The organism is Salinimicrobium marinum (assembly GCF_014651535.1).
Lineage (GTDB): Bacteria > Bacteroidota > Bacteroidia > Flavobacteriales > Flavobacteriaceae > Salinimicrobium > Salinimicrobium marinum.
Window position 1 is genome coordinate 1 of sequence record NZ_BMXB01000010.1, and the last position, 57671, is coordinate 57671.

43 protein-coding genes (1 of these 43 running past the window's edge) are annotated in these 57671 nt (G+C 41.4%); 25 read left to right on the plus strand and 18 right to left on the minus strand.

The window, feature by feature from the left end; all coding sequences use genetic code 11:
• Nucleotides 1-116: 116 nt before the first annotated feature.
• Together carB and rpmH are read right to left on the minus strand one after the other, a co-directional pair.
• The gene (carB, locus tag IE056_RS12055) at nt 117-2969 is read right to left on the minus strand and encodes a carbamoyl-phosphate synthase large subunit (protein WP_189604969.1); all 2853 of its coding nucleotides are present in this window, start codon (nt 2967-2969) and stop codon (nt 117-119) included.
• A gap of 105 nt (nt 2970-3074) precedes the next feature.
• The gene (gene rpmH, locus IE056_RS12060; RefSeq protein ID WP_013071475.1) at nt 3075-3233 is read right to left on the minus strand and encodes a 50S ribosomal protein L34; all 159 of its coding nucleotides are present in this window, start codon (nt 3231-3233) and stop codon (nt 3075-3077) included.
• A 162-nt stretch (nt 3234-3395) separates the two neighbouring features.
• On the opposite strand from rpmH, the gene IE056_RS12065 reads away from it, so the two are divergent.
• The gene (locus tag IE056_RS12065) at nt 3396-3911 is read left to right on the plus strand and encodes a tetratricopeptide repeat protein (RefSeq protein WP_189604970.1); all 516 of its coding nucleotides are present in this window, start codon (nt 3396-3398) and stop codon (nt 3909-3911) included.
• A 149-nt stretch (nt 3912-4060) separates the two neighbouring features.
• Nucleotides 4061-4765, plus strand: coding sequence for a TlpA family protein disulfide reductase (locus IE056_RS12070; protein ID WP_189604971.1), 705 nt, complete (start codon nt 4061-4063; stop codon nt 4763-4765).
• A gap of 580 nt (nt 4766-5345) precedes the next feature.
• Here IE056_RS12070 and IE056_RS12075 read toward each other — a convergent pair.
• Together IE056_RS12075 and IE056_RS12080 are read right to left on the minus strand one after the other, a co-directional pair.
• Complete coding sequence (locus tag IE056_RS12075; RefSeq protein ID WP_189604972.1) at nt 5346-6275, minus strand: lytic transglycosylase domain-containing protein; 930 nt, start codon at nt 6273-6275, stop codon at nt 5346-5348.
• A 10-nt stretch (nt 6276-6285) separates the two neighbouring features.
• Nucleotides 6286-6984 carry an alpha/beta fold hydrolase gene (locus tag IE056_RS12080; RefSeq protein ID WP_189604973.1) on the minus strand — a complete coding sequence of 233 codons (699 nt, stop codon included), beginning with the start codon at nt 6982-6984 and terminating at the stop codon, nt 6286-6288.
• A 224-nt stretch (nt 6985-7208) separates the two neighbouring features.
• On the opposite strand from IE056_RS12080, the gene IE056_RS12085 reads away from it, so the two are divergent.
• Complete coding sequence (locus IE056_RS12085) at nt 7209-7511, plus strand: N-acetyltransferase (RefSeq protein WP_189604974.1); 303 nt, start codon at nt 7209-7211, stop codon at nt 7509-7511.
• Here the strand turns inward: IE056_RS12085 and mtaB are convergent.
• Nucleotides 7508-8848, minus strand: a complete 1341-nt coding sequence (mtaB, locus tag IE056_RS12090; RefSeq protein ID WP_189604975.1) for a tRNA (N(6)-L-threonylcarbamoyladenosine(37)-C(2))-methylthiotransferase MtaB — start codon at nt 8846-8848, stop codon at nt 7508-7510. The two genes, IE056_RS12085 and mtaB, sit on opposite strands and share 4 nt — an antisense overlap.
• Nucleotides 8849-9026: 178 nt before the next feature.
• Here mtaB and IE056_RS12095 point away from each other — a divergent pair, with 178 nt between their 5' ends.
• Nucleotides 9027-9296 carry a hypothetical protein gene (locus tag IE056_RS12095; protein WP_189604976.1) on the plus strand — a complete coding sequence of 90 codons (270 nt, stop codon included), beginning with the start codon at nt 9027-9029 and terminating at the stop codon, nt 9294-9296.
• Between the two features lie 94 nt (nt 9297-9390).
• Here IE056_RS12095 and IE056_RS12100 read toward each other — a convergent pair whose 3' ends face one another.
• The 3 genes from IE056_RS12100 to IE056_RS12110 form a co-directional block, all read right to left on the minus strand.
• Nucleotides 9391-10185: a hypothetical protein gene (locus IE056_RS12100; RefSeq protein ID WP_189604977.1), complete on the minus strand. Its 795-nt coding sequence runs from the start codon at nt 10183-10185 to the stop codon at nt 9391-9393.
• Between the two features lie 52 nt (nt 10186-10237).
• Entirely contained in the window at nt 10238-11410 is a 1173-nt protein-coding gene (locus IE056_RS12105) for a GlmU family protein (protein ID WP_189604978.1), read from the minus strand.
• A 209-nt stretch (nt 11411-11619) separates the two neighbouring features.
• Nucleotides 11620-11871 (minus strand): type B 50S ribosomal protein L31, encoded by a 252-nt coding sequence (locus tag IE056_RS12110; RefSeq protein WP_189604979.1) that lies wholly within the window; start codon nt 11869-11871, stop codon nt 11620-11622.
• Between the two features lie 180 nt (nt 11872-12051).
• On the opposite strand from IE056_RS12110, the gene IE056_RS12115 reads away from it, so the two are divergent.
• The 7 genes from IE056_RS12115 to IE056_RS12145 all read left to right on the plus strand — a co-directional run bounded on the left by IE056_RS12115 (nt 12052) and on the right by IE056_RS12145 (nt 19084).
• Nucleotides 12052-12582 (plus strand): DUF4199 domain-containing protein, encoded by a 531-nt coding sequence (locus IE056_RS12115; RefSeq protein ID WP_189604980.1) that lies wholly within the window; start codon nt 12052-12054, stop codon nt 12580-12582.
• A gap of 10 nt (nt 12583-12592) precedes the next feature.
• Complete coding sequence (locus IE056_RS12120) at nt 12593-13552, plus strand: glycosyltransferase family 2 protein (protein WP_189604981.1); 960 nt, start codon at nt 12593-12595, stop codon at nt 13550-13552.
• A gap of 51 nt (nt 13553-13603) precedes the next feature.
• Nucleotides 13604-15334, plus strand: coding sequence for a phospho-sugar mutase (locus IE056_RS12125; protein WP_189604982.1), 1731 nt, complete (start codon nt 13604-13606; stop codon nt 15332-15334).
• Nucleotides 15335-15346: 12 nt separating this feature from the next.
• On the plus strand, nt 15347-17170 hold the full coding sequence (locus tag IE056_RS12130) for an ABC transporter ATP-binding protein (RefSeq protein ID WP_189604983.1): 1824 nt from the start codon (nt 15347-15349) through the stop codon (nt 17168-17170).
• Between the two features lie 360 nt (nt 17171-17530).
• Nucleotides 17531-18076, plus strand: coding sequence for an RNA polymerase sigma factor (locus tag IE056_RS12135; RefSeq protein ID WP_189604984.1), 546 nt, complete (start codon nt 17531-17533; stop codon nt 18074-18076).
• A 32-nt stretch (nt 18077-18108) separates the two neighbouring features.
• Nucleotides 18109-18642: a hypothetical protein gene (locus IE056_RS12140; RefSeq protein ID WP_189604985.1), complete on the plus strand. Its 534-nt coding sequence runs from the start codon at nt 18109-18111 to the stop codon at nt 18640-18642.
• Between the two features lies 1 nt (nt 18643).
• Nucleotides 18644-19084, plus strand: a complete 441-nt coding sequence (locus IE056_RS12145; protein ID WP_189604986.1) for a hypothetical protein — start codon at nt 18644-18646, stop codon at nt 19082-19084.
• 78 nt (nt 19085-19162) lie between these two features.
• On the opposite strand, the gene IE056_RS12150 is transcribed toward IE056_RS12145, so the two are convergent.
• Nucleotides 19163-20203, minus strand: coding sequence for a WD40/YVTN/BNR-like repeat-containing protein (locus tag IE056_RS12150; protein WP_189604987.1), 1041 nt, complete (start codon nt 20201-20203; stop codon nt 19163-19165).
• A 76-nt stretch (nt 20204-20279) separates the two neighbouring features.
• On the opposite strand from IE056_RS12150, the gene IE056_RS12155 reads away from it, so the two are divergent.
• The 3 genes from IE056_RS12155 to purL all read left to right on the plus strand — a co-directional run bounded on the left by IE056_RS12155 (nt 20280) and on the right by purL (nt 27317).
• Nucleotides 20280-21491, plus strand: a complete 1212-nt coding sequence (locus tag IE056_RS12155) for an RsmB/NOP family class I SAM-dependent RNA methyltransferase (RefSeq protein WP_189604988.1) — start codon at nt 20280-20282, stop codon at nt 21489-21491.
• 177 nt (nt 21492-21668) lie between these two features.
• Nucleotides 21669-23516, plus strand: a complete 1848-nt coding sequence (locus IE056_RS18705; RefSeq protein ID WP_189604989.1) for an endonuclease — start codon at nt 21669-21671, stop codon at nt 23514-23516.
• A gap of 132 nt (nt 23517-23648) precedes the next feature.
• Entirely contained in the window at nt 23649-27317 is a 3669-nt protein-coding gene (gene purL, locus IE056_RS12165) for a phosphoribosylformylglycinamidine synthase (RefSeq protein ID WP_189604990.1), read from the plus strand.
• A gap of 66 nt (nt 27318-27383) precedes the next feature.
• Here purL and IE056_RS12170 read toward each other — a convergent pair whose 3' ends face one another.
• Nucleotides 27384-27971 (minus strand): DUF4136 domain-containing protein, encoded by a 588-nt coding sequence (locus IE056_RS12170; protein ID WP_189604991.1) that lies wholly within the window; start codon nt 27969-27971, stop codon nt 27384-27386.
• 218 nt (nt 27972-28189) lie between these two features.
• Here IE056_RS12170 and IE056_RS12175 point away from each other — a divergent pair, with 218 nt between their 5' ends.
• The 5 genes from IE056_RS12175 to IE056_RS12195 all read left to right on the plus strand — a co-directional run bounded on the left by IE056_RS12175 (nt 28190) and on the right by IE056_RS12195 (nt 35341).
• Nucleotides 28190-29371 (plus strand): class-III pyridoxal-phosphate-dependent aminotransferase, encoded by a 1182-nt coding sequence (locus tag IE056_RS12175; RefSeq protein ID WP_189604992.1) that lies wholly within the window; start codon nt 28190-28192, stop codon nt 29369-29371.
• A gap of 503 nt (nt 29372-29874) precedes the next feature.
• A complete protein-coding gene (locus IE056_RS12180) occupies nt 29875-31650 on the plus strand; it encodes an AMP-dependent synthetase/ligase (RefSeq protein ID WP_189604993.1) in 1776 nt (591 codons plus the stop codon).
• A gap of 164 nt (nt 31651-31814) precedes the next feature.
• A complete protein-coding gene (locus IE056_RS12185; protein WP_189604994.1) occupies nt 31815-32957 on the plus strand; it encodes an SGNH/GDSL hydrolase family protein in 1143 nt (380 codons plus the stop codon).
• 7 nt (nt 32958-32964) lie between these two features.
• On the plus strand, nt 32965-33963 hold the full coding sequence (gene mgrA / locus IE056_RS12190; RefSeq protein ID WP_189604995.1) for an L-glyceraldehyde 3-phosphate reductase: 999 nt from the start codon (nt 32965-32967) through the stop codon (nt 33961-33963).
• Nucleotide 33964: 1 nt separating this feature from the next.
• A complete protein-coding gene (locus IE056_RS12195; protein ID WP_189604996.1) occupies nt 33965-35341 on the plus strand; it encodes a sialate O-acetylesterase in 1377 nt (458 codons plus the stop codon).
• 168 nt (nt 35342-35509) lie between these two features.
• Here IE056_RS12195 and IE056_RS12200 read toward each other — a convergent pair whose 3' ends face one another.
• Genes IE056_RS12200 through IE056_RS12235 form a run of 8 tightly spaced genes read right to left on the minus strand, consistent with a single transcriptional unit; the run spans nt 35510 to nt 46810 of the window.
• Complete coding sequence (locus tag IE056_RS12200; RefSeq protein WP_189604997.1) at nt 35510-36481, minus strand: type I phosphomannose isomerase catalytic subunit; 972 nt, start codon at nt 36479-36481, stop codon at nt 35510-35512.
• A 51-nt stretch (nt 36482-36532) separates the two neighbouring features.
• Complete coding sequence (bglX, locus tag IE056_RS12205; RefSeq protein ID WP_189604998.1) at nt 36533-38845, minus strand: beta-glucosidase BglX; 2313 nt, start codon at nt 38843-38845, stop codon at nt 36533-36535.
• Between the two features lies 1 nt (nt 38846).
• Complete coding sequence (locus IE056_RS12210; RefSeq protein ID WP_189604999.1) at nt 38847-40154, minus strand: glycoside hydrolase 5 family protein; 1308 nt, start codon at nt 40152-40154, stop codon at nt 38847-38849.
• A 23-nt stretch (nt 40155-40177) separates the two neighbouring features.
• Entirely contained in the window at nt 40178-41437 is a 1260-nt protein-coding gene (locus IE056_RS12215) for a glycoside hydrolase family 26 protein (RefSeq protein WP_189605000.1), read from the minus strand.
• The gene (locus tag IE056_RS12220; protein ID WP_189605001.1) at nt 41434-42627 is read right to left on the minus strand and encodes an AGE family epimerase/isomerase; all 1194 of its coding nucleotides are present in this window, start codon (nt 42625-42627) and stop codon (nt 41434-41436) included. Before IE056_RS12220 ends, IE056_RS12215 begins: the two co-directional genes overlap by 4 nt.
• On the minus strand, nt 42627-43796 hold the full coding sequence (locus tag IE056_RS12225) for a glycoside hydrolase family 130 protein (protein ID WP_308427637.1): 1170 nt from the start codon (nt 43794-43796) through the stop codon (nt 42627-42629). The genes IE056_RS12220 and IE056_RS12225 overlap by 1 nt, the downstream gene beginning before the upstream one ends.
• A 33-nt stretch (nt 43797-43829) precedes the next feature.
• Nucleotides 43830-45665 (minus strand): sodium:solute symporter family protein, encoded by a 1836-nt coding sequence (locus tag IE056_RS12230; RefSeq protein WP_189605002.1) that lies wholly within the window; start codon nt 45663-45665, stop codon nt 43830-43832.
• Nucleotides 45666-45679: 14 nt separating this feature from the next.
• Nucleotides 45680-46810: a glycoside hydrolase family 26 protein gene (locus IE056_RS12235; protein ID WP_189605003.1), complete on the minus strand. Its 1131-nt coding sequence runs from the start codon at nt 46808-46810 to the stop codon at nt 45680-45682.
• A gap of 208 nt (nt 46811-47018) precedes the next feature.
• Here IE056_RS12235 and IE056_RS12240 point away from each other — a divergent pair, with 208 nt between their 5' ends.
• The 6 genes from IE056_RS12240 to IE056_RS12265 all read left to right on the plus strand — a co-directional run.
• On the plus strand, nt 47019-47891 hold the full coding sequence (locus tag IE056_RS12240) for an AraC family transcriptional regulator (RefSeq protein ID WP_189605004.1): 873 nt from the start codon (nt 47019-47021) through the stop codon (nt 47889-47891).
• Nucleotides 47892-48358: 467 nt separating this feature from the next.
• On the plus strand, nt 48359-51478 hold the full coding sequence (locus tag IE056_RS12245; protein WP_189605005.1) for a SusC/RagA family TonB-linked outer membrane protein: 3120 nt from the start codon (nt 48359-48361) through the stop codon (nt 51476-51478).
• Nucleotides 51479-51488: 10 nt separating this feature from the next.
• Nucleotides 51489-53042 (plus strand): RagB/SusD family nutrient uptake outer membrane protein, encoded by a 1554-nt coding sequence (locus IE056_RS12250; RefSeq protein ID WP_189605006.1) that lies wholly within the window; start codon nt 51489-51491, stop codon nt 53040-53042.
• 17 nt (nt 53043-53059) lie between these two features.
• Nucleotides 53060-54139, plus strand: a complete 1080-nt coding sequence (locus IE056_RS12255) for a CIA30 family protein (RefSeq protein ID WP_189605007.1) — start codon at nt 53060-53062, stop codon at nt 54137-54139.
• Nucleotides 54140-54241: 102 nt separating this feature from the next.
• Nucleotides 54242-56575, plus strand: a complete 2334-nt coding sequence (locus IE056_RS12260) for a fasciclin domain-containing protein (RefSeq protein WP_189605008.1) — start codon at nt 54242-54244, stop codon at nt 56573-56575.
• 82 nt (nt 56576-56657) lie between these two features.
• On the plus strand, nt 56658-57671 hold the 5' portion of the coding sequence (locus tag IE056_RS12265) for a glycoside hydrolase family 27 protein (protein WP_189605009.1). It continues 192 nt past the right edge of the window; only the first 1014 of its 1206 coding nucleotides appear in the window; the start codon lies at nt 56658-56660; its stop codon lies off the right edge, out of view.

Here is a 57671-nt window from a genome sequence, read left to right on the forward strand (position 1 = left end):
TCAACTACAACCAGTGAGGTATAAAAAGGAAAGGTAGTGACCGAAATCACTACCTTTATAAAAAATTTAATTAAATAATCTGTATCGATTATTCAGGACTAGACACATTATTGAGCTTATTTGCTCAAATACATCTTTCTTCTTGAATAAAGCTCGTAAAAGGCATCATCTCTCAGGCTGTCAATAAACAGGATGCTTTCCCCGGTACTTTTCATTTCAGGGCCCAGTTGCTTGTTTACTTTATGGAATTTATCAAAGGAAAAAACCGGTTGCTTGATGGCATAACCTTCCAGCTGCGGATCAAATTTGAAATCCTTCACCTTTTTATCTCCCAGCATAACCTTAGTCGCGAAATTCACATAAGGTTGTTTGTAAGCCTTGGCGATAAAAGGAACCGTTCTGGAAGCCCTTGGATTGGCTTCGATGATGTACACCATGTCGTCTTTAATAGCAAACTGAATGTTAATCAAACCAACTGTATTCAATGCCAGTGCAATTTTTCGGGTGTGGTCTTTTATCTGCTGCATAACTAAATCTCCAAGATTGAATGGGGGCAGTACGGCATTAGAGTCACCGGAGTGAATTCCGCAGGGCTCTATATGCTCCATGATCCCAATGATCTGGACATCTTCCCCGTCACAGATAGCATCAGCTTCGGCTTCAATGGCACCGTCTAAATAATGATCGAGCAGCAGTTTGTTGTTCGGTATTTTCCGTAGTAAATCCACTACATGTTCTTCGAGTTCTTTCTTGTTGATCACAATTTTCATTCCCTGTCCTCCAAGTACATACGAAGGCCTCACCAGGATTGGAAAATCAAGTTCATCAGAAAGTTTCAGAGCTTCTTCAGCAGTTTCGGCAACCCCAAATTCCGGATAAGGGATGTCATTTTCCTGAAGCAGTCTGGAAAAACTTCCGCGGTCTTCAGCAAGATCGAGTGCCTTATAGCTGGTTCCCATGATTTTAATTCCGTAGCGATCCAATTTTTCAGCAAGTTTAAGTGCTGTTTGTCCGCCCAGCTGCACGATCACCCCTTCGGGCTTTTCATGGCGGATGATATCATAGATATGTTCCCAGAATACCGGCTCGAAATAAAGTTTATCTGAAATATCAAAGTCGGTTGAAACCGTTTCAGGATTACAGTTGATCATGATGGTTTCGTAACCACATTCAGATGCGGCAAGCACCCCGTGCACACAGCAGTAATCGAATTCAATCCCCTGCCCGATTCGGTTTGGTCCCGAACCAAGAACCACAATCTTCTTTTTATCTGAAGATTTACTGTCGTTCTCTACATATTTTGTGCCTCCTGAAGTTTCAATTTCAGCTTCAAAAGTAGAGTAGTAAAAAGGTGTTTCCGCTTTAAATTCCGCAGCACAGGTATCCACCAGTTTATAAACTCGGTTGATGCCCAGCTCGTCTCTTTTGTTGTACACCTGACTTTCAAGGCAATCTACCATATAAGCGATTTGCCGGTCTGCAAAACCTTTTTGCTTTGCTTCGAGTAAAAGGTCTTTTGGTAAAGAATCAATGGAAAAGTTAGAAATTTCCACCTCCAGGGCATGCAGTTCTTCATATTGTTTGAGGAACCACATATCTATTTTAGTAATCTCGTGGATGCGGCTCAACGGAATCCCCAGCTGAATGGCATCGTAGATCACAAACACCCTGTCCCAGCTTGGGTGAGTGAGTTTATCAATAATCTGTTCGTAGTTGGTATAACCTTTCCCATCTGCACCAAGTCCGTTGCGCTTGATCTCAAGGGACTGCGTCGCTTTATGCAATGCTTCCTGGAAGGAACGGCCAATTCCCATCACTTCCCCTACAGATTTCATTTGCAGGCCAAGGGTGCGGTCACTGCCTTCAAATTTATCAAAGTTCCAGCGCGGGATCTTTACTATAACATAATCTAACGTAGGTTCAAATAATGCTGAGGTAGATTTGGTGATCTGATTTTCCAGCTCGTCCAGGTGGTAACCCAATGCAAGTTTGGCAGCGATCTTGGCAATAGGATATCCCGTAGCTTTTGAAGCCAGGGCCGATGACCTGGAGGTACGCGGATTGATCTCTATCGCTATAATATCTTCCTTCTCATCTGGACTTACGGCAAACTGAACATTACATCCACCGGCAAAATCCCCGATACTGCGCATCATTTTAATGGCCATATCCCGCATTCTCTGGTAGCAGGTATCACTCAGAGTCATGGCCGGTGCCACTGTTATAGAGTCACCTGTATGGATTCCCATAGGATCCATGTTCTCTATAGAACAAATGATCACGACATTGTCATTCTTGTCCCGCAACAATTCCAGCTCATATTCTTTCCAGCCAAGAAGTGCTTTATCAATTAAAACCTCGTGAATTGGAGAGGCTTCAAGTCCCCTTGTCAGCAGCTCGTCAAATTGATCTTCGGTATGTACAAAGGAAGCTCCACTACCCCCAAGGGTAAAGGAGGCACGTATCACCAAAGGAAATCCAAATTCCTGCGCTACTTCCTTTCCTTCCAGATAAGAAGTTACCGTTTGAGCAGGAGCAACAGGTATCCCAATCCGGCTCATTAACTGCTTAAACTTTTCCCGGTCTTCGGTAATATTGATGGCGTCAATATCCACCCCGATAAGTTTCACTCCAAAGTCTTCCCATATCCCCTTTTCATCCGCTTCGATACAAAGGTTAAGGGCAGTTTGTCCGCCCATGGTTGGTAAAACAGCATCAATATTAGGATGTTTTTTTAATATCTCAACAATGGAGCGTGTGGTTAGTGGTTTCAAATACACATGATCGGCCATGGAAGGATCGGTCATGATGGTTGCAGGATTGGAGTTGATAAGAACAGTCTCAATTCCTTCCTCGCTTAGAGATTTCAGGGCTTGTGCTCCTGCATAGTCAAATTCACAGGCCTGGCCAATAATAATTGGGCCCGACCCGATTAGTAGTACACATTTAAAGTTTTGATTCTTGGGCATCTGAAAAATTTATAGTGGAGTTATAAAACTATGAAGCTTTTAGGTATAAAAAAAGGCGTTACTTAAAAAAGTAACACCTTTGTTATTTTCGAAAACTAATTATCATTAGTGTTTGTGTCTGTTCTCTGAGGAAACCGATAATTTCTTTCTTCCTTTAGCCCTTCTACGGGCCAGCACTTTTCTTCCGTTAACACTCGCCATACGCTCTCTGAAACCGTGCTTGTTTTTTCTTTTCCTCTTAGATGGTTGAAACGTTCTTTTCATGATAATTATCTTTAATCTTCTTTGAAATCGCTTGAAATAATGTTTTAAGACCTGTCCCTAAAACTGCGGGCAAATATACAAAGAGTTTTCACTCTCACAAACCCTAAATTAAAATAATTTTCAATTATTTTTCTTACCTTTGCGGCCTTCAAAATAACGAATATGTTCAATAAAAATTTCAAATTGATTCTTGCCGGAATCATTTTCGCCCTCGCTATTTGGCAATTTATAGAAGGAAACATAGGAAATGGTATTTTCTTAATCCTGCTTGCCTCTATCTTCATTTTCCTTTATTTTAAGAATGAAATGATCCTGATGGCTTTTCTTCGACTTAGAAAGCAGGATTTCGACGGAGCAAAAAAATGGCTGGATAAAATAAAGGATCCTGAAAAAGCACTTACCAAAAAACAACAGGGTTACTACTGGTACCTGCACGGACTCATGGTTTCACAAACCAACATTACCCAGGCGGAGAAATTTTTTAAAAGAGCCATTAAACTGGGGCTTTCCATGGATCAGGACCTGGCCATGGCAAAACTGAATCTTGCTGGGATCGCCATGACCAAAAGAAGGAAACGCGAAGCACAAATGCTGCTTCAGGAAGCCAAAAAACTTGATAAGCATAAAATGCTGGATGAGCAAATCAAGATGATGAAACAGCAAATGAAAAAGATCTAAAGCCACTCTGTGGCTTTTTTCATTAAGTGAAAGTTATTTCCTGTTAAAACCATTGTTGGTTAACTAATATACCGGCTCTTTATCGAATACTTTTCGTAACGGCTCACTTCTTCATTAATTTTGTAGAAGGTAATGTTAATGAAGGTTATATGGTAAGAGTTTTACTCTTTTTTTTTACTATTTTTCTTTCAGTTTCGGGAAATGCACAGGATGAAAACCTTTATTTTTCTGAAGCTCTTGCCATGCATTTGCCTAAATATGATACCAAGGCACAGAAGGCTTACCGTGCAGACGACGAGGAGCGGGCTAAATTTCTTTTTGATTCCCTTGTAAATAATTGCCTCAAAGGCAGTTACCTCGACAATTTTAAGGTAAAGAATCTCAAAAAAAGAGTAATCCCATTAGATGAGATCAAGAAACCACTCTACCTCATCACCAATGCTTCCTGGATCGTTCCCACCAAAGGGGAGGTCCCTGCGTTGAATGAACTTGCCGATAAATATCATGACAGGATAGACTTTGTAGTCCTTTTCTGGGACAATCAAAAGACTGCGAAAGCACTTGCCAAACAATACCACAAATCGATCAGGGTGCTTTATGTGGACGAACTAAGCAACGAAAGCAACTACGTAATCAAAAACCTGAAACACTCCCTGGGCGTCCCCACCTCATTCCTTCTTACCGAAGACAAAAAAATAGTGGACATACGCCGCAGCGTAACCCATCCCTACGGAGTAAAATCTGAAGAATCTTTCAATATCAATCACAAAGCTTTTTCTGAAGGAATTTCCACCCTGCTAATCCGTGACAGCAGTGAATTAAGTCAGCATGCACCTGAAGGAAAGTTACCTTAACGTACTTTTTGTTAACCTGAATTTGTCTTTTTGAAGGGATCAGGATGAACATTTGTTTTTCATAAACCTGGATATGTCAGATTGGATCCCGAAGGGTTTGCAGGTATATAAAACCTGGGACCGACATAATATCCGACCCCGTAGGGTCATATCCTTTCCTTACTAGTTAATTTATAAAATATGATACTCTTTCAGGGGGTTGGGTTTATCCTTTTAATTCCACGGTAAGTTTCGTTTTTAATCAGGGTGCGTGAGATCCATTCTCAAAAGGAGTAAATAATTAAAAAATTTCGGACCGGGGTGCGTGATCCAATTCTTAAGGGCTTGCATATTTTCTAACATCCAGAACTCGACATAACATTCGGCCCGTAGGGGTCACATTCCCTACTAGTTGTTTTTACACATATGAGAGCCTTTTAGAGCTGGATTTTCTGGTTTACTTTTTCTAAGTGCTAGAGAATTAACCCTACTAAAACAAACTATGCTTTCAAAAGGTCTTCGACTAATCCTTCCCGCAGTCAGGCTCAGGATAGCGATCAGCTAAAAATAAAAAGAAGCATTTGTAAACCCTCCCTATTTTCTAATCCATCATACTGTAATAACCTTTTTCAGGCAATTCAATGAAGTATTCTTTCCTGGAGCGGTTGTTCAAATGCGCTTCCCGCAGCCAAGGATTATGGATTTTTAAAATCTTGTAATTGATTCCGAAATTTCTGGCAAAGGCAGGGAAATCTGTTACTGCTGTATCTACTTTTACTTTATAGGAAGGCACATCATGGTAAAGATCTTTCTCCCTGAAATTGAACCCGAATCTTTTGGGATCCTGAAGGATCTCCTTTAGCGCCAGAATCCTGAAAACGTATCTTCCCGTCTCTTCACCTAATAAAAGATCGTAATAATCTCCCACTTCCTGCCGGTCCAGCTGCTTGCTGATCCCGTAATTTCCGGCGTTGTATGCTGCTGCTGCCAGTGTCCAGGAACCAAATCTCTCTTTGGACTTTTTCAGATATTGAGCCGCAGCCCTGGTGGATTTCTCCAGATTATATCGTTCATCAACATTGGAATTGATCTCCAGCCCTAATTCCTTTCCGGTGGGTTCCATAAATTGCCAGAAGCCCCTGGCTCCTGCCGGAGACACTGCATTTGTCAATCCACTTTCTATGACCGCGATATATTTTAAATCATCGGGCACCCCATATTCAGCAAGAATAGGTTCTATCACCGGAAAATATTTGTTCGCTCTTTTGATCAGTAAAAAAGCATTGGATTGCCAGTAGGTGTTCACCAAAAGCTCCCGATCCATTCGCTCATAAATATCGGGACTCTCCACGGGAACAGGTTCACCTGCAAACTCAAGGTTATCGGGCACAGGAATCGCGTATACGTTATAATCATTCACGAGCCTTTCCTTTTGATTCTCGTCTGTATTCTCATCCTGCACTGCATAAATACTAAATGCACCGGCTACTATTACAGTACCCAACAACAGCATCTTCTTGGTCGCTTTCATCTTCAGTTTTTTAATATTGTTCTTCTTTTGTTTTCTGTAGCTTACCTGTTTCAATGATCTCATCCAGGTGCTCATTAAACCACCGGAAACGATTAATGATCATTACATGTGTACCCCCGGGAACGGTAATACAACCTTCGATATATTTATGTGGGAAGATCTCATCTTTATCCCCATGAATATGAACGATTTCCTGCATAGGATCTCTTTTATCCCAGCATACCATTTGTGCAATCGCCCAGTCAAGGTAGCGAGTATCAGTAATAGAAAGGTACTTTCGGTAAAGTTTAATCCGTTTCTGGGCATAATCTCCTACCGCCAGCTTTTCCAGAAAATCCAACTGCCCCGCAAGGCTGGTCGGTAAGATCCTGAAGAATCCGGTAGACTTTGCATAGCGCATTCTCCTGGGTAGCTCCCGCTGGCATTTTACACTGGAAATAATGATGAGCCGTTTTACGGTAAGAAACTGTGCCATTTCCTGAACCACAACTCCTCCAAAAGATACTCCTATCAGCACAATGTTATCATGCTTTACTTTCTTACATAACCTTTGGGCATATTCATTCAGCGTTTCCCTTTTCTTCGGCAACAGCCAGTCCAGCCAATGGATCTCATATTTCTCCTTTGGAAGCTCAATGTTTTCAAATATGGTAGGATTTGCAGCCAAACCGGGCATACAATACACATGAATTAAAGAATCTTCTTTCATTTACACAGCAATTGATGCCTAAATTGGCATAAAAACAGTACTTTTATGTTCAAATTTAATGGATTTTTACGGCTTTTTGATGGTTCACACCTCTAAATAGTAAAACTATTTCTGTCCTCTTTTATTATGTGATCATGTCATACATGAAGCCTTCAAACTGTAGGGTCTTCACTACGTAAATATGGCGGACTTTTTGATACAGTATAACAAATAATTCTACCGAAATGAGCACTGAACTATCTATTAATGACAACGAATTCCTCCGACAGTTCGAAAGTGAAATTGAAGGAGAGCTGGTTAAAATCGAATATTCCCAACAGGATCGAAAAATATTTCTTACAAAAGTGGTAATGAGCGACGAACTTCGCGAAAAAGGATACCTGGAAAAATTTATCAACACGGTACTGGAAGAGATCAAAGACAGGGAATCACACAGAGTGGTTCCAACAAGTCCCGCGATTGCAAAATATATGCGCAAAAACAAAAGGAAATATAAAGACCTATTGCCTGTTGGTATAAATATTTAGACAGCCAGGGCAGCCGGCTCTTCTATCCATTCAAATCTCACCAGTCCATCTTCATCGATACGGTCTAACCGAATCTCCTGAAGCGTATTCACCAATGCAGGATTCCACGGAGTTTTTACTTTTACATAATTCTCTGTAAAGCCGTGGATATATCCTTCTTTGTTTTCACCTTCAAATAAAACAGTGCCACTATTCCCTATCTGGGATTCATAAAATGCACGGCGCTTTTTAGCTGAAAGTCCGCGAAGCATTTTACTCCTTTTCTTTCTGACTTTAGCAGGAACAGGGTCGGCCATTTCTGCTGCAACGGTATTGTCTCTTTCTGAATATGTAAATACATGCAAGTAAGAAATATCCAGATCATTCAGGAAATTGTAAGTCTCGATAAATTGTTCATTCGTTTCCCCGGGGAAACCTACAATTACATCTACGCCTATACAGGCATCTGGCATGGTCGCTTTGATCTTTTCAACCCGGTCCACATACAATTCGCGCATATACCTGCGACGCATCGCCTTCAGGATGGTATTACTGCCGCTTTGCAATGGAATATGAAAGTGAGGAACGAATGTATTGCTCCGGGAAACAAAATCAATCGTTTCATTTTTCAGAAGGTTTGGCTCTATGGAAGAGATGCGCAGGCGCTCAATACCTTCCACTTCATCAAGGGCTTTCACTAGATCCAGAAAAGTATGTTCGTGTTTTTTGTTACCGAACTCCCCTTTTCCATAATCCCCGATATTTACACCGGTAAGCACGATTTCCTTTATTCCTTTATCACTGATGGTTTTTGCATTCTGAAGTACATTTTCCAGGGTATCACTTCTGGAAATACCACGGGCCAGCGGGATGGTACAGTAGGTACATTTATAGTCGCACCCATCCTGAACCTTTAAAAAGGCACGGGTCCTGTCCCCAAAAGAATAAGAGCCCACATAGAAATCTGCTTCCTGTATCTCGCAGGAATGGATCTCCCCAAAGTCATTTTTGGAAAGGTCGTTCAGGTAATTGGTGATTTTGAATTTCTCTGTAGCACCTAACACCAGATCCACTCCATCTACAGCCGCCAGTTCTTCAGGCTTTAGCTGGGCGTAGCAACCAACAGCTATGACAAAAGCGTTCTCATTGGCTTTTTGCGCCTGCTTTACGATGGTTTTAAAGCGTTTGTCTGCATTATCGGTCACCGAGCAGGTGTTGATAACATAAATATCTGCAGCTTCTGAAAAATCGACCCTGCTGAAGCCTTCCTCTCTAAAGGAACGAGCAATGGTAGAAGTTTCTGAAAAATTCAGTTTACAGCCAAGGGTATAAAATGCTACTTTTTTGGTACTTTCCATATTCATCTTCTGAAGTACCTGCTCACAATCAGCAGGTTTTCAATTACTAAAAATGCTGTTCAAAATCACCTTTTGAAGCCCGCAAAGATACCAACTATAATTGATTTTATAAAATAGCGGAGGCCTTCTGAAATCTTCTGGATTTATTTTTTTCGGTTATATTTATTAAAATTTAAGAATGAGTTTCGGAAGTGCCATCGGGGCTATTGTAAGTCAGAAAAATAACCGCAGGGAAAGAACAGCCAAAACCGATAAGTTCCTGGCCACCACCGGTTCCGGAATCAGCGGAGTAAAAAGTCATCGTAACCCCAGCGATGGAGAGCTTAAAGAACTCCGGAAAAAAATGATCCTTGCTCACAAAAAAAGAAAGCAGAAGATCCTGATTATCACCGCCGGCATTCTTTTTGTGCTTGCTGTTGTTTTCTTCTATTTTATGTTCTGGTATTAAAAAGCGAAAATTACAAAAGCTGAAGCGTTTTGATCTTAGTGAAGGACTGGGATAAAATTCTGGATTTTTTTGCTATGGGATCAGAGAATCTGAATTACAAACTATACGAATGGATCTCTTCTCCCTTTGCCGAATTTAAACTAACGTTGACTTCTTCCCCATGTCGAGCAGCAAAGTCAGCCACAATACTTTTTAGTTGTTCCAGTTCGCCATCAAACCGAAAAATGACCGGTTCGGCAAACCAGTATCCGTGAAGTTCAGGGAGCTGCATCGCGCCGTTAGCGATCTCAAAATATCCGTAGTGACCATCTTTATGCTGTTCAAAAACGGCATTTTCGGCTTTTAATTCATCTGTGAATTTCTGCGCCAGCGCAGCAGAGGATTCTTCGTGATAACCTATAATTCCCCAATAGGTATTCTCGGGAATTTTGAAGAGCGTTTCATTTTCAACAAAAACATTTACGGGAGAAAACAGCTCCATGAAGTATTTTTCATCATCCACGATTAGTTTTCCTTTATTCGAAACCCCTTCATTGACAAATTCTATCTCATAAGTGCCGTTTTCATACGGAAAGATCCTTTCGGAAGTAGCAGGTCCTATTGCTGTCAAACAAACTTCAGGTATATAAATTCCGGGGTAGTTTATCTTCAGACCTTCGGGTGCGTAATTAAACTCTGTTACCAACCCGTAATTCATACAAGGCTGTTGTTCCACCGTCTCTGACCTGATCTTTAACTCCGGACCTTCTTCCGATAATTCCTCCAGCATTGTCACCTTGATACCAGATCTTATGGGTGCCAGATCACTTTGATCGGGTTCGTTGAAAACTTCAGTAGAACAGGAACAGTAGAGAAAGGCAGAAATAAATATGAAGATATAATTTTTCACCTGATTATCATTTGTTTAGCTAATGCTAAAAATAACTAAAAAATTGGATCTTTTAGATCCTTCTCCATTTTTTTGTCTGCTCAAATACATGCTCCAGGATAGCTTTATCTTCTTCGGTAAATTCGATATTTCTACGCTGCATCACGATTTCTGCAACTTCAAAAGCTTTGGAAGTTTTGTAGGTGGTGATGCCTCCGCTACCTCCCCAACTGAAATCGGGTATAAAATTGCGGGGAAATCCGGCTCCAAAGATATTGGAACTCACCCCAACCACAGTTCCGGTATTGAACATGGTATTGATTCCGCATTTACTGTGATCCCCCATCATCAGTCCGCAGAATTGCAATCCTGTTGAGGAAAACCCTTCAGAATCATAATCCCACAGCCTCACTTCAGCGTAGTTATTTTTCAGATTGGAGGTATTTGTATCAGCTCCAAGATTACACCATTCCCCAAGAACAGAATTTCCCAGGAATCCTTCATGACCTTTATTGGAATAACTAAAAATCACGGAATTTTTTACCTCTCCTCCTACTTTACTAAAAGGCCCCACGGTAGTAGCTCCATAGATTTTGGACCCCATTTTCAAACCAGATCCTTCACATAAAGCAAAAGGCCCTCGCACAATGCTTCCTTCCATGATCTCTGCATCTTTACCAATGTAAATAGGCCCTTCGGAAGCATTTAAAATGCTAAATTCCACCTTTGCTCCTTCTTCCAAAAAGATATTTTCGGGAGCAAGAGTTTGATTGGTAGCCGAAAGAGGCTCGGTTTGCCTGTCACGTGTTAATAATTCGAAATCGGATGAAATGGCTTCTCCGTTTTTTTCAAATAAATGCCATGTCTGACTTACGGTAAAAGCTTCTCCTTCCAGTTCAATAGCTTCAAAAGAGTTAAGATCTACTTCCTGATCTTCATTTGCAAAGAAAGCCACAATATCCTCTTCATGAAAAATAGCCTGATTTTCCTGCAGGTCTAAAATTTGAGCTACCAACTCTTCCGTGGGCAGAAAAGAAGCATTGATCATGATATTCTTTTCGGTCTCTACCATTGGCCATTTATCAGCCAGATAATCTTCGGTTACGGTAGAAGTGGTTGTTTGCAGCCACTTCTCCCATTTTTCCCTTATCGTAAGGATCCCGATCCTAAGATCGGCCACAGGGCGGGTAAAAGTGAAAGGCAAAAGCTGGTTCCTGGCAGAACCGTCAAAAAGAATATAATTCATGTTCGTTATTTTTTCGGTAAATGTACGAGGATCAGGAGAATTATGAAACTGCTAATGTGTGTTCTAACGAAATTGTAACATGTTAGTGCAGACCTTAAGCAGATTTTGTTTCTATGGTGATTAAAATCTCGTCCAGAAGTCTTAAAAAATTACAAAATGAAAAAGCCTCCATTTCTGGAGGCTTTCCTATATATTATAAAAGCAAGAGTTTATTTCTTGAATTTAGCGTATTTGTTCTTGAACTTGTCGATACGACCAGCTGTATCCAATAATTTGGATTTACCAGTGTAAAATGGGTGAGAAGTTCTGGAAATTTCCAATTTTATCAAAGGATATTCCTGACCTTCAACCTCAATAGTTTCTTTAGTATTTGCGGTAGATTTAGAAATAAAAACTTCGTCATTAGACATGTCTTTAAACGCTACCAATCTATAATTTTCCGGATGGATTCCCTGCTTCATCTCTTTAATCTTTAAAATCTTGTAATTTTTTCGAGGTGCAAATTTAATTAATTTTTCGAAAGAAACAACTATTAAATCTTATTTTTCGCACCAAAAGGAAAGTTAACGTTCCTGTGTAACGTTTTGTTATCTTTGCTTACTAATTGTGCATAAAATTTAACCAATCCAAAATTAGTGAAAATGGAACAATCAACAGCACAATCGCCTGGCAAATTTGCCATTACGTATGGAGTAATCCTGGGAATTATCATTGTATTAATAGCATTATTAATGTATGTTACGGGAATGGCTCTTGAAGGAATTCAATGGCCAATGTACATTTATTATGTCATTTTTCCCGTTGTAATCATTATTGCTATTAAGGCTTATAAAAAAGAAAATAGTGGTTTTTTAAGTGTTAGTGAAGCTTTAAAAACCGGCGTTGCAACTGCAGTTATCAGCGGATTGATATTTTTGGTTTACAACCTGCTTTTTAATTACATTATAGAACCAACCTATGCCCAGCAGGCAATTGACGCCACAAGAGATCAATTATCTGAAGCCGGAACAATGACAGATGAGCAGATAGAAGCGACCCTCGAGTGGGTGAAATGGGGATCTGATCCTTTAATTGGAAGTGCCATCTGGATTGCCTTTAGTGCATTTCTTGGATTGATTTATTCTCTCATTGCAGGGTTGATCATGAAGCAGAAAAGACCATACGAAGTTTAAAGAAAATTGAATGCAGTTATCTATTGTCATCCCTCTTCTTAACGAGGAAGAATCTTTGCAGGAATTATATAATTGGATCGTAAAAGTCTTACGGTCCAATTCTTTTTCTTATGAAATTATCTTCATAGATGACGGCAGTACAGATAACTCATGGAAAATCATTCAGCAAATTGCGGCTGAAGATGAAGCTGTAAAAGGCATAAAATTTAATCGAAACTACGGAAAATCGCAGGCACTGCACGTTGGTTTCGATAAAGCCCAGGGAGACGTGATCATCACTATGGATGCAGACCTTCAGGATAATCCTGAAGAAATTCCGGAATTATATCAACTTATCACCACCGAAGGCTACGACCTGATTTCGGGCTGGAAGAAAAAACGATATGATTCGGTGTTATCAAAAAATTTACCTTCCAAATTATTCAATGCCGCTGCCAGAAAAACTTCGGGTTTAAAATTACATGATTTTAACTGCGGACTCAAGGCCTACAAAAAGGCGGTCATCAAAAATATTGATGTCTACGGCGAAATGCACCGGTACATTCCTGTGCTCGCAAAAAACGCCGGATACAGTAAAATAAATGAGAAGGTGGTACAACACCAGGCAAGGAAATACGGAAAAACAAAATTTGGAGTAGAACGGTTCATCAATGGTTTCCTTGACCTCATCACGATCTGGTTCCTGTCAAAATTCGGAAAAAGGCCCATGCATTTGTTTGGTGCCCTTGGAATCCTGATGTTCTTTTTTGGTCTGCTCGCTGCGGCCTGGATAGGTGGTTCAAAGTTATATAAACTGTACCATGGGGAAGCCAGCATTCTGGTGACAGATAATCCATGGTTTTATATTTCGCTGGTTACCATGATCATAGGAACACTTTTTTTCCTCACAGGATTTCTTGGAGAACTCATTCTTAGAAGCAGCAGGGAGAAAGATCGGTATCGCATAAGCCAAACTACCGGCCAATTTTAACCGCCTTTCCCATTAAATCCTTATTTTTGTTGTAAAAAATAAGAGAATCACATGAGCAATCACGATATTAATAGCAAAGCCGAATCCTGGCTTAAGTCCCCTTTTGACAAACATACACAGCAAAGCGTTGAGGAACTATTAAAGAACAACCCAGACGAATTAAAAGAAAGTTTTTATAAAGACCTGGAATTCGGGACCGGTGGAATGCGCGGAATTATGGGCCCCGGTACCAACAGGATCAATAAATATACCCTCGGAAAAAATACCCAGGGTCTTTCAAACTATCTCAAAAGTCAATTTTCGGGCGAAGACCTGAAAGTCGTGATTGCGTATGACTGTAGAAACAACAGTAAGGAACTTGCACAGGTAGTAGCTGATGTTTTTTCGGCTAACGGAATCCAGGTGTACCTGTTTACTAACCTGCGCCCTACTCCCGAACTTTCTTTTGCCGTGAAATATCTCGATTGCCATGCGGGAATTGTTTTGACTGCAAGTCATAATCCACCGGAATATAACGGATACAAGGTCTACTGGCAGGACGGCGGCCAGTTAGTACCACCACAGGACAAGGAAATCGTGGAAGAGATCAACGGACTTGATTATACTGAAATAAATTTCGAAGCAAATAATGATCTTATCAAACCTATTGATACTCAGGTAGACGATGCTTTTGCAAAAGCATCGGTTGAAAACGGAAGTTTTGATACTACAGCTTCGGCAAAAGAAAACCTGAAGATCGTTTTCACCTCCCTTCACGGAACCTCTATCACCATGATTCCGAAGGTATTGGAAAAAGCAGGGTATACCAATTTTCAAATTGTAAAGGAACAGGAAGAGCCAAACGGAAACTTCCCTACAGTAAAGTCTCCAAACCCTGAAGAACCTGAAGCTCTAAAAATGGCACTGGAACTTGCCGAAAAGCAGGATGCAGATATCGTAATTGGTACAGATCCGGATGGTGATCGACTTGGGGTTGCGGTAAAAGACCTGGACGGAAAACTGGTGTTGCTTAACGGGAACCAAACTATGCTGGTGATGACCTGGTTCTTACTCGAACAATGGAAAAAACAGGGAAAAATAGACGGAAATGAATTTATAGGCTCCACCATTGTTTCTACCCCAATGCTGCGGATCGTAGCTGAAGATTACGGAGTGGAATACAAAGAAGGCCTCACCGGATTTAAATGGATTGCGAAAATGATCAAGGACCACCCTGAATTGGATTTTATTGGTGGTGGGGAAGAAAGTTTCGGGTATATGGTTGGGGATTTCGTTCGCGACAAAGATGCTGTGACGGCTACCCTGCTTTCCTGTGAAATTGCAGCCCAAATGAAGGAACAGGGCATTTCATTTTACGAAAAACTACTGGAACTTTATCAAAAATACGGTCTTTACCGTGAAGAATTGATCTCGCTGGTAAAAAAGGGAATTGACGGAGAGGAACAGATCAGGAACATGATGATAAGCCTTAGAGAAAATCCATTGAAAGAAATAGCCGGGGAAAAAGTGGTTCTTGTGGAAGACTATCAGAGCTCTGAAGCTATTAACAGCAATTCCAACTCTCAGGAAATCCAGAAGCTTGATATTCCGAAATCCAATGTTCTTATATATTACACCGAAAACGGAACCAAAGTCGCTGCTCGACCTAGCGGTACAGAACCCAAGATCAAATTTTACTTTAGTGTAAATACTGGTCTGGACAAAATTGAAGATTACCATAAAGTCAGCGAGGAATTGTCTCATAAAATTGCAGGCATAAAGTCCGACTTAAAACTGGCTTAAAGGCCCAATTGAATGAATTACTTTAAAAAGATCCTTCGGTTCGCGATCCCGTATAAAAGGTACGCGATCCTGAATATTATTTGCAATATTTTTTATGCCCTTTTTAGCACGTTATCCTTCCTGGCTTTAATCCCGGTAATACAAATTCTTTTCGATAAAACGAGAAGGGTTGCTGTAGAACCACGCTGGGAGGGAATTTCGGGAATGAAGGATTACGTGATAGACTCTTTTAATTACGAAGTTACCCAACGGATCAATGCAGATGAAGTTTCTGCGTTGGTGTTTGTTTGTGCAATTGTAATTATTCTGTTCTTTCTAAAGAACCTGTTTGGTTACCTGGCGGCTTTCTTTATTACGTTTCTTCGGAATGGAGTTTTAAGGGATGTTAGAAATGCCATTTACGATAAGATCCTTGCACTTCCGGTTTCTTATTTTTCTGAAAAGAGAAAAGGAGATACCATTTCCAGGATCACTGCAGATGTAAATGAAGTACAGACTTCCTTCCTATCTATTCTGGAGTTGGTGGTACGGGAACCACTTACTATCATTTTCACGATCACTGCAATGTTGCTGATGAGTCCCACGCTTACTCTGTTCGTCTTTGTTTTTCTTCCAATTTCGGGATTTATTATTTCTCTCATCGGAAAGAAATTAAAGAGTCAGTCGAATCAGGCTCAGGAAGAGAACGGATATTTTCTTTCCCTGGTGGAAGAAACCTTGTCCAGTTTAAAGATCGTAAAAGGTTTCAATGCTGAAGACAAGATGAAGAAGAAGTTTCACGATTCCACTAACAGGTTAAAAACTATCCTGGACAGTCTTCTCAACCGGCAGAACCTGGCATCTCCTACCAGCGAATTTTTAGGGATCTTTGTGATTGTAATTATCCTTTGGTTTGGAGGAAATATGGTTTTAGTAGAAGAAACTCTGGATGGTGCCACTTTTATAGCCTTTATGGGACTGGCCTACAACATTCTTACGCCCGCCAAACAAATAAGCAAAGCAACCTATAGTGTTAAAAAAGGAGACGCAGCCGCCGAAAGGATCTTTCAGGTACTGGAAACTCCTTCTTCAATTGTAGATGCACCCGATGCTATCGACAAAAAGGAATTTGAAGATGCTGTGGAGATCGAAAACATCTACTTTAGATATGAAGATGAAAATGTTCTTAAGAACTTCAGTATTAAAGTTCCGAAAGGGCAAACCGTAGCCCTTGTAGGACAATCTGGAAGCGGAAAATCTACAATTGCCAACCTGGTTACCAGATTTTATGATGTGAATGAAGGTTCCATTAAAGTTGATGGTACAGATATTAAACAAATCACCAAAAAGTCCCTCCGTGACCTGATGGGACTGGTCACCCAGGACTCTATTCTTTTCAATGACACCATAAGGAACAATGTGAGCCTGGCAAAGGAAAATGCAACCGATGAAGAAATTATTGACGCTTTAAAAATTGCAAATGCCTGGGAATTTGTAAAGACGCTGCCAAAAGGACTGGAAACCAATATTGGTGACAGCGGAAATAAATTGAGTGGCGGACAAAAACAACGCCTTTCTATAGCCCGCGCCGTACTTAAAAATCCGCCTATCATGATTCTGGACGAGGCCACTTCAGCTTTAGATACGGAAAGTGAAAGACTGGTACAAAAAGCCCTGGAGAATATGATGCGTAACAGAACTTCTATCGTTATTGCTCACAGATTATCCACTATTCAAAATGCCGACAGAATTGTGGTGATGCAAAAAGGAGAAATCGTGGAGCAGGGTAAACATGATGAACTACTGGCCAAAAACGGAACTTACCAAAAGCTGGTTGCCATGCAATCTTTCGAGTAATCTTTAGAAAAATGAATTCCCCTCCACCGGAGGGGTGCTCATAGGCCGGGTTGGCTATTTTCAGGCATAAAAAAAATGGATGAAGTAGGTCCATCCATTCTTTTCTAAACCTTACCTCCACCTTGGGGCTGGTGGAAATAAAACAATTTGGAGCAAAAAAGATCTCTCTTTTCTACGCTGTAAATATACTATTAAAATCTACCACACCAAATATTTTGTGTATTTTATCTACTTTATATGTATTTCATCGATTAAATCGACATTTACAAAGCATACTTTCTTACCTGATATTCTACACAATAAATTCTATATTTACAGCCGCTGAATGAGTGTATAAGGGATTTAGCTAAACCAACTTCTTTGGAAACTTCTGAAAAAAAACTTTTACGGAACCTTCAGGGCCAGGAACACCGAAATTCGGCTTTCAGGGAGCTCGTAGCTCTCTACAAAGAAAGGCTTTACTGGCAGATCAGGAATATTGTGAAGAACCATGATGATACAGATGATGTGCTGCAAAACACCTTTATCAAGATCTTCAGGAACATAGACCAGTTTAAAGGGGAGAGTCAGTTATTCTCCTGGATGTACCGCATTGCCACCAATGAAGCACTGAATTTTTTAAATCAGAAATCGAAGAAACTTCAAATAACTTCAGAAGAACTCCAGGATCAAATTGTCTCAAACCTGGAAAGTGATGTTTACTTTGAAGGTGATGAGATCCAGTTAAAGTTACAGAAGGCAATCGCCATTCTTCCCGAAAAACAGCAGCAGGTTTTCAATATGAAATACTTTCAGGAATTGAAGTATACAGAAATTTCTGATATCCTAGGTACTTCAGAAGGAGCTTTAAAGGCTTCCTACCACATTGCCGTAAAAAAAATTGAAGAATTTTTAAAAACCCATTAAACCTTTAGAAGAAAAATCAGTCAAATAAACAAATGAAAAAGAATAAGTTACCATATCATAAAGACAGGAATTTTAAAGTCCCCGAAGGCTATTTCGAGACTTTAGAAGATCGTATTATGCAAAAGGTAGCAGGGCCTGAGAAAAATGATATTCTAAAAGGCAGAAAAGATGCCGGTTTTAATGTTCCGGAGAATTACTTCCTGAATTTTGAAAATGAGTTATTTGAAAAACTTGAAAACAAAAAGAAAACGTCAAAGATCATTTCCATACTTAACAAAGAAGTGTTCTATTATTTTGCAGGAGCCGCTGCGGTTTTTATTGCCGTAGTCACTACGGTCTTTACAAATCCTGTACAACAGGCCGGTAGTATTGAAGACCTGGACATGGTGACTCTAGAGAGGTATCTTTTTGAAACCATGGAAACTAATAACTCGGGAGTCCAGTTTATGAATGAAGAAGAAGCATACGCTGCCCCTGGCGGCCAGCCCGATGTGGATTTTGAAGCTTTGTATGATTACCTCAACGAAAATGTAGAGGAACCGTCTATTTTATTTAATGAAGATTAAAATGAAAAAATTATTTTTATTAGGCTTTGTCCTTTTAAGCTCGCTGCAAATGCTGGCGCAGGATAAAGAAAGTCGCAGGGAGCAGATCAAGGCTCTCAAGACTGCCTATATTACCGAAGGTTTGAACCTGACACCCGAGGAAGCTCAAAAATTCTGGCCTGTATATAATAAATTTGATGAGCAAAGAAGAACGCTTCACAAAAGGGAACGTGCCGACATACAGGCCATAGAATGCATTACTGAAGAAAGGGCCAATGAAATGGTAGAGGAATATGTGCAGATAGAAAAAGAAGATTACCTCCTGAAGAAGAAATTCTTTGAAGAACTTCGAACGATGTTTTCTGCAAAAAGAATCATTCAGCTGAAGAAAACTGAAGATGCCTTCAACCGGAAGTTATTGAAAGAATACCGCGAAAGACATGCGAACGAAAGTAATGAATAGTATTTAAAATTTACTTTAAAAGACCATTAGAACATCCTCTATTTTGAAAAATAGAGGATGTTCTTTTTTATGGCTATCTTATCTGAAATTCAGCCGGGACAACCTGTTTTTTCCCGCAGCGTATGCCACAGAATCATTCAGGAACCTGATGGTATAGAACCCTTCTTCAGAAAGATCCATCCAGGATTCTCCTCTGTCAAAAGAATAAGATATTCCTGTAAACCCGACAGCTACCATTTCGTTTCCACCACTATTAGGCACATAGCGTATACTGCTTTTATAGCCGGGACTGGATCCATCGGCAACCAGATTCCAGGTTTTTCCGCCATCCCTGGTGATGGCCTTATTCGCTGTATTATTTTCGGGAGCGGTATAATCACCTCCAATGATGATTCCGTTTTCTTCATCGTAAAAATCAACCGAATACGCTCCCTTAGTCGCTTCTCCCTGAATTATCGGAGTATCAAAAACCTCCCAGCTCTTTCCCTTATCTGGACTAAAAAACACCCGTGAAGCCATTCCTCCCGTAATGATCCAGGTCTTCTCCCCTACCACAGCGATGTTGGAATTACTGGCAGCAAAAGCGGCTTCCCCTGCTTCAACCTCGGGCAGTACCTCACAGGATAACTTTTCCCAGGATTCTCCTCCATCCCTGGTTATGATCACCGAAAGACAATTCTCAACCGGATCCCCCATCGCTATGCCCTCTTGATTATTCCAGAAAACCATCGCGTCATAAAACACCTTTTCATGTGCTTCTTTATACACCAGTTCCATAGTTCCGTCATCTCCGGTCTTGTACAAAAGAGCTGGATTCCCGACACTCAGCATAAAAAAATCGTCTTCTGTACTGGCCACTGCCCTGTATTCCGGCACCAGGCTGTCATATTTCTGCTGTCTTGCCCTGGCTGAATTTTGTGAGGCATTATATAAGCCGTACTTTCCGTTTGATCCGGCGAATGCCACATTCTGCCCCATTATTTCTATTGCTCTGATACTAATAGAATCTTCAAAAACAGTTTGTATTTCTACTTCAGAAAAAAAAGCTTTTTCCGGTTCTTTTTCGGTTGAATTACAGCCAGCCACAGCAATAAATAACAGCAGATATAATTTCTTCATTAGGTGGAATTTGATTTTCAAAGATAAAATTATTCCGAAGCAAAAAACCGTACCTTTGCAGCTTTAAACACATTTTATGCGCTTACACAGAAATTTGGTATTTGCAACAGTAGATGCACTTTCAAATATATTTAACGAAGGGGAATATGCCGACAAGGTAATAGAGAAAACCCTGAAACGCGACAAACGCTGGGGATCAAGGGACCGCAGCTTCATTGCAGAAACAACTTACGACATTGTTCGCTGGAAACGACTGTACACCGAAATTGCCGAAGTTAAAGCTCCATATTCGCGGGAAAACCTGTTCAGGTTATTTGCTGTTTGGGCCACCCTTAGAGGAATAGAAATTCCTGACTGGAAACAAATTGAACCTACTCCTACCCGCCGCATCAAGGGAAGATTTGATGAACTCAGCAAAATAAGGAAGTTCAGGGAATCTGTGCCGGACTGGATGGATGAAATGGGAGTTGAAGAACTGGGCGAAGAAACCTGGGAAAAAGAAATCCATGCCTTAAACCAACAGGCACCGGTGGTTTTACGTGCTAACACTTTAAAGACCACACGAGAAAACCTTCAAAAGGAACTTGCCAAAGAAGCTATTGAATCTGAATTTATAGAAGGCTATCCCGATGCACTGCAGCTTAAAGAAAGAGCTAACGTGTTTAGAACAGAAGCTTTCAAAAACGGACTTTTTGAAATGCAGGACGCTTCTTCACAACTGGTAGCTAAATTCCTGCAGGTTGAACCGGGAATGCGGGTTGTTGATACCTGTGCCGGAGCCGGAGGAAAAAGCCTTCACCTGGCTGCACAAATGGAAAATAAAGGTCAGTTGATCGCTACTGATATTTATGCAAATAAGCTCAAGGAATTGAAAAGACGCGCCAGGCGTGCCGGGGCTCACAATATTGAGCCACGGGTGATCGATAACAATAAGGTGATTAAAAAACTTTTCGGTTCTGCAGACAGGGTATTAATTGATGCACCCTGCAGCGGACTGGGAGTTTTAAGCCGAAATCCTGATGCAAAATGGAAACTGCAGCCGGAGTTTATCAATACCATAAAAATGACTCAGGCAGAGATCCTCACCCAATATTCCAAAATGGTAAAACCCGGAGGAAAAATGGTGTATGCCACCTGTTCTGTTTTACCCTCGGAAAATCAACAACAGGTTGAAAAGTTCCTGGCATCGGAATATGGAGAATCTTTTAAACTTAGTGAGGATAAAAAAATCCTGAGCAGTAAAACCGGATATGACGGGTTTTATATGGCACTTTTGGAAAAAGAATAATTTTTAAAAAATTTAATTGCAGATCCTGCGTTTTTATATAAAATGCGGGATTTTTTATTTTAAACAAGAACTAATACCGAACTTCGGGGAAATTTTACAATTCCTTAAACCTTCAGGTGGAAAAGAAGTTTATTTTTGCAATAATTGAAATTACACATAAACCTTTAAAAACTTAAAATGAAAAAATCATTTTATTTACCATTTCTATCCATTCTTTTCCTGATTGGATGCAGTTCAGACGACGATGTAACCCCAGTAAACCCGGGACCTGAACCTGAACCTCCAGTAGAGGAAACTCCTTACTACGACATCCCCGATGCACTTTCAGATTATTATGAAGGCATTGATTTTTCTGAAGAAAATGAAGAGCTATATGATGATCTGGCAACCCTTACTATTGCCAAGCACACCAACATGCTGGACTATAATAACAGGCATGATTACCTATACCAGGCAGATGAAGATCCAAATAATGAAGATAATGTAATTCTTATCTATACCGGCGAAAGCAGGTACTGGGAAGAATACCTTTCTGGGGGAAATTCCTATCCTGATCAAACTTTTAACACAGAACATGTATATCCACAATCTTTGGTAAGTAACACTGCCAAAGGAGATCTGCACCACCTGCGTGCAGCCGATGTTCAGGTGAATTCAACCCGGGCAAATTATCCTTTTACTGATGGAGAAGGATCTTACGCACTTGTAGATGGTAATTCATTTTTTCCCGGTGACGAATGGCGTGGTGATGTTGCCCGTATGATCATGTACATGAACCTTAGGTATGATGAACCTTTTTCTGAAATTGGAGGTCTTGATCTGTTTCTTGAATGGAACGCAGAAGACCCTGTTTCTGTTCTTGAAATTCAGCGAAATGAAGTTATTTATGGCGCACAGGGGAACAGAAATCCTTTTATAGACAATCCGCACCTTGCAACCAGAATCTGGGGAGGTGACGAAGCTGCCAACCGCTGGGATGCAGATGCAGAAGAGGACGAAGAAGCTCCCTCTGCTCCTTCAGCTTTAACCGCTTCAGAAGTTGGTTACGAAACTGCAGTTTTGAACTGGGAAGCCTCCACAGATAATGTGGCTGTTACCAGATATACTATCATAGTAGACGGAGAAGAACATGAGAATACTACCTCAACCTCTACAACTATTTCCGGATTAACTCCTGGAACTACTTATACCATAACTGTTACTGCAGTAGATGCTGCCGGAAATGTTTCCGAAGCAAGCGAAGAAGTAGAAATTACTACCAATGAAGATACCGAAGCACCAACCATACCGGCAAACCTTGCCGTTCCTGAAGTTACTGCCACTAGCGCAAGCCTAAGCTGGAATGCTTCAACAGACAATGTGGAAATTGCTGAATACGACATTTACGTGGACGGCGAATATAATGCTTCTACAGCCAACACTACTTTTACAGTTGCCGGACTGGAGGCTGAAACCGAATATTCTTTTACTGTACTTGCCCGTGACATTTACGATAATGAATCTGCCTTAAGTGCTGCTGTGGAAGCTACAACTGCTGCAGAATCTGAAAACGGTGGAGACACTTCTTCTGAAATTTTCTTTTCTGAATATGTTGAAGGAGGCGGACTTAACAAAGCTGTTGAAATCGCAAACCTCACCGGGGAAGATGTTGACCTTACCCAATATTCTGTCAAGAAACAGGTGAACGGAAACGGAGAATGGAGCAATGAATACGCTCTTGAGGGAAGTTTGGCAAGTGGTGCAGTCTTTGTACTTGCCAACGGTGGAACAGAAACTCAGGAAATTCTGGATGCTGCAGATGTAACTTTAAACGGTGCACCGGTAGATTTTAACGGAGATGACCCTGTTGGGCTGTTCAAAAACGGAACTTTGATCGATATGATTGGAGTGGAAGGAGATGTTGATTTTGGAAAAGATAAAACCCTTAGAAGAAAATCGTCTATCACTTCACCAAACACCACCTACACCGAAGAGGAGTGGGAAGTACTGGAAAAAGATACCGTAGACGGATTGGGAGCTTACTAAGTTTCTAAAATTCTTATAAAAAAGCCACAAATTCAGAAGTTGAATTTGTGGCTTTTTTCATTTTAACTCCTATCGTTATCTTCTAAAAAAATGTATTTTTGTTGCCTTACAAACAACACAAAATTATCCAGAATGATCCTATTCTTCGGAAACCATCCTAATAAGTTTTATGCCGTTCAAACCCACAAGGCGCTTTCGGCTGAAAACATCTCCAAATTAAACTGGTTATTTGGAAACGCGAAATACTTAAACAAATCTGCCCTGGCAGATTTTTTTGTTGGCCCCCGTGCCGCTATGATTACTCCATGGAGTACCAATGCAGTGGAGATCACCCAAAATATGGGCATTGAAGGTATTGTTCGTATTGAAGAGTTCCTGCAGGTAGATCGCCATTTTTCCGATTTTGATCCTATGCTTTCTCAAAAGTTTGACGGCCTGGATCAGGATATTTTTACCATCGATATTGAACCCGAACCGGTCATTGAGGTAGAAGATATTGCCGCGTACAATCAGAAAGAAGGACTGGCTTTGAATGCCGAAGAAGTGGAATACCTTGAAAAACTCGCTAAACGACTGGGACGAAAATTAACCGACTCTGAAGTATTCGGATTTTCACAGGTGAACTCTGAGCACTGTCGCCATAAAATTTTCAACGGAACTTTTGTAATCGACGGGGAAGAAAAACCAGTTTCCCTCTTCAAACTCATCAGAAAAACTTCGGAAGAAAATCCAAATGAAATAGTTTCTGCCTACAAGGATAATGTAGCTTTCCTGAAAGGCCCGCGCGTAGAGCAATTTGCTCCGAAAACTGCAGATAAACCCGATTTTTATAAAAAATCTGATTATGATTCGGTTATTTCTTTAAAGGCGGAAACACATAATTTCCCTACTACTGTAGAACCTTTTAACGGAGCAGCAACCGGAAGTGGTGGAGAAATTCGTGACAGGCTTGCCGGTGGAAAAGGTTCTTTACCATTAGCAGGAACGGCCGTTTATATGACTTCTTACTCCAGGCTTGAAGCAAACCGGGAATGGGAAAAGGTGATGCCGGCAAGGCCATGGCTTTACCAAACCCCAATGGATATTCTTATCAAAGCCTCCAACGGAGCATCAGATTTTGGAAATAAATTCGGGCAGCCCTTAATTGCAGGATCTGTATTGACCTTTGAACATTCCGAAAATGAGCGTCTGCTGGCGTACGATAAAGTGATCATGCAGGCAGGCGGAATTGGCTACGGAAAAGCGAGTCAGGCGATCAAAGATGTTCCGAAAAAGGGAGACAAAATTGTTGTTTTAGGAGGAGAAAATTACCGAATCGGGATGGGCGGTGCCGCCGTTTCTTCAGCAGATACAGGAGAATTCAGCAGCGGAATTGAACTTAATGCAGTACAGCGTTCCAACCCCGAAATGCAGAAAAGAGCAGCCAACACAATCCGCGCGATGGTGGAAGCCGACGAAAATCCGATCGTTTCCATCCACGACCACGGCGCCGGTGGACATTTAAATTGCCTGAGCGAACTGGTGGAAGACACCGGAGGAAACATCGATCTGGATGCACTTCCTGTTGGAGATCCAACACTTTCTGCTAAAGAAATCATCGGAAACGAATCCCAGGAGAGAATGGGACTGGTCATTGGAGAAAACGACCTCATCACCATGAAGAAGATCGCTGAGCGTGAACGGACTCCCTTATATTCAGTTGGGAATGTAACCGATGACCGGCAGTTTACCTTCGAGAGTAAAACCTCCGGTGCAAAACCAATGGATCTTGCGCTGGGCGATATGTTTGGAAGTTCTCCAAAAACAATTATGGAGGATAAAACCATCCAAAGAAAATATTCAGAAGTAACCTATTCAGGTGAGAACCTGCATGAGTATGTAGAGCAGGTTCTACAGCTGGAAGCTGTGGGTTCAAAAGACTGGCTTACCAATAAAGTTGACCGCTGTGTGACCGGAAAGGTCGCAAAACAGCAAACAGCCGGACCTTTACAGTTGCCATTAAACAACTGCGGCGTAATGGCGCTTGATTACCATGGAAAAGAAGGCGTTGCCACTTCCATCGGCCACTCCCCTATTTCGGCTTTGGTCGATCCCGTGGCAGGTTCAAAAAATTCAATTGCAGAAGCCCTTTCCAACATCGTGTGGGCTCCGTTGGAAAAAGGATTGAAATCTGTTTCCCTTTCGGCAAACTGGATGTGGCCGTGTAACAACGAAGGCGAGGACGCCCGTTTGTATGAGGCGGTGCAGGGAGTTTCAGATTTTGCGATTTCTTTGGGAATTAATATTCCGACAGGAAAGGATTCGCTTTCGATGAAGCAGAAATATAAAGATCAGGATGTACTTTCTCCGGGAACAGTGATTATCTCGGCTGCCGGACATTGTTCAGACGTGACAAAAGTGGTGGAGCCTGTGCTGCAAAAAAATGGCGATGCGATCTACTACATCAATTTATCTCAGGATGCCTATAAGCTCGGAGGATCTTCTTTCGCACAGATCCTGAATAAAATTGGAAATGAAGTCCCAACGATCAAAGACAACGAAAAATTCGGAAAAACCTTTAATGTACTTCAGGAACTGATCAAAAAAGATCAGATTCTTGCAGGCCATGATATCTCTTCCGGCGGGTTAATTACTACCCTGCTGGAAATGTGCTTTGCAGATGTAGATCTTGCTGCGAACCTGGATCTTTCTGTATTGAATGAAAAAGACACTGTAAAACTTCTGTTTTCTGAAAACTGCGGAATTGTTTTTCAAGCGAAAGATGCTTCTGTAGAAGCAGTTCTTTCTGAAAATGATTTAGAATTCTTTAAGATCGGAACTCCTTCCGAAGGAAAAACCTTAAGCATCAAAAATGGTACTGACGAGCTGGAATTTAATATTCCGAAGCTGCGGGATACCTGGACAAAAACTTCCTTTTTACTGGATCAAAAACAAAGCGGACTTGACAAAGCTACTGAGCGATATAGAAATTATGCTAAGCAACCGCTGCATTTCAGATTTCCGGAAGGTTTTAATGGAAAGAAGCCTCTTGACTCCGCTCCAGGTGACAAAAGGATCAAAGCGGCAATCATTCGTGAAAAAGGATCAAATTCCGAGCGAGAAATGGCTTACGCCATGGATATGGCGGGATTTGATGTGAAAGATGTCCATATGACCGACCTGATTACCGGGCGGGAAACACTGGAAGATATTCAGTTTATTGCTGCGGTGGGTGGATTCTCCAATTCAGATGTACTGGGCAGTGCAAAAGGCTGGGCCGGGGCTTTCCTATACAACGAAAAGGCAAAAGCGGCACTTGATAACTTCTTTGCCCGCGAAGACACACTTTCTATCGGAGTTTGTAATGGTTGTCAGCTGTTCGTGGAACTCGGATTGTTAAACCCCGATCACGAGGAAAAGCCAAAAATGCTGCACAACGATTCCGGAAAATTCGAATGTAATTTTACTTCCGTGGAAATATCAGAAAATGATTCGGTGATGCTGCATTCACTTTCAGACACCAGACTTGGAATCTGGGCTGCGCACGGCGAAGGAAAATTCAGTTTTCCGTATGAAAAAGAACGATATAACATCATTGGGGAATACGGGTATGACACTTATCCTTCTAACCCGAATGGTTCTCACAACAACACAGCTATTTTAGTTAGTGATAACGGAAGACACCTGGCAATGATGCCACACCTGGAAAGATCTACGTTCCCTTGGAACTGGGCTCATTATCCAAAAGACCGGCAGGATGAAGTTTCTCCATGGATAGAAGCTTTCATCAATGCAAAGGGTTGGCTGGAGAAAAAAGCCTAAGATATTGGAAAGGGCGAACCAAATGGTTCGCCCTTCTTGTTATATCCATTTTAAAAATAGTCTCCATCAGTTAAGAGGATATTCTGCAAAAATTTCATTTACCAGTTCCCGCATTGCCTGCGTGTTCGGCTGGTCATATAAAGCATCTGAAGTCATGCCTTTCCATACACTTTCTTTAGTTTCCCTGTCTACAAGATCGATCACCACGGTACCTTCTTCGTAGGCATAAGTATCGGTATCATATCCAATCACTCCGCCTCCGAAAGTATTGAATCCACGGTAATAATAAGATCCATATTGAGGCCCTACCGTAGTAATTCCGGTGCTATAAGGATAGGCTGCATATACAGGACTGGCAGCTCTTTCTCTTTCAATCTCTGTTCTGGTGCTTATTAGTACCAGCAAATCGGGGTTATCCCTGTCGATTGTATATCCAGCTTCCCGCATGTTTTGATTCACAGTTTCAATAACCACAGCATCCACATCTTCCATATTCGTTTCCCCCTGTACTTCGGCATTTGAATTAGGTAAAAACGCAAAAGTTTCATAATTATTAAGATCCACACTTGTTGGCCTCTCGGTCTGGACGCGCGGCCCGCAAGCTACTCCCATTATTAGAACACTGGCAAATAGTAAAAGGTAAATTCGTCTCATAGCTGTCATATTTTGTTTTTCGTCAAATTAAATATTTATAACCCTGAATTACAATTAATTACAACACTTTAACCAGGTACGTTAAAATTTTTTAAAACTCCAAAGAACCCGATACTTTTTGATTATTAGGAAGATCTTATTCCCTCTTTCACCTTTTTATAACATTCTACAAACCCATTTTTCCTTACCTTAAATAGAAATGATTAAATAAAATAGCTATGACAGTAAAAGAAAAAGATGACAAATATTTTGGACGGGGAGGTCCAGCTTTAAATCTAGAGGTGGAAAAAGCTAAAGGAAGTTTGATTTTCGATCCATCCGGAAAAAAGTATATAGATTTCCTGGGAGGTGCGGGAGTAGGAAACCTGGGCTGGGGACTGGAAGAGGTAGAAATGGCTATCCGGAATTCTGAAAGGCCTTCTTACGTGTACCCTCACTTCTACTATAAACCCTGGGCCGAACTTGCCGAGCAACTGGCAGCGATCACTCCGGAACATTTAACGACCAGTTTCCGCGCTACCGGAGGATCTGAAGCAGTGGATGCTGCCCTGCAAATGGCCATGATGTACACCGGCCGTAAAAAGATCCTTTCCATAGAAGGCAGTTACCACGGAAATACCTTTGGAGCCTTAAGTGTCGCAAGTTCTTCTAACGGAAAAAAATTCCACAACCTGTTATCTGGTTGTGAAAAGATAAAACCACCCTTAGAGAAGAATGCTCTTCAGGAAATTGAAGAAAAATTAAAGGGCAATGAATACGCAGCCTTCATAATGGAGCCGGTGATTGTCAACCTGGGCGTGGTTATTCCTGAAAAAGATTATATGGAAAAACTGGATCGGCTTTGCAAGGAACACGGAACTTTGCTCATCATGGATGAAGCCATCACCGGATTCTTCAGGACCGGAAAATTCTTCGCTTCTGAACATTATAACATCAAACCAGATATCATGTGCCTGGCGAAAGCCATCTCCTCCGGTTACGCAGGTATGGGCGCCGTCATGACAACAGATAAGGTAGCGAAAGCTGTGGAAGGAAAAGTGGGATTATACTCCTCCTATGGATGGCATCCTGTGGGTACAGATGCGGCCATTGCTACCATTAATTATATGCTAAACAATACTGAGGAATTGCTGGACAATATGGAAAGCATCAGTCAGCTCTTCAAGGATGAACTTCCTAAGCTCAGGTTCCGGGAAGAACCGGAAATAAGGATCAAGGGGCTTGCTATTGCCGTAGATGTGGGCGATGAGGATTACGCTTCAGAAATTAAGAAAAAAGCAGTGGAACATGGCCTGCTCATGAATACAGAAGGCTCTAGCCTTTCCTTTCTTCCAGCACTGAACATTGATTCAAAAACTGTTTTGGAAGGCATAAAGATCCTAAAAGAGGTGGTTGAATGATTAAGGTGTAGGAAGATAACAAGAGGCTGTCTAGATTTTTTTAGTCAACTTGTTTCAGGTTCTACCAATTCAGACTGAAAATTTTCTTATCTTTTTAGACAGCCTCACATTTTATGAAGCAACACATCAAAAACTTCCGGTGGCTTGATCTAAAGCAGACCTTTCATCACTTAAACCGCACCGGGATTTCTTCTTCAGAAGTCATTTTATTTAAAAGTTGGTCCTGCAGATGATTTTAACTACAACGTTATAGAAGCAAGGATAATAAAAAGCCCTTGGAAAAATTCATATCTAACTGAAACCAGGAGAATTATATAGATGAAAAATAAATAACAGGACGACACATAATTTCTTTAACTTCGAAAGTATAAAAGTGAGATTCCTAATTTTGTTCTAAAGTTATTTCTGTATTGATAAAAATCAAGCTTATTAATTTTCAGATTTATTTGAAATACTTCGCTTTTTTGCTATTTTGCAAGGCATATCAAATTTAAACCCTCTAAATGACCGAGATAAAACGACTTTTCGATTTTCCCTACTACCAGTTGGAAAACGCCCCACTAGAAAAATCTTTAGTTACTAAAGTCAATGGAAAGTGGGAGGCACTTTCCACCCGTGAATACCTGGACAAAGCGAATGCTGTAAGCCGCGGATTATTGCGCCTGGGTATAAAGCCTAACGATAAAATTGCTATTATTTCTTCCAGTAATCGTACCGAATGGAACGTGATGGATATTGGGATCCTGCAAACAGGAGCACAGAATGTTCCCATTTATCCTACCATTTCTGAAAACGATTACGAGTACGTTCTTAATCATAGTGAAGCCATTTACTGTTTTGTTTCAGACAAAGAAGTACTGGATAAGCTTAATTCCATTAGAAATAACACTGCACTAAAAGGAGTGTATTGCTTTGATGAGATAAGTGGTTGTGATAACTGGAAAGAAATACTTGAACTGGGTAAAGATGAATCCAACCAGGAGGAAGTAGAAAACCGCAAGAATGGCGTAGATGAAAATGATCTTGCCACGCTTATCTATACTTCCGGAACTACCGGAAGACCAAAAGGGGTAATGCTTACGCATAAAAATATTGTAAGTGACGTACTTTTGAGTTCTGACCGGGTTCCCTTTGAATTCGGAAAATTTGTTGCGCTAAGTTTCCTTCCGGTTTGCCATATTTTCGAACGGATGATCCTTTATTTATATCAGTACTACAGTGTCGAGATACATTTTGCAGAGTCTATCGACAAAATCAGCGACAACTTAAAAGAGGTGAAGCCACACGTAATTACTGCAGTTCCCCGATTGTTGGAAAAGGTTTATGATAAAATTATAGCCAAAGGTTCTACTGTAGGCGGAATTAAACAAAAAATGTTTTTCTGGGCTGTAGAGTTGGGACTGGAATATGAGCCATACGGAGCTAATGGCTGGTGGTATGAAACACAGCTTTCCCTTGCAAGAAAACTGGTGTTTTCTAAATGGAAAGAAGGTCTGGGCGGAAGGATAGAATTAATAGTTTCAGGAAGTGCTGCTTTGCAATCACGACTAGCCCGGGTTTTTGCTGCCGCAGGAATCCCGGTAATGGAAGGCTATGGGCTTACAGAAACTTCTCCTGTAATTGCAGTCAATGACCAGCGAAACAAAGGTTTCAAAATTGGTACCGTTGGGAAAGTTTTAAAAAATGTGGAAGTCAAGATAGCGGAAGACGGCGAAATCCTTACCAAAGGACCTAACCTTATGAAGGGCTACTATAAGGACAAGGAGAAAACCGCTGAAGCCATCAATGAAGACGGATATTTTCATACGGGGGACATTGGAGAACTGGATGCCGAAGGTTTCCTGAAGATCACCGACCGTAAAAAGGAAATGTTCAAAACCTCTGGAGGCAAATATGTGGCTCCACAGATTATCGAAAATCAAATGAAACAATCCCGTTTTATCGATGAGCTAATGGTCATTGGAGAAGGCGAAAAAATGCCTGCAGCCTTAATCCAGCCCAACTTTGAATTCCTGAGAGAATGGGCTCACCGCAAGAACATTGAAATAGGGCCTTCTAACAAAGACCTTGTTGAAAATGAGCAGGTAAAGGAAAGGATTCAGGAGGAAATAGATTTCTATAATCAGAAATTCGGAAGCTGGGAAAAAGTAAAACGCTTTGAACTTACTCCCGATGTTTGGAGTATTGAAGGAGAACACCTTACTCCTACCATGAAATTGAAAAGAAGAAACATTATTAAACTGTATCAAAAACTTTACGATAATATCTACGAAAGATAGAACCACCTATTAGCAGCTATAGATAAGACTGTCTAAGGAGCAAAAAACGACCTTTTAAAAATTATAATTCCGGTATTTTTAAATCTGAGACTTTCAGAAGATGTATCAGGTAGAGGTGAAAAATGCTTTTCAGGCAGTCTTTTCTTTTAAAATAGTATCATGATTTGAAGAAATCTGCAAATAAAAACTCCGGTGAAAGCCTTACTTTAGCAGGTAAACCCTCTACCATGCGTAAATTTTTATTCTATTTTGTTGCAGTAATCTGCATAAGCTGCAATTCTTCTGAAGAAAAAAAACAAGTTAAAAAAATTTTAGCTGAAAATGAAATTTTTCAGTACTCCGGAAGATATGAACAAATCGAAGATGGCGTTGCCCTGATCAGTTCGGCTTCCTCGGTCAAAGCAAAAGTATTCGGTGACAGCACTACCGTCTACCTGAAATCTGCAAATGATCAACACCATTATGTTTCCATCGTATTAAACCAGGGATTGCTGGGGCGATACAGGATTAAAGAAGACTCCTTAACCTTTGCCTTACCCGATACCGGGAACGGAGCAACTCTAACCATTTTTAAAGATACCGAAGCTTCCAACGCAGCCGTTGTTTTCCAGGGAATTTCAGCAGAAAAAATTGAAACTGTTCCTTCAGAAGATACCCCTAAAATTGAATTTATCGGCAACTCAATCACCTGCGGGATGGGAGCCGATACCAGGGAAATTGGCTGTGAAGAGGGGGAATGGTACGACCAGCACAATGCTTATCTTGCCTACGGGCCACGTGTAGCCAGGGCTTTAAATGCCGAATTTGAACTGAGTTGCGTATCGGGAATGGGCATGTACCGTAACTGGAATGACGAAAATCAACCTGTAATGCCCAATGTTTATTCTAACCTGTACCTGAATGCCGATGACAGCAAAAAAGCCGACTTTACAGATAAAGCACCCGATGTGGTGAGCATTGCTTTGGGCACGAACGACCTTTCACTTGGTGACGGGGAAAAAGACCGCACTGATTTTGATCCCGAAAAATTTACTTCAAACTATATATCCTTCGTAGAAAGCATTTACGCTTACTATCCAGATACAAAGATCGTTTTACTGTCAAGTCCTATGATCGGCAGAAAAGAGAATGAGCTTTTGATTGCCAGTCTCAATCAGGTAAAAGATCATTTTGAAAAAAGAGAAATTTCAATTTTTGAATTCGATAAAATGGAACCGGGAGGATGTACATCACATCCTAATCTTGAAGACCATGAACAAATGGCCAATGCGCTTATTCCATATTTCAGGGAAATTTTAAAAAAATAATAGTAGTATGAATACCTATACAGCTTCAGAAGAACGTTACAGCCAGATGCAGTACCGTCGTTGCGGAAAAAGCGGAATTATGCTTCCGTTAATTTCCCTCGGACTATGGCATAATTTCGGCGACAGGGACGATTTTGAAAATGCCCGTAGCATTTTAAGAACTGCTTTTGATAACGGAATAACCCATTTTGACCTTGCCAACAACTACGGACCTCCTTATGGTACTGCCGAAAAGAATTTCGGAAAGATATTTAAGGAAGATTTCAAACAGTACCGGGATGAGTTGCTCATTTCCACCAAAGCCGGCTGGGATATGTGGCCGGGTCCTTATGGAAATTTCGGATCCCGGAAGTATCTTATTGCTAGCCTGGATCAATCCCTGCAGCGCATGGGACTCGATTATGTAGACATTTTCTACCACCACCGACCCGATCCCGACACTCCGCTGGAAGAGACCATGGGTGCGCTAGATCAAATTGTACGGCAGGGAAAAGCACTGTATGTAGGAGTATCCCAATACTCCGCCGATGAAACCGACCGTGCTGCTGAACTTCTTAAAAAACAGGGAACGCCATTCCTTATCCACCAGCCACGTTACAATATGTTAGACCGGTGGGTCGAAAACGGGCTTTTGGACACCCTGGGAAGAGAAGGAATTGGAAGCATCGTTTTTTCCCCACTGGAACAGGGAATTCTTACCTCCAAATATTTAGATGGTATTCCTGCAGATTCCCGGGCTGCCATTGAAGGAGGTTATCTTGACAAAGACAAAATTACTCCTGCCCTGGTGGAAAAGTTGAAAAAACTTAATGTTCTTGCGGAATCAAGAGGACAAAGTCTGGCACAAATGGCCATCACCTGGCTGCTGAAAGACCACAGGATCTCTTCTGTTCTCGTAGGCGTGAGCAAAGTTTCACAATTAGAAGACAATATTACAGGTCTCAAAAACCTCACCTTCTCTCCGGAAGAAATCGAAAATATTGAATCCATCTTAAAACAGGAATAAAATGAAAAAAATTGTATCATTTCTGATGCTTCTTATGATCAGTTCCCAGGCTTTTCCAAATGTTGGAGTGCCTTCCATTTTTTCAGATAATATGGTGCTACAGCGAAATGCTGAAGTCAAAATCTGGGGATGGGCGAAAGCCGGGGAAGAGGTGAAAATCCGGACTTCCTGGAGTGATGAAGAATTAACAACGACTGCCGATAATATGGCGCACTGGGAGATCACTCTGTCCACGCCCGATATTCGCGGCGCGCAGGAGATCAATATCACCGGATACAATGAAATAATACTGAAAAATGTGCTGCTAGGAGAGGTTTGGCTGGTTTCGGGACAATCCAATATGGAATGGAGTGCAGACGCAGGTATCACCAATGCTGAAGAAGCCATTGCCGGTGCAGAAAACACCAATATCAGGTTTTTTGCGGTAGAACACCGAACAGCCGAAAGTCCGCAGCAGGATTTAGGTGGTACCTGGGTGGCCAGCACCCCCGAAACCATGAAGTATTTTAGTGCTATTGGGTACTTTTTCGGGAAGAAATTACATGAAGAACTGGATGTACCTGTAGGGATCATTAATTCCAGTTGGGGTGGTACTCCCGCGGAAGTATGGATGCCCGAAGAATCAGTGGAAAATAATGAAAGATTATCCAAAGCCAGCAAGATGATCCCGGAATCTGAATGGTGGCCAAATGTTCCCGGAAGCCTTTACAACGCCATGATCCACCCCGCAATTCCTTTTAAAGTCGCAGGCTTTCTATGGTATCAGGGAGAATCGAATTCAAATAACGCCGACTATTACGAAGAAACCTTTTCTACCTTGATAGAAAGCTGGCGCAGCAAATGGCAGGAAGAACTGCCATTTTATTATGCGCAGATCGCACCTTTCGACTACGGAGATAACTTTTCGGGTGTCAAGGTAAGAGATGCCCAAAGACGGGTATTAAAACTCCCTAAAACCGGAATGGTGATGACCAGTGATATTGGAAATATCCATGATATCCATCCTAGGAACAAGCTGGATGTAGGCCTTAGGTTTGCCAATCTTGCCCTGAAGGAAGTATACGAAATGGAAATTACCGGTGCCTATGCCCCGCTCTTCGACCACATCGAAACCGACAACCGAACCCTTAAAGTTTACTTCAAAAATGCTGAAGGCTTGAGGATAGATAAAAATAATGCTGATTCTCAGTTTGAGATTGCAGGGGAAGACAAAGAATTTCATCCTGCTAAAGCAAAGCTTAAAAACGAGGTTGTACAGTTAAGAGCTAAGCAGGTTAAGAATCCGAAGTACGTTCGGTTTTCCTGGGGAAATATGAGCACTTCCAATTTATTTAACGCTGCGGGATTGCCGGCTTCCAGTTTTACAACAGAATATTAAATAAAATTTCAAATTTCAATTTCAGAATTGGGATTAGGACTAGGATTCGAGCGGGACGCTCAAACCTTAATCTGAAGATATACAAGAGTTGGGACGAGCAGGATGCTCACACCAAAAAAAAAATCCTGTGGCTTTCGCCACAGGAGTTATATATATGTACCTTCAGGTTTAGTTTATAAAAACCTCCAGCAATTCAGCATTCTTAGAAGTAATATTCACCGATTTATTGATCGCCGGGATAAGAATGGTTTGTCCCTGTGCAATAGGCTCAGAGTTACCGTTTACCTCCACTTGTGCCGTTCCGCTAACGCACATATAGATCACGAAAGAATCAGTTTTACTGTAATCTTTCTTCACCTTCCCCTTTACCGGAAGAAAATTCGTGGTGAAATATCTACATTTCGCAATATTCGAGGATTGGTTTTCCACAGAATCATAATCCAGTCTATAATCATCTTTTTTCTCGAAGTCAATCGCATCAATGGCCAATGCAGTGTGCAATTCCCTGGAGTTACCTTCGGCATCTTTTCTGTCCCAGTCATAAATACGATAGGTTATATCTGAGGTTTGCTGTATTTCAGCTAAAAGAACACCCGCTCCAATGGCGTGAACTTTTCCGGTGTTAATGAAAAAAGAATCCCCTTTTTTTACTTTTTCAAAATTAAGTACGTCGGTGATCTTTCCTTCCTCCAGCTGCTTAATATAATCTGCTTTACTGATGGTTTCTTTGAATCCGATATTAATTTCTGCACCTTCATCCGCCTGCATGATGTACCACATTTCGGTTTTTCCGAAGGAATTGTGACGCTGCCGGGCTAATTCGTCATTAGGATGTAACTGAACCGAAAGTTCAGTTTTGGCATCGATAAATTTTATAAGCAACGGAAAATCTGCCCCAAATTCTTTGTAGATCTTTTCTCCTAGAAATTCGTCTTTGTAATCAACGATAACACGGTTTAGAGAAAATCCCTGCAAAGGCCCGTTTTCTACTACTGAAACCGCCTCGGGCACCCCGGAAATCTCCCAGCTTTCTCCGAGGTTCTCTCCTTCTGAATCTTTATTTAAAACTTCCCTTAATTTCTTTCCGCCCCATATCTTTTCTTTAATGATGGGTTTGAATTTTATCGGGTAATCTAACATCTCGTTTCTTTTTTGTTTTGCAGGATCAAAAATACTCAATTATTTTTTTGATTACTCCTCTTCAAGAACAAAAGAAGCCTTCAGGGTTTCCATAGAATTTCCGCCAACAAAAACTTCAAATTCTCCGGGTTCTATTACATATTCCCCCTGTGCATTATAGAAGCCTAGCTCTTTTTCTGAAAGAACAAAATTTACTGTCTTTGTTTCTCCCTTCTGAAGCTCTGTTAGCTCAAATCCCTTGAGCTCCTTCACAGGTCTAATGATACTTCCGTAAAGATCCCTGATGTACAATTGCACTACTTCTTTCCCGTCGTATTCTCCGGTATTGGTAACCTGCACTGAAACCTCCACCGGCTCATTCCTTTTATAAGAATTCTTGTTTAGCTGTAAGTTATCGTACTCAAAAGTCGTGTAACTTAATCCGAAGCCAAATGGATACAGCGGCGTATTCTCCACATCCATGTAATGCGACCAGAACACCATGTTGTCTCCCGGCTGAGGGTCTACCGGTCTTCCGGTATTGCCGTGGTTATAATAAATAGGGGTTTGCCCAATATTTCTTGGAAAGGTCATGGGCAGCTTTCCGCTTGGATTATAATCTCCGTAAAGCACCTGTGCAACTGCATTTCCGGTTTCCGTACCAAGATGCCATGCTTCAACGATCGCAGGAATATTTTCGGCAGCCCAGCCAATTGCTAAAGGTCTTCCGTTATTTAGTACCAGTACCACATTTTTGTTCACTTCAAAAACCTTTTCCAACAATTCCTGCTGAACTCCCGGAAGATCAAGATTTGTCCTGCTTCTTCCCTCACCGCTCTGGAATCCATGTTCTCCCAGCACCATTACCACCACATCTGCATCTTCGGCTGCGCTGATTGCAGCATCAAATCCGCTTTTATCGGTTTCATTGAAGGTTAATTCGTTGATGAAAGTTACCTGACCCGTCACAAGATCGGCTCCTTTTTCAAAAACAAGCTCATTGCCTTCATATTGCTGCATTCCTTCCAAAACAGAAACTGCAGTATGATCTTCTGAAGCTATTCTCCAACTTCCCAGCGGGCTGTTCTTATCATTTGCAAGAGCTCCTATCAAAGCGATCTTTTGCCCCGATTTCTTCAGCGGAAGCAGATTTCTTTCATTTTTAAGCAATACAATGGATTTTTTGGCCATATCCAGCACTGCTTCACGTATTTCTGAACTTCCAACTATTTCTTTCTCTCTTTGTTCATCAAGATACTTGTAAGGATCATCAAATAAACCGAGTTCAAATTTCACCCGTAAAATCCTTCCTACCGCATCGTCAATCACGGCTTCGTCCACTTCTCCATCCCTTACCAGGTCCGCCAGTTCGTTTACATACGCATACGACTCCATATCCATATCAACTCCCGCTTCCGCAGCTTTTTTGGCGGCCATTCTTTCATTCTTCACATATCCGTGGGTCGCCATTTCTTCAATAGAGGCATAATCTGAAATTACAAAGCCCTCAAATCCCCACTCTTCTTTTAGAATGTCCCTTAAAAGATATTCACTTCCGGTAACCGGGACTCCGTTGATCTCGTTGAAGCCGTTCATAAAAGTTCTCACCCCGGCTTCTTTTGCAGCTTTAAAAGGAGGTAAAACCATGTTGTGAAGCGTTACTGATCCAATATCTGCTTTGTTGTATTCCCTTCCTGCTTCAGCAAAACCATAGCCTGCAAAATGCTTGGCAGTGGCTGCAATGGTCAAAGGATCTGAAAGATCTTCCCCCTGAAATCCTTTTACTCTCGCTACAGCAATTTTACTTCCCAGATAAGGATCTTCTCCCCCACCTTCCATCACGCGGCCCCAGCGGGCATCACGGGAAATATCAACCATGGGTGCAAATGTCCAGTTAATACCTGAAGCTGCAGCCTCTTTAGCCGCTACTTCAGCCGATTTTTGTATGGCTTCCATATCCCAGCTTGCCGACTCTGCCAACGGAATGGGACTTAAGGTTTTATACCCATGGATCACGTCAAATCCAATGATCAACGGGATTCCCAACCGGGTTTCTTCCACCACGATCTTTTGCACGGCCCTTACCTGCTCTACTCCTCTTACCGTTAGCATGGAACCTACGAGTCCGCTGCGCAGGTGTTCATATTTTTCCTCGGCACTGCCACCTTCGGGGGCAGGCCCGGTCACTTCCCAGAATCCGTTGTACTGATTCATCTGTCCCACTTTTTCTTCCAGGGTCATGATATTCAGCAAAGAATCCACTTTTTTGGTAATAATCTCCTTTTCAGATTGCATAACAGAAGTATTTCCTGTTTGCTGGGCACTGCAGGAAGCTATTGCCGCTACCGAGCCTACAAAAACAGATATTATAACTGATTTTTTCATATTACTTATTATTTAATGCATCGTTGTACCCTTTAATTAACTGAAGTGTGGAAGCATCCCTGGCAAAAACAGTATTTAAACCCTGAGGCTCCTGCGGTGGATCTCCTGAAAAATCATCTCCTTCTTCCCACTTCCCATTCACCTGGTTTTCGGTATTGGCGTAGCCTCCAAAGCCCCAGAAATTCACTCCGGCAATATGGCCGTCCTCTTCATAACTCTCCTTCAGTCTTCTGAAGAGAGTTTCATAAAAAACATTCCTGTTTTCTACAGAAGCATCCAGCGCCAGACTTTCTTTCTCCCTTGGAAATCCAAATTCAGAAATAACAATAGGCTTATTCAGCTCCCTTGCCACCTCAAGATGTTCATTAGTATATTCCTGTGCATTTTGAATAGAGATCTGCAAAGAACCTTTCTCGTCCTCGATATCATACCATTGCCAGTTTTTTGGCCACATGTGCATGGTCAAATAATCAATATCGGGATTTGAATGCAACATCTTGAAGGTTTCAATTTCCTGCAAATAGCTGGCTTTTCCTTCTGCTCCGGTAGAGATAAGGGTGTTGGGATCCAGTTCCTCCAGCAAATCTACCACCTCATCAAGCCAGTCTTTGAACGGCTCCCGGTCTTCTTCTGTGAAAATACGTGGCTCATTGGCCACCTGCCAGGACATGATGGTGTTATCCTCGGTGTATTTTTTCCCTGTATACGCATTGGTCCTGCCAATAATAAACCTTACGTGGTCCTTAAAGGCCTCACGACACGGGGTACAGGTATGAAACTGTTGAGTATACTCAAAATATTCTTCCCAGGTATATTTTTCCAAAAATGGATTGGCAACTTCACCGTACCCGTTCCACTCCAGATACGCAGACATCCCGCCAGACCAAATCCAGTTATTGTTAAGGTACAGCACAGCATACATATTTCTTTTATCCATTTCAGCTAACAAAAAATCGAGTCCGTCGAGCAGGTCTTCGTTGTATACACCCTGTTCTGGCTGAAGCGCAGGTTTCACCTGGAAATCCTGAGTTCCACCTTCGGCTCCTACCAGGATTCGTAAATTATCGATCCCGATACTGTCCATTAGATCCAGCTCTTTTATAAGCCTTTCCCGGTCGCCTATATTCCTGGCTCCTATCAATGGTCCATACCAGTAATTGGCCCCTACAAAATAGTATGGTTCACTCCCTTTAAAAAAATGTCCGCCTTTTACCGTTACAGGCAGATCCTGTGAAGCAACTTCTTTGGTGCTATTACAGGATGAAAGCAGAAGTGAAATTGAGAATGCCAGCAGATAAATTTTCTTCATCTTTGAAATTTTTTATCGATTTCTTAATTCGGCAGACTATAAAAGTCATGCATATCTTCAAGCAGCATCGGTTCCTCCTTTTCAAGGAATTTTAAAAAGTCATCTTCTCCTTCAGTTCCCGGCACGGGAATAGTGTATGAAGCTGCCGAATTCTGCCAGAACATCATAAAGCCTATTTCTACATCATCTCCCGTAAGCGCTTTGTATAATTTTTCAGAAAAGAAATTTGGGGGTAAGGCATTTTCAGAATCCACAAAGAATCCGGTTTCAGCTAAAGCGGCGATCTTCACTTTTTCTATAGCAAGATCTGATACCATTTTTAGTTTTTCATTTGCGATTTCAATCCTGGATCCGTCCTGTGGAGTAATATCTCCATAGTTGTCCATCCCCAAAATATCTACATATTCATCACCCGGATACCTCTGTAAATAAAGGCTGCTGGAGGAGTAAGAATTATCTGGAGAATAGGCATAAAGAATATTGTGAACACCCAGTTCGTCCCTCAAATACTCTACGGTGAACCTCCAGGCGGTTTTATACTCTTCCGCAGTGTTATAAGCTGCTCCCCACCAAAACCAGTCTCCGTCAAACTCGTGGAAAGGGCGGAAAATTATGGGAGATAAAGTACCGTCATCTCCTTTGATACTCTTTGCAACCTCAGCAACTTTTTCCAGCTTTTTCTTATAATACTCGTGGTTTGCGCCTCCGGGTAATATACTTTTAAAAGCATTATTTTTTTGAAATTCGGTCATCTCGCTGGTGTAAAAATGATCTCCTTCATAAGGTTCGCGTATGTGCCAGGTAAAATGATTAATCATTCCTTTGTTGTAGGCTTCTACCGCATCTGCAATGATATTTTGTTCCTGCTGATAGAACCAGTTATTTGCCTGCCCATTGTTTGAATCATCTGTTATGAACATAAAATCCTGCCCCAACAAACCAGGATCACTTCCGGTGGTTTTCTTCACGTCAGATTCTCCGCTGTTATCGTTATAAAATGAACTGAAAGCATCCTGATGTCCTACCACAAATTTAGATTGGGAAATAGTCTTCAAGTGGTAAAATAATGCGACAGTTTCTTCGGTTGCAGCTGCATCCACCATATAGGTCCTGGCATCTTCAGGTTGTAGAACAAAAGTCTGTTCCTCGTCGTCCTCATCATCTTTATCATCCGGTTCTTCCACAGGATCCACAGGAATTTCAGGTTCTGCAGCATCATCATCTTTACTGCAGCCAAGAAGCATGGTGCTTGCTATAAATAGTAAAAGAGGTATCTTTTTCATGAGTTTTGTTGTATTATTTGAATGCAGGCTCTTGAATTATGATAGGGACATTTCCACATTCCCAGTTTATCTTCTTGTTGATATGGATTATTATTCTCGTCTACCCTAAAATGCCATTCCCCGTTCTCTGCGTCTATAATGTGCTTCCTGGTATATTTCCAAATATCCAGCAACGCATCCCTAAATTTTCCTTCTCCCGAAAACCTCCATGCATAATCCAGCCCCACAATTGCTTCTGCCTGCGGCCACCAGTGCCTGTCCGTATCTGTTTGGCCTGAATCCAGCTCTTTCTCATTGATCACCCCGGCCTGCGGAACATAGGCTTCCTTTAAAAAGGTTTCGGCCACAGCCACAGTCAGATCCCGGGTTCTGTTTATCAGAGCAACATTTTTCAATTCTTTCGCTGCTTCAAAAAGAAGCCAAACTGCTTCAATATCATGTCCGTAAGAGATGATGTTCCCTTCACGGTTCCAATGTACATCGAAAAATAACTGAAAATGCTGATTTTTGTCATCATAGAACTTATTCAGGAAGAGAAGCGTCAAACTTTCCAAAGCCTCCTCAACCTGTTTATCCCCCGATATTTTCAGTAAAGTTGTATAAGATTCCAGCACATGGAGATGGGTGTTCATAGTTTTGGCCGAGTTTTTATCCTTTTCACTTAGCCGCATATCTTCAATGGGTGACAAGTCTTCCTGAAAGGCTTCAAAATAACCACTATACTCCCGGTCCCTCGCATGCTCCTCTAAAAGCCGAAATAAAGAAAGTGCCCATTCTCTGGCGCTTTCCTTTTTAGTATAAATGTAATATTCAGACAATGCATAAATAGCAAAAGCCTGAGCATAAATTTGTTTGCGTTTATTTACAGGATTCCCTTCTGCATCCAGTTCCCAGTACACCCCTCCAAAAGAAGTATCCTGAAAATGATTTTTGAGATACTCATAAGCCCTGTCTGCATAATATTTCAGTTCACTGTTCTGCTGAAAATTTCCTGCAGCGCTAAAGCTCCAGAGGATTCGGGTATTAAGAATAATTCCTTTAGATGCTCCGGAAATTTGTTTGTTCAAATAATCCCGTTGCCCTACGAATCCACCGTTTTCCTCATCAAGGCTATATTCCTTCCAGTACTCCAGAATATTATTCAATTCTGAAGATAATTCGGTCTTCAATTGTTCAATGGGATTGCTCATTATTCCAGTTCTTTATTCCTGTCTACTAAATTGATGATATTTTGAACAGATGCTGCAGAAATGAATCCGTCCTGCGGGGTGTTCTTCACATAATCAACCAACCTCCTCACAGAAGAAACCGCCACGTGACAGCGGGTATCTGAAGAAGCATAATAAATATATACAGTCCCGTCATCATCTGTGATCCATCCGTTTCCAAAAAGCACATTAGGAACATCCCCAACGGTTTCCTGATAATTAGGCGCCATAAAATATCCTGCTGGCTGATAGATCACTTTTGAAATATCACTAAGATCTGTCATGAAAAGGTATAGCGTATAACGCAGTCCTCCTGCAGTATTTCGCACCCCGTGAGCCAGGTGCAACCATCCTTCTTCGGTCTTTATAGGTGCAGGACCAAGTCCGTTTTTCAATTCATAAATAGTGTGGTAAGCCTTGTGGTTGATGATCTTCTCATCTTCCAGAACAGGATTTTCCATGCTTTTTACATAGCCAAGTCCAATTCCGCCGCCTTTACCCACTTCTATAAATCCGTCTTGAGGACGTGTGTACAGCGCATATTTCCCATCCACAAATTCCGGATGTAACACCACATTACGCTGCTGTCCCGAGGTTGAAATCAAATCTGGCAGGCGTTCCCACTTCACAAGATCTTTTGTACGGGCAATACCGGCATTTGCCACAGCTGCAGTGGTATCGGGATTGCTTTTGTCTTTTCTTTCGGTACAAAAAACGCCGTAGATCCAGCCATCTTCATGAGCCGTAAGGCGCATATCATAAACATTTGTATCGGGCTCTTCCAGTTGCGGCATGACCACGGGCTTGTCCCAGAATCTAAAGTTATCTACTCCGTTTGGACTTTCTGCCATGGCAAAGTAAGACTTACGGTCACTGCCTTCTACCCTAACTGCCAGTACATACTTCCCTTTCCATTTTATGGCTCCCGGATTAAAAGTGGCATTTACTCCAATTCTTTCCAGTCCCAGCGGATTCGTTTCTGCATGAAAATCGTAGCGCCAGTGCAGCGGCGCATGTGCAGCAGTTACTACAGGATTTTCGTACCGCTCGTAGATTCCGTTATTAGGAGTTACGGGCCTGTTTTTCTTCTGAAGGAATTCTTTCTGTTCCTTCATTAGAGTTTCGTATTGCGGAATCATATTCATTTTCATATTGGATTGTGTAAAACTTGAGTTGATTTACAGTTATTTGATATTAACATCGGGTTCATTTTTAATTCGGTCCCACCAGTTCTTCTTCAGGATAATCACACATAGTACAAGAACTGCCAGGGAGATCACGAATGAGATATTCTCGTGTAAAATGAGATAAAGCGGGATTAGCACCAGTAGCGTTTGAGCGATTACTCCTATGAGCACATTGAACATGTCTCTCCAGAAATTATTATTCCTTTTAAATTCAGGTTCTTCCTTTCTTACTTTTTCGAGCACAGGTTTCCAGAATCCCCAAGGGCGTGTCTTTTTATAGAAATCCAGCAGGACCTTTTCATTGGTGGGAGGTGCAGAATAAGTTCCAACGATACTTCCTATAATAGATATCAATAAGATCACCGGAAAATAATACAGATCCAGAGTATCTGTGAACATTGGGAAAATTAACGCCGGAATGATTCCTGACACCATTCCCCAGAAATAGCCTTCCCCGTTAAACCGCCACCAGTACCATTTTAAAGTATTTGAAATCACGTAGCTGCCATAAAGTGCAGAAACGATCCATTGTAGGATGGAATTCACATCCAGTACAAAGAATCCAAGGACAATACTTACAAGTACTACAACGATACCACTCCCGTAGTTCATATTCTTGATTTTTTTGGAAGTGGCATCAGGGTTATATTTCAGATAAATGTCATTTACCAGATACGCCTGCGCAGCATTTAAGGTTCCCGCGAAAGTTGACATAAAGGCTGCCAAAAGTCCGGCGAGCAGCAATCCTAATAATCCCACCGGGACAAACTGACTTATAGCTGCAGGTAATATCTTTTCAAAATCCAGAATTCCGGCAGTTTCCAGCTGAAGATCCTCGTAAAAAAGGATGGCCAGAACAGAAAAACCTCCAACCATCAAATATCTTGTAGGGATCAAAGCCGCTATTGAAAAAGCACTCATTTTAGCTGCTTCCAATGGAGATTTTGTGGAAAGGATTTTCTGCATGTCGTAGTTTGGTGCAGGCCCGGCAATACTGGAAAGTATTCCTTTAAAGACCATAAGCATAAAAAAGAGTCCGAAAAGGGAGTATTGATCTTCGGCAATTTTTGTGTTCACCTCATCTATTATTCCGGTCCAGTCAATGTCCAGCTCCCAACCAAATAAGGGATCAAACCAGCCTTCAGGAACATTCATGGTATTTTCACCCATCGCATTCCAGGCAATTACTGCAATGGCAATAGAAGAAACTGTCATTATAGTGTACTGCAGCAAATCTGTCCATACAATCCCCGACATTCCTCCTAAAATGGAATAGAAAACGGCAAATAATGTAAAGATGATTCCGTAGAAATGGGGAATATAAAGCGGCGGAACATTAAATGGAATGTATGCAGACACGATTTCCCACGGAATAAAGATCTCGACAAATTTTCCGAGGCCAATGAACCCATATGCCAGGAACCCAAGGCAGCTTAGGATCGCAAAAACCACAATGATACTGTGAGAGCGGTTACCACCTTTTCCTTTTCCGAAACGAAAATGGATCCATTCCGCTCCGGTGGTCACCTGGGAGCGTCTTAACCAGGTTGCCAGAAATACCATTAAAAACACCTGATTAAAAACCGGCCACAACCATGGAATCCAGATGCTTTTAAAGCCGTACACAAACGTAAGCGTTACCAACCACATGGTCCCTGAAATATCAAACATTCCGGAAGCATTGGAAAGCCCCAACATATACCACGGCAGGTCTTTCCCTCCCAGAAGGTAATCGTCTTTACTTTTCTGGGCTTTTCTTCTCAGTGCAAGCCCAATGACAATCGTACCAATGAGGTAAGCGAGTATAATGGCAATGTCTAAACCTTGTAACATAGAGGTTGGGTGTTTTATTTATGGGTAATTTCTTCTACTTCGTCCAGAAACAGTATTTCATCGAGCTTTGAAAACTTTCTAAAATCTTCTTCGGAAATCTCTCCCGGATAGGTTGAAAAATAATGAGCCGGCCTATCATTTCTCCATAACAAAACCCAGGAAATTCCGGAGTTTTTAATTCCCGGATATAAAGTTTCAGTCCACCAGAATTTATCCTCTCCAAAATTATTATTGCCGCTTTCTGTAAGAGCGTAAGGTTTCCCGTTTACGGCCGATTTCTTCTGAAGGATCTCGAGATTTCCTTTCACACTTTGGGTAAAGGCTTCATTACCGCTATGATTGTAGATATCCACTCCCATGATATCCACATATTCATCGCCCGGATAATAGATATCAAAGTCCTCTTCACTGCTCAGGGTATTTGGGGAATATGCATATAAAAGATTATGCACATTATTTCTTTTCAGCAATTCCATGGTTTCCCGCCATAACTGCTTGTAATCTTCGGGAGTTGTACTCCCTGCTCCCCACCAGAACCAGCCTCCATTCATCTCATGCCATGGACGGAAAACAACAGGAATGGATTTATTATTCTCACCCTTTAAAGAATTTAGAAAATTACTTAAACGCTGAATCCAAAGTTCAAATTTTTCCCGTTCTGCCCCTCCCTTTAATACTGATCGAACCGCCGGGGTGGCATCCCAGGAATCTCCGTTGGTCACAGGGTTATCAATATGCCAGCTCATGGTGATAATCCCGCCCCGCCTATGGATCTGTTGTATATGATCTTTCATGAGCGCAAAGGAAACAGTGTCGAGATTGTAGGCATTTCCCAGTTCTATATGGCCAATATCAAAACCATGAACTGCTGGAAATTTTCCAGCCACTTCTTTAATATCACTTTTCAATTGAGAAGGATCATCTTCATGCTGCCAGCCTATTCCGTAAGCCGTTGCATCCTGATGGCCAAAAGCAATTCCTTTTTTTGCTATTTCCCGTATGTTGTGGTACAACAATTTTGTCTCGTCTGTTGCTTTTTCATCTGCCACATCAATCCGGTCCACATCGACCTCAAAGGAAGATCTACAGGAAATAATGGAAGCTAAAGTGACAAATATGAGCGATATTTTGAAAAAATATTTCATCTGAAGTTTCTTTTCTGGAGTTTAAATGGTAAAATATTATAACCTATAATAAATCTTATAGTATATTTAACCTGAAAAATTTTACTATATCGTTTTAAAAAGATATTGAAAATTAACTATTCCAAAAATAAGCCGCTAATTCTAATTGAATTAATAGGATTTTGTCATTTCATGATGAAATTTTTTCTATATAAATAACATAACACCCATGCAGTACGATATACACCGGGAAATCACCCCATTAGCACCGGAAGACAGCTTCCTGGTTTTCGACAGAATTAAAAGTGATTTTGACTTTCCCATCCATTTTCATCCGGAGTACGAAATTAATTTCATACTTAACGGAAGAGGCGTTCGCAGGGTCATTGGGGACAGTATGGAAGAAATAGATGACATTGAACTGGTACTGGTAGGTCCAAACCTCCAGCATGGATGGGAACTTCACCATTGCAGGAATACCAACATCCACGAGATCACCATTCAATTCCACAATGATCTTTTCGACTCAAAACTCCTGGCTAGACGTATAATGAAACCTATTAAAGATATGTTTGACCGGTCCGCCCACGGAATTCTGTTTTCTAAAAAGATCTCGGAAGAAGTGAAACCAAAGATCCTGAAGCTGTCCAAAATTGACAGTATTGATTATTTCCTGGAACTCATATCCATCTTACAGGACCTTGCAACATCCCGGAATCAACGGATGCTTTCCTCCTATACTTCCAACAATAAGAATTTTGAAAACAGTGATAAAACAAGGATAATCTACGAATATGTACAGGAGAATTATCAGGATAAAATCTCACTGGCAGAAATTTCAAAACTGGTCAACATGAGTCCGGTTTCTTTTAACCGTTTCATTAAAAAACGCACCGGAAAAACCTTTATTGAATATGTAAACGACACCAGGATTGGCTATGCCGCCCGTTGGCTCATTGAAAAAGATCTGAGCATAGCAGAAATAGCTTTCAAATGCGGTTTCAATAACATCGCCAATTTTAACCGAGTATTTAAAAAGAGCAAAAGCTGCACCCCCAGTCAGTACCGGGAAGAGTTCAGCGGAATAAAACGGGTTTTATAAAACTGGGTATTTTTCGAATTCTAATTGCAAAATAAGTTAGATATTGTTTAATCCTGGGAATAATAAATTTTGAGTGTTTTTTCGGCTTTTTGTAATTATAAACAGCAAGATTCAGGTTCCAGCTTTATTGCCCCCTTAACCGGTTAAAAAATATTTTGTTAAATAAAATGAGTTTTCCTCTAAAGTTATTTATCATAAATGTTAAAGAAGTTAAGAAAAATTCACAGATTTCAGATGCCCTTTTATTCCTTATATAATTACCTTTCATTTATTTACAGCTTCAAAAGGCTAGGATGGAAAAGATATTATTATGAAATGACAAAATAATATTAACATTAGCCCTACTGTAGCTTTAAATTTGAGTAATAATAAAATATCAGGATCATTTTATCAAATGAATAAGTTGAGACTGATTATATTCATAAAACCATAATTGTTTTGAAAAACCATTAAACAGTAGAATTCTTATGTACAAATTTACATCCAAAGGCGAAAACGTTTTCTATCGCTATGGCAAATTATTGTTCTTTTTAATTTTTTGCACAGCAGCACAAAACGGTATAGCACAAGAACGGGTAACAGGAGTTGTTACCGACAACAATGGCGTTCCACTTCTCGGGGTCAACGTCATCGAACAAAATACTTCAAACGGAACCACGACCGATTTTGATGGAAACTTTCAAATCGTAACCACAACAGAAGATCCTATCCTGGTATTTAGTTATGTAGGTTTCACAAGCCAGGAAGTTCCCCTTTCGGGACAGGAACACATCAGTGTAACTTTAGATGAAGATGCTGCAGCTCTGGAAGAGGTAGTGGTTATTGGATATGGTTCTCAATTACAAGAGAATATCACAGGATCTGTATCTCGTATTAATTCCGAAGCTATTGAAAACATACCTCAAGTAAGTGTAGACCAGCTTATGCAGGGTCGCGCGGCCGGAGTACAGGTAAGCAGGAACTCGGGACAACCCGGTGCTGCGGTTTCCGTACGTATTCGGGGGGTAAACACCATTACAGGTTCAAGTGAGCCTCTTTATATCATTGATGGGGTGCCAGTTTCCGGTGAAGCCAATGAAGAAGGACTGAGTCCTCTTTCCGCCCTCAACCCTAACGATATCGAATCCCTAAACATTCTTAAAGATGCCTCTGCAACCGCCATTTATGGTTCTAGGGGATCTAACGGGGTAGTATTGATCACTACCAAAAAAGGTAAAATTGGAGAAGGAAGGTTCACCTATGATTCCTATATGGCTGTTCAGCGTCCTACCAATAAGATGGACGTGATGAATTTACAACAGTATGCCACCCACCAAAATACTATTGGAGAAATTTACGGTCTTGATCCGCAAATGGATTTTCTTCATCCGGAACTATTAGGTCCCGGTACAGACTGGCAGGCACAGATATTTGATGATGCCCTACAGCAAAATCACCAGTTATCTTTTTCCGGAGCTACAGAGAAAATCAATTATTTCCTTTCTACTTCCTATACAGACCAGGAAGGTACTGTAATCGGTTCCGCTTTTGATCGAGCGACCGTTCGAGCTAATTTACAGGCAGATGTAAACGATTGGATAAAAACGGGCATCAATATTTCTGCAAGTAGAACAAATGACCAATTAACCATCAACAATGAAAGTAACGGGATTATTTCCTTATCATTATTAAACAACCCTGCAACGGCTGTTTATAACCCTGACGGTTCTTTTGCAGGGCCAATGACTCCCGATGAAATTGCTTATGCCACCAGAAATCCAATTGCAGAAGCTTTACTTATTGATAATACACTACAAAGAAACAGGGTGTTTGGTAATCTTTTTGTTGAACTTGATCTGCACGACAACTTATCATTCCGATCGGAATTCGGTGGAGACTTCGGAAACGCAATAAGAGACAATTTTCGCCCTACTTTTTCTTACGGAGCACTGGAAAGAGGACAAAACCAACTAAATGTTGGTAGAGAGACAAATGATTTCTGGATTGTAAAAAACCTATTAACGTATACAGATACTTACAACGATGTACATGACCTAACAGTTTTGGCAGGTCAGGAAGTACAGGAGTCAAGCTGGGAAGGTGTGAACGTTCAAGATGGGGATTTTGTGGGCAATGAAGTACCGGTTCTTGGTACAGGTAACGCCAATGATATTGCGAATCAGTTTAGAGGTAGTTCTGCACTTGAATCTTATTTCGGAAGAGCAATTTATTCCTTCGACCGCAGATATAACCTTACTGTCTCGTTGAGAGCTGATGGATCTTCAAAATTTGCGGAAGGTAACAGATGGGGATATTTCCCTTCGGTTTCAGCCTCCTGGAGACTATCCAACGAATCTTTTATGCAGGATTTTGATGCCATTCAGGACATAAAAATTTATGGAGGTTATGGAGAAGTAGGTAACCAAAACATCCCTAATTTCGCATACGGAGTTCGGTTAAATACTGTTAACACAGGGCTGGGAACCGGTTTCGAATATGCAAACTATGAAAACCCAGATTTAACTTGGGAATCTTCTACACAAACCAATTTAGGTCTGGATTTCGGTTTATTCAACTCAAGATTGGGCGCTACTGTGGAAGTATATAATAAAGTATCACGCGATTTCCTTTACCAACTGGCGGTAACAGATTTTGTTACCGGTGGACAGGCACCAGGAGGAATTGCCGCTCCATGGGTAAACCTTGGGGAAATGGTAAACAGAGGTATTGATGTTTCTTTAAGTTATAATACAATAGACTCTCCGGTGAGATGGAGTTCTGTACTTACTTTCTCTCATTATAGGAATGAAGTGACAGAATTGTTGGGTGACCTTACCATCAATGGACAATTATATATGAACGATTCCAACGAAAATGTTACCCGCACTGAAGTGGGGCAACCGGTTGGAATGTTCTACGGATATGAAGTAGAAGGACTTTTTAGAACTACTGCTGACATAGAAGGAGCGCCTATCCAATTTGGAAGAAGATTTGAAGATGCCCTTTTCGATACCAACTGGCTTGGAGATATCAAATATAGAGATGTCAATGGAGACGGTGTGATCAATGCTGATGATAGAACTGTTATTGGTAACCCACACCCCGATTTTACCTTTGGTTTCCAAAACGATTTCGCTTATAAAGCTTTTGATCTTTCAGTATTCCTTCAGGGATCTTATGGTAATGATGTCTTCAACGGGGTCAACCGTACTTTAACAGCAGGTAGTAGTTACTATGTAAATCAATCTCCGGAAGTTTTAGATTTCTGGTCTGTAGACAATCCAGACGGGCAGCAGCCAAGATTGGTGAGAGGTAGTGAAAGTAACCCCAACATTAGGATTTCAGACAGGTATATTGAAGATGGATCTTACCTAAGAATCCAAAATGTAAGGTTAGGATATACTCTTCCTTCTGAAACATCTGAAACTGTGGGAATAAACAGACTAAAGATTTACGGAAGTATCCAGAACCTCTGGACTTTCACCAACTACTCGGGGTATGATCCTGAAGTAGGAACTTATAATCAGAATGCCCTTTTAATGGGTGTTGACAACGGGCGCTATCCCTCGCCAAGAACTTTTACTCTAGGGCTTAATGTTGAACTATAAAAAAAGAATGATGAAGAATTTAATAAGAACAAAGGTTTTAGCGCTGGTTGCTCTTTCAGCCGTGCTGTTTTTCCCTTCCTGTAGTGAGGACTTTTTGGACAGGCCACCGGAGGATTCATATAACATAGATGAATTTTACGCGACAGACCAGCAAGTGATAGCTGCAGCAAACCATCTATATTCACGACCATGGTTTGGTTTCATCAGTAATGTTTCCTGGCCAATTGGAGAAATTGCTTCCGGTAATGCACGTACCTGGGATGCCAGGAATCAGGAATTTTCGAACTATTCTATTTCAGGATCTCACGGAACTTTAACTCAGGCATGGGAATCGTTATATGCTGTAGTTGCCCAGTCCAATTCGGTAATAAATACGTTACCTGAAGCTGTTAGTGCAGATGTTTCTGAAGATATTGTGAACAACTCGGTAGCTGAAGCCCGTTTCATAAGAGCTTCGGCATATTTTTACCTGGTAAGGATCTTTGGATCTGTTCCCATCCTTGCAGATAATACTGAATACGTACTGGAGCCGGTTGTGCCACGTAATCCTGTTGAAGATGTATACGAGTTTATAAGACGTGATTTGGAATTTGCTGTAGAAAACCTTAACGACAGGACTATAGGAACTGAATTCGACAGAGGACGTGTTTCAAGCAACGGTGCTAAAGCTATGTTGGCAAAAGTATATCTGACCCAAGGAAACTGGTCAATGGCGTACGAAATGGCACAGGAGGTAATCGATTCAGGTGAATTCAGGTTACTGGAAGATTACAACGCATTGTTCTTGGAAGAAAATGATAACAATGACGAATCTATTTTCGCTTTACAATGGTCAAACTCCGGAGAATATTCCGAAGGAAATGCTATTCAGTCTTTCTATGCTCCGGCGGGTGTAACAGGTTTCTCTGATGGATGGGCTGCTTTAGGTCCAACAATTGATCTTCAGGAAGCTTATGAAGAGAATGATACCATCCGCTATTATGCTACCATTATGGAGCCGGGGGATTTTTACCCAAGTATAAATGGCGGCTACACTGTTCCTGAAACGATTAACCACCAGGGAACGGGCGTTGGCATCAAGAAATACGTGATAGGCAATCCCGATTCTGGTGGAAATGAGCAGAGCTACCCCAACAACACGTACATTTTGCGTTATGCCGACCTTTTGCTTATACATGCAGAAGCTGCTATTAGGGGTGGCGGGTCCATAGAAGCAGGTACAGAATCTCTTAATAAAGTTCGTGCCAGGGCAGGATTAGAGCCAATTGAAAATCCAACATTTGAAGATGTTTTCCACGAAAGAAGGATAGAATTGGCCTTTGAAATGGAATTCTGGTATGACGTGGTAAGACAGGGTCCAGAGTTTGCAATAAACTACCTTGGAAATGTGGAAAGGGGCCCCTGGACAGACGACACCTATTCGGAAGTTGACCCTGAAAGTTATATTCCCACCCAGGATGACCTGCTATATCCTTACCCGGATAGCGAAACACAAAGCAATCCTGCATTGTTGGAAGCGCCTGTACCTTACGATTTCGATAATCAAAATGGCGATAACGAATAAATTATAAAAAGATATTTATGAAAAGCTTAAAAAACAGAACAATGAGCAAACATCCGTTCTTTCTGGTACTCCTGGCGGCATTTTTAATAGCTTCATGTGAGAGCGATTTTGATGTTGAGGAACTCGAAGGAGGAAATGAACCACCAGTGATTCTCAGTGTAAGTGAAGCGCAGGAAGATGTACCTGTAACTCAGGGAGTCCTGGAAAACACCTATATCATTAGAGGCGAGAACCTTTCTACCATTATCGGGATTTGGTTCAATGGTGAAAGATCCAACTTTAATCCTGCTCTGGGAACAGATCAGGTTGCCTTCACCACTATTCCCGAAACAGCCCCATATGTAGGGCAGGAAAATGTGCTGAGGATCGAAAACACTGCAGGAGTGACCGAATATGATTTCTCTCTTTTGAACATTCAAGGTTTTACTGAATCTACTACAGAAGCCGGAGTGAAAACAGTGACATTATTGGGTGGGGATTTCTCCGATACCGAAACAGTCACTTTTACTACAGGAACAGAAGAAGATGGCAACCTAATCGAAAGGGATGCTGAGATCTTATCTGTATCTGAAACTGAAGCTACTGTAGTTGTCCCGGACGGGGTGGAGCAGGCATTTATCTACCTGACAACCTCAAGAGGAGCCACAGCACAATCAGAATCATATGGATTTAATTATACGATCTTTATAGACCAGCTTAATCAAGATTGGGAAATGAGCCAGTGGGGAGGAACTTTTGACGTAGAAAACACAGATCCTGCTTTGGGAGAGTATTCCATTGAAAGTGTAAGGGATGCGTGGTCTGGTATAACTTTTACCCCATCAACTCCTATTTCGTTCAATGAGTACAATTCTATCACTGTTTCGCTGTATGCGGCCGGAGCAACAAGACAAGTAAACGTAGCTTTGAATGATTTCAACGCGTCTGTAGAAGTTGAGCTAACACCTAACCAATGGCAGAAAGTGGTAATTCCACTGTCCCGTTTTTACCCAACAGGTGGAGCACCGGCTGCTATTAATAGGATAGACTTTCAGGAAGCCACAAACACAAATGAAGGTCCATATACATTCTACATAGATGACTTCGGATTCCTATAATGGTTCGATAAAATCTATAGAATACCTACACTTTAGACAATCGGCAACGATGGCCTAAAGTGTAGGATAATAATATGAAAATTGACAACAAAACAAACACAGATGAAATTAACCAGACAATATTACTTGTTGATGCTTGTTATCTTAGCAGGTTTCAGCTCTTGTGAAAAGGATGATGATTTGTATCCTCAGCTGGGAGAAGATCCCAGGAACATAAGTGAAATACTTTCGGAAACTGAAGACCTGTCAACATTCTATCAGGTATTGACCGAAATGGAATTGGACTCTACCTTGAGATCCACGACTACATATATTGTTTTTGCACCGCAAAATGAAGCTTTTGCAAATGTAGATCTTGATGGTCTAAGTGAGGAAGAATATGATAACACTATACTAAACCATTTATTAAGTACCGTAACTGCAGATTTCACCTCAAATTTAACTACAGGATACCGTACTACTATGGCCACAGGCCCTAACGGAACCAACCTTAGCCTCTTTATCAATGCTGAAGGTACTCCAACCCTTAACGGTACTGTCCAGTTGGTAGATGGCTCTTCCAACAGAGGAGCCACTAATGGTGTTCTGCATGTGGTAAACGAAGTTTTAACTCCTCCTACGATCCTGGATCACCTGGAGGCGAATCCTGAATTCTCAATGTTCCTTGAGGCTGTTGAAGAAGCTGGCCTAACAGAAGTACTCACAGTGACTGAAGTTACCGATGAGGAAAACCCGGATTACCCCGTAACAATTTTTGCACCGACCAACGATGCATTTGAAAATTCCCTTTCCGTTTTAAATGGAGCCTTAGGGTGGGAAAGCCTTGATGATATTCCTGCTGAAGTACTTCAGGAACTATTACAGTACCACATAGTACAGGGTACAAATACGGTTTCCGGTGAAACACCAGGGACAGAGCAAACCACCATGCAGGGAGAGACCTTCTCCATAAGTGCACAATCAGTTATTTCTGATGCCAGTTATACAAATGCCAATTTCGTTCAGGCTGATATTCAGGCTACGAATGGTGTTTTACATGGTATAGATAAACTCTTGCTTACAGAAGATGTGTTCCAGGATTATCTTGATGAAACTTTGAATATCAGGGAAAGACTGGAAGATACCGGGTTCAGCATGTTCCTCACAGCAGCAGAAATGACAGGATTAAGTGGTTCTTTGGAAACAGATGAACTTACCGTTTTCGCACCAAACAATGCTGCTTTTGAAGCTTTCTTTGGAACAATCGAAAACTATGAAAGCCTGGAGGATTTTGATACCCAGGAAGAACTTGACCTTCTAAGGAGCGTATTGGAGTATCATTTACATTCAGGTATTTTATTAAGCAGCCAATTGACTGATGGTACATTGACAACCGTACAGGGAGACCTTGTGACAGTAGATACAGGAGCGGGCTCATTAACACCTTCTCATGAAGCTGCACAAAGAGCTAACCTTGGTAGAACAAACATTGGAGGCACAAATGGTGTGATCCATGAAATTAACAACTTCCTAGTTTCAGATGTGGACGCAGAAGCTCTTGGATATCCTGTTCCTTCCACCGGCGGACCTGAATTTGGCCTTGAGATCTATCATGATGCTCTAAACCCGGACTTCTGGTATGGATGGACTGAGCCCGATTTTGCCAACACAGAGAATGTTTATTCCGGTGACCAATCCATCAGGCTAGACTACGCCGGATATGAAGCGCTACAAATTGGTAATAGCGACGGAGCGGACATAAGCGGATTTACAACCGTAGATTTCGCAGCCTATTCAGAAGCAGGAACAAGTATTTTGGTCTACATGAACGGCCAGAATTCAGACGGAGTGGTTCTTACCGTACCTGCCGGAGAATGGACAAGATTCTCTGTTCCTGTAGCAGATATTTCTACAGGTGCAACAAGCCTTACAGAAATTGCTATTCAGGATCAATCAGGAGAAACAGGAACAATATATTATGACCAGATTGGTCTTGATGTCACCGGGGGCGGGAACTCGGCACCAAGTTTTGATCTTCCTGTTTATTCAGACGGAATTCAATCAGGATTCCAGGATACCTGGGATGGCTGGGGAGGAACCTATACATTTAACAGTACAGAAGTTGTTCAAAACGGTGAGACTTCCATTAAACTGGAATATTTCGCAGATTCATGGGGAGCTTTGCAAATTGGTGGAGCTGACGGTGTGAATGCAACAGATTATGCTACCTTTAACTTTTCTGCATACGGAGCACCCGGTTCCGGTACAACTCCTCTCGTTGTAGGTTTAGCCGGAGTTGATGATGGAGTAAGTGTTGAGGTGGTAGAAGGCGAATGGACTACCTACAGTATTCCTGTATCAAGTTTCCCCGACACCTCTTTAGGAGAAATAAGAATCAAAAACAATTCTGCTGAAGCCACCACTATCTATATTGACAACATTGGCTTTAACAACTAAGATTTTCAAAAAGTAGTTTCAAAGATCCCTGTAATTTTTTTTACAGGGATCTTTTTTTCAAGAATAACTCTAATATTTTAAAATGAAAAACAACACCTTACTCCTCCTCTGCCTCTTAATAGGCATTGGTAGCTACGCACAAAAATTTAACGAGTTGGCACAAACTCCTCCCATGGGTTGGAATACCTGGAACAAATTTGCCTGTAATGTGGATGAAGACCTTATTAAAGGTGCTGCAGATGCCATGGTAGAAAGCGGAATGAAAGAAGCCGGTTATGAATATATCATTATTGACGATTGCTGGCATGGCGAAAGGGACGAAAAAGGCTTTATCCAGGCCGATCCCGAAAGATTTCCTTCAGGCATGAAAGCACTTGTTGATTACGTTCACTCAAAAGGATTAAAATTCGGAATATATTCTGATGCCGGAGGAACTACCTGTGCCGGAGAACCGGGAAGCCGCGGACATGAATATCAGGATGCACTTACCTATGCAGAATGGGGAGTGGATTACCTGAAGTATGACTGGTGCGACACCGATAATCTCGACCCTGTTGGAGCATATACAACCATGAGAAATGCCCTCTATGAAGCTGGAAGGCCTGTCCTCTTTGCCATTTGTGAATGGGGAGACAACGATCCATGGAAATGGGCACAGGATATAGGGCATACCTGGAGAACTACAGGTGACATCTACCACTGCTGGGATTGTGAAGAAGATCACGGCGACTGGTCTTCCTGGGGAGTGTTAAGGATTCTTGACATGCAGGAAGGTCTTCGTAAATATGCCGGGCCCGGGCACTGGAATGACCCGGATATGATGGAAGTCGGCAATGGACTAACAGATAGTGAGAACCGGGCACATTTCGCCATGTGGAGCATGCTGGCAGCACCACTTATAGCAGGTAATGACCTGCAGAATATGAGTGAAGCAACCAGAAAGACTCTGACCAATAAAGAAATGATCGCTATAAATCAGGATCCACTGGGAAGACAGGCCTGGAAATACAGTGCCGAAGACGGACTCGAAACATGGGTGAAACCACTTGCAAACGGCCAGTGGGCAGTTACTTTCCTTAACCGTGCAGATGAACCA

Excerpts from the sequence above, each read along its gene's own strand:
- IE056_RS12065 (WP_189604970.1), top strand. The coding sequence starts at position 3,396 with ATGTTCAATAAAAATTTCAAATTGATTCTTGCCGGAATCATTTTCGCC.
- IE056_RS12115 (WP_189604980.1), top strand. The coding sequence starts at position 12,052 with ATGGAACAATCAACAGCACAATCGCCTGGCAAATTTGCCATTACGTAT.
- IE056_RS12075 (WP_189604972.1), bottom strand. The coding sequence starts at position 6,275 with ATGAAAGCGACCAAGAAGATGCTGTTGTTGGGTACTGTAATAGTAGCC.
- IE056_RS12120 (WP_189604981.1), top strand. The coding sequence starts at position 12,593 with ATGCAGTTATCTATTGTCATCCCTCTTCTTAACGAGGAAGAATCTTTG.
- IE056_RS12155 (WP_189604988.1), top strand. The coding sequence starts at position 20,280 with ATGCGCTTACACAGAAATTTGGTATTTGCAACAGTAGATGCACTTTCA.
- IE056_RS12250 (WP_189605006.1), top strand. The coding sequence starts at position 51,489 with ATGAAGAATTTAATAAGAACAAAGGTTTTAGCGCTGGTTGCTCTTTCA.
- IE056_RS12105 (WP_189604978.1), bottom strand. The coding sequence starts at position 11,410 with ATGAATTATATTCTTTTTGACGGTTCTGCCAGGAACCAGCTTTTGCCT.
- carB (WP_189604969.1), bottom strand. The coding sequence starts at position 2,969 with ATGCCCAAGAATCAAAACTTTAAATGTGTACTACTAATCGGGTCGGGC.
- IE056_RS12140 (WP_189604985.1), top strand. The coding sequence starts at position 18,109 with ATGAAAAAGAATAAGTTACCATATCATAAAGACAGGAATTTTAAAGTC.
- IE056_RS12180 (WP_189604993.1), top strand. The coding sequence starts at position 29,875 with ATGACCGAGATAAAACGACTTTTCGATTTTCCCTACTACCAGTTGGAA.
- IE056_RS12095 (WP_189604976.1), top strand. The coding sequence starts at position 9,027 with ATGAGTTTCGGAAGTGCCATCGGGGCTATTGTAAGTCAGAAAAATAAC.
- IE056_RS12070 (WP_189604971.1), top strand. The coding sequence starts at position 4,061 with ATGGTAAGAGTTTTACTCTTTTTTTTTACTATTTTTCTTTCAGTTTCG.
- IE056_RS12130 (WP_189604983.1), top strand. The coding sequence starts at position 15,347 with ATGAATTACTTTAAAAAGATCCTTCGGTTCGCGATCCCGTATAAAAGG.
- IE056_RS12220 (WP_189605001.1), bottom strand. The coding sequence starts at position 42,627 with ATGAGCAATCCCATTGAACAATTGAAGACCGAATTATCTTCAGAATTG.
- IE056_RS12145 (WP_189604986.1), top strand. The coding sequence starts at position 18,644 with ATGAAAAAATTATTTTTATTAGGCTTTGTCCTTTTAAGCTCGCTGCAA.
- IE056_RS12215 (WP_189605000.1), bottom strand. The coding sequence starts at position 41,437 with ATGAAAAAGATACCTCTTTTACTATTTATAGCAAGCACCATGCTTCTT.
- IE056_RS12080 (WP_189604973.1), bottom strand. The coding sequence starts at position 6,984 with ATGAAAGAAGATTCTTTAATTCATGTGTATTGTATGCCCGGTTTGGCT.
- purL (WP_189604990.1), top strand. The coding sequence starts at position 23,649 with ATGATCCTATTCTTCGGAAACCATCCTAATAAGTTTTATGCCGTTCAA.
- IE056_RS12260 (WP_189605008.1), top strand. The coding sequence starts at position 54,242 with ATGAAATTAACCAGACAATATTACTTGTTGATGCTTGTTATCTTAGCA.
- IE056_RS12125 (WP_189604982.1), top strand. The coding sequence starts at position 13,604 with ATGAGCAATCACGATATTAATAGCAAAGCCGAATCCTGGCTTAAGTCC.
- IE056_RS12085 (WP_189604974.1), top strand. The coding sequence starts at position 7,209 with ATGAGCACTGAACTATCTATTAATGACAACGAATTCCTCCGACAGTTC.
- IE056_RS12255 (WP_189605007.1), top strand. The coding sequence starts at position 53,060 with ATGAAAAGCTTAAAAAACAGAACAATGAGCAAACATCCGTTCTTTCTG.
- IE056_RS12175 (WP_189604992.1), top strand. The coding sequence starts at position 28,190 with ATGACAGTAAAAGAAAAAGATGACAAATATTTTGGACGGGGAGGTCCA.
- IE056_RS12245 (WP_189605005.1), top strand. The coding sequence starts at position 48,359 with ATGTACAAATTTACATCCAAAGGCGAAAACGTTTTCTATCGCTATGGC.
- IE056_RS12240 (WP_189605004.1), top strand. The coding sequence starts at position 47,019 with ATGCAGTACGATATACACCGGGAAATCACCCCATTAGCACCGGAAGAC.
- IE056_RS12150 (WP_189604987.1), bottom strand. The coding sequence starts at position 20,203 with ATGAAGAAATTATATCTGCTGTTATTTATTGCTGTGGCTGGCTGTAAT.
- mtaB (WP_189604975.1), bottom strand. The coding sequence starts at position 8,848 with ATGGAAAGTACCAAAAAAGTAGCATTTTATACCCTTGGCTGTAAACTG.
- IE056_RS12235 (WP_189605003.1), bottom strand. The coding sequence starts at position 46,810 with ATGAAATATTTTTTCAAAATATCGCTCATATTTGTCACTTTAGCTTCC.
- bglX (WP_189604998.1), bottom strand. The coding sequence starts at position 38,845 with ATGAAAAAATCAGTTATAATATCTGTTTTTGTAGGCTCGGTAGCGGCA.
- IE056_RS12195 (WP_189604996.1), top strand. The coding sequence starts at position 33,965 with ATGAAAAAAATTGTATCATTTCTGATGCTTCTTATGATCAGTTCCCAG.
- IE056_RS12230 (WP_189605002.1), bottom strand. The coding sequence starts at position 45,665 with ATGTTACAAGGTTTAGACATTGCCATTATACTCGCTTACCTCATTGGT.
- IE056_RS12225 (WP_308427637.1), bottom strand. The coding sequence starts at position 43,796 with ATGAAAATGAATATGATTCCGCAATACGAAACTCTAATGAAGGAACAG.
- mgrA (WP_189604995.1), top strand. The coding sequence starts at position 32,965 with ATGAATACCTATACAGCTTCAGAAGAACGTTACAGCCAGATGCAGTAC.
- IE056_RS18705 (WP_189604989.1), top strand. The coding sequence starts at position 21,669 with ATGAAAAAATCATTTTATTTACCATTTCTATCCATTCTTTTCCTGATT.
- IE056_RS12170 (WP_189604991.1), bottom strand. The coding sequence starts at position 27,971 with ATGAGACGAATTTACCTTTTACTATTTGCCAGTGTTCTAATAATGGGA.
- IE056_RS12110 (WP_189604979.1), bottom strand. The coding sequence starts at position 11,871 with ATGAAGCAGGGAATCCATCCGGAAAATTATAGATTGGTAGCGTTTAAA.
- rpmH (WP_013071475.1), bottom strand. The coding sequence starts at position 3,233 with ATGAAAAGAACGTTTCAACCATCTAAGAGGAAAAGAAAAAACAAGCAC.
- IE056_RS12210 (WP_189604999.1), bottom strand. The coding sequence starts at position 40,154 with ATGAAGAAAATTTATCTGCTGGCATTCTCAATTTCACTTCTGCTTTCA.
- IE056_RS12200 (WP_189604997.1), bottom strand. The coding sequence starts at position 36,481 with ATGTTAGATTACCCGATAAAATTCAAACCCATCATTAAAGAAAAGATA.